We start from the raw sequence: 57444 nt of genomic DNA on the forward strand, positions 1-57444 counted from the left end.
CTTCAATTGACGGACTCTACTCAAATCTGGAGGAAGTTCAGGGGCTCACGTCACATGCTACCGATGGAATCCAACTCTTATATTGAATCTTCATCCGCGGTCAGCTGCACGCCATTATGGACGGAGAATTTTGTCCACAGCGGCCTCCGACAATTGCCCATTGGGCATGATGCTGTTTGTGCGCCTATCGTAAACCATGCCGGCCCTTACCCGGCCGTCATAGTTTCCGTCCCTCTTCTGGTGAGCGCGTCCCATAAGCGCATCTTTCCAACTGCTGTAACGTGACGCATTGCGTTGATATTCGTCACGAGGCGCTGTGGCTACGCGCAATGTCAAAAGCAAGAATATAGTGCTGATACTGATGCCAATTACCGCAACCAGAAAGGCAAGTAGTTCGGCCATGGCTTGATATCCCCTAAAGCTTTGCAAAGACGATGAAGCGATTCGCAGAAAATAGAAAGAGTCTTATTGACTCGAACGACGTAATATGGAATCCGGCATTGCTCGAATCAACCACAGACCAAGACTTTTTGTGAAGGCACGATAGGCCGCAGCCTTTCCCGATTGCCATTCCCCATGCGCTCGTCTATTCCTCTTGATAATCACTCGCAAAAAGAGGGCGCGCGTCATGGCCGAACCCCGGGAAGAACCGAAGCATCTCAGGCTCGACACCAATGACGAAGCCCGCGCCTTCGCCGAAACGCTGCTGCGGACCTGCCGCCATGGCGCGCTTGGCTGGCTCGAGCCCGGCACCGGCCAGCCCCTCATCTCCCGCGTCGGCTGCGCGCCCGATATCGACGGCACGATCTTCTTTCCGGCCTCCGCCCTTTCCGCGCATACGAAGGCGCTGGCTCGGGATGCGCGGTGCTCGCTGCTCATCGGCGAGCCCGGCAAGGGCGATCCTCTCGCCCATCCCCGGCTCTCGCTTGTCGCCCGCGTGGTCCGCCTCGACAAGGACAGCGCCGATGGCGCGCGGCTTCGCCGCCGCTATCTCGCGCGCCATCCGAAATCCGGGATCTATCTCGACCTGCCGGACTTCGCCTTCTACAGGCTCGATTGCGAGCGCGCCTTTCTGAATGGCGGCTTCGGCAAGGCTTTCGATCTCGCCGCCGGCGACATGTTCCTTCCCCGCGACGAACTGGCCGCCGAACTCGCAAAGGCCGAGCAAGGCATCGTCTCCCACATGAATGAGGACCATGCCGAGGCCGTCGGCCTTTACGCGACGGTGCTGGCAAAAGCCGGGCCCGGCCATTGGCACATCGTCTCCCTCGATCCGCGCGGCCTCGATCTCGCGGCCGGCCAGCGCCTCATCCGGCTGAATTTCGCAAAGCCGCTGACATCGGCGGCCGAAATCCGGCCCGTCCTTGTCGAAATGGCGAAAGAGGCCCGCGCGATGCAGGCGGGCTGAAGAACAAGAGGCATTTCCGGAAATTGATCGGGCGCAATGCACCCGATGCCTCTTCCTGTTCGTTTGGCATTCGGAATCGGAAACAGGAAAGGGACAACAATGAAACCGGCACATTTCCTTCTTATGGCATTCCTCGCCGGCGCTCTCGTTGCAGGGCCCGCCTTCGCGCAGAAGGACGGCGTACCCCGGCAGGGCTGGGGCCCGGGCATGATGATGGGCCAGGACGGCAGCATGATGGGCGGCATGATGGGCTCCGGCATGATGGGCCGGTCCGGAATGATGGGCGGCTCGGGCATGATGGGCTCGGGCATGATGGGCGGCGGCTGCGGCATGATGGCGGGTGGCTTTGCCGCCGATGGAAAGCTCGACACCTATGTCGATGGCCGCGTCGCCTTCCTTGAGGCGGAACTCGGCATTACGCAGGATCAGCAGGGCGTCTGGAAAGACTATGCCGACGCGCTGCGGTCGAATGCGGATGTGATGGTGGCGATGCATGGCAGGATGCGTGACGCCGTGGGAGGGCAGGACACCGCGCCCACCGCCTGGCTTGATCTTCACATCGAGATGATGAAGTCGCGTCTCGCCGCTCTCGAGGCGCTCAAGCCCGCGACCGAGGCGCTCTACGTCGCGCTCACGCCGGAACAGAAGCAGAAGGCGAACCGTCTCCTGCCGGCCATGGGCTGCATGTAATCCCCCCGCGCCGGGGCGGCCGAGACCGCTGCGGGCGGCTGGTTTGAAATCACTCCGGCCGCTCGATCGGCAGCGACTGCGAGTTCTTCGACGGCAGGCTGGCCTGCGAAGGCGTCGCGGTCGAACCCATCGGCCCCGGCTCCTCGGGGGGCGCGCCGATATCGCTGGCGCTCCCGCAGCCCGCGAACAGCACGCCGGTGGCGATCAGAGTGGCGGCAAGCGCTGGTATTGTCCGTCTCATGTCGCACGTCAGCCATGCCGTTCCCACGGTATTCTTTTCTTATGTTCCCATTTCGTTCTTGACCTTTCCGGCGTGTGAGCTAGCTTTTCCGTAATCCGTCCTCCGTGGGGCAGGGCGGGAAGGGGGCTCGTTCATGGTCGCGCATATCGAAACGGTGGCCTTTCAGGGCGTCGAGGCGCGGCCTGTCGACGTGCAGGTCCACATCGCGGGCGGTGTCGTCGGCTTCGCGGTGGTCGGCCTCGGCGACAAGGCGGTCGCCGAAAGTCGCGAGCGGGTCCGCGCCGCCCTGCAGGCGATCGGTCTCGGCCTCCCCGCAAAGCGCATCACCGTCAATCTCGCCCCCGCCGACATGCCCAAGGAAGGCAGCCATTACGACCTGCCGATCGCGCTCGGCCTCCTTGTCGCCATGGGCGTGCTGCCGCCGCAGGAGCTTGAGCGCTTCGTCGTCATCGGCGAACTCTCGCTCGACGGCGGCATCGACCCCGTCGCCGGCACGCTGCCCGCCGCCATCGCCGCCAATGCGCGCGGCAAGGGCCTCATCTGCCCCCAAGCCTGCGGCCCGGAAGCTGCCTGGGCCGGCATGGGCGAGGACAATCCGGGCGGCGTCCTCGCGCCGCGCTCGATCATCGCCCTGGTAAACCACTTTCGAGGTACGCAGGTTCTCTCCGAGCCCGCGCCCATGAAGGCGGTGGAAGCCGCCGCCGTTCCCGATCTCCGCGACATCAAGGGCCAGGAAACGGCGAAGCGCGCGCTCGAAGTCGCCGCCGCCGGCGGCCACAACATGCTGATGGTCGGCCCGCCAGGCTCCGGCAAGTCGATGCTCGCCGCCCGCCTCCCCGGCATCCTGCCGCCGCTCACACCGCGCGAAATGCTCGAAACCTCGATGGTCGCCTCGCTGGCGGGCGAGCTTCACCGCACCGGCGTCTCCCGCCGCCGGCCCTATCGCGCGCCGCATCATTCGGCCTCCATGCCCGCCCTTATCGGCGGCGGCCTGCGCGTCAAGCCCGGCGAGGTCTCGCTCGCCCATCGCGGCGTGCTCTTTCTGGATGAACTGCCGGAATTCCCCCGTCAGGTGCTCGACAGCCTGCGCCAGCCGCTCGAAACCGGCGAGGCGGTGGTTGCTCGCGCCAATGCGCATGTCACCTTTCCCGCCCGCTTCCAGCTCGTAGCCGCGATGAACCCCTGCCGCTGCGGCCATGCGGGCGATCTCGCCCGCGCCTGCCCGCGCGTGCCGCGCTGCGTCGCCGATTATCAGTCGAAGCTTTCCGGCCCCATGCTCGACCGCATCGACATCCATATCGAGGTGCCGCCCGTCGCCCATGCCGATCTCGCGCTGCCGCCGCCCGCCGAAGGCTCGGCGGAGGTCGCCGCCCGCGTCGCCGCCGCCCGCGACATCCAGGAGGCGCGCTTCGCCGCTCACGTCGGCCCCAATTCCATGCTGTTGAACGCCCATGTCGAGGGCGAATTGCTCGACCGCATCGCCGCGCCGGACGATGCGGGCCGTCTCCTCCTCGCCGAGGCCGCCGAGCGCATGGGCCTCACGGCGCGCGGCTATCACCGCGTGCTGCGCGTCGCCCGAACCCTTGCCGATCTCGAAGGCGAGGAGAGCGTCCGCCGCATCCATGTCGCCGAAGCGCTCGCCTATCGCGAAACGGTTGCGGGCCGCCTCGGCGCGGCGGCTTGAGCGAAATCGGCGCCCCCCGCCGTTAACCCTTTCCCCTAACCCTTTCTCAACCACGGCAAGGGCAGATTGACGGGCAAAATCGCCCCCATGGCGTAATCAGGTCGCGCATCCGGGAAATGCCCTTCATGTCCCTGTTCCCTCTCGAACAGACACCGCTCATTCTTTTCGGCCTCGCGGCCGTGCTGCTGCTCGGCCTCGAAGCCTGGCGCCGCGCCGCCACGCGCACCCGCGCGCTGCGCTCGGAAATCGAGATCCTGCAGACCCGCATCGAAACCCTGCGCGACGAAAAATGGGCGATCGCCGAGCGTGAGGAGCGTTACCGCGACCTCGTCCGCGCGCAGGGCGACATCATCCTGCGCAAGGACCTCCGGGGCCGCCTGAGCTACGTGAACGACGTCTTCTGCGACACGTTCGGCCTCGCGCGTCCCGATGTGATCGGCCGCCCCTTCCTGCCCGAACGTCCCGAAGGCGAACCGCCGCGCATGCTCGCTTCCTTCGCCGGCCTCGCCATGCCGCCCTACCGCATCCGCTACGACGAACGCGCGATCACGACGCGCGGTCCCCGCTGGTTTGCCTGGGAGGAATTTGCGATCCGCGACGAAGACGGCAAGCTCATCGAAATCCAGGCCGTCGCCCGCGACGTGACCGACCGCAAGGAAGCCGAGGAACGCCTCGCCGAGGCGCTCGCCCAGGCGAAGGACGCCAACCGCGCCAAGTCGCTCTTCCTCGCCACCATGAGCCATGAAATCCGTACACCGATGAATGGCGTCATCGGCATGACGAAGCTTCTCCTCGATACGCGGCTCGATCCCGCGCAGCGCTCATACGCAGAGGCCGTGCGCGCCTCGGGCGAAGCGCTGCTCAACATCATCAACGACATTCTCGATTATTCGAAGATCGAGGCGGGCAAGATCACGCTCGACGAAACCTCCTTCGATCCCCGCGCCGTGCTCGAAAGCGTGGCCGAACTTCTTGCGCCCCGCGCCTTCGACAAGCATCTCGACATCGTCACCGAAATCTCGCCCTCCGTACCCCGCCTTCTCCTGGGCGACGAGGCGCGCATCCGCCAGATACTGCTGAACCTCGCGGGCAACGCGATCAAGTTCACGGTCGAAGGTGGCGTGGCGCTTCGCCTCTCGCGCAAGAAAACGCGGAGCGACGGCCGTATCGATCTTCTGCTCGAAGTGGAAGACACCGGCATCGGCATGGACGCTCATGCGCGCGAACACATCTTCGACGACTTTGCGCAGGCCGATCAGTCCCACGCCCGGCGCTTCGAGGGCACAGGGCTCGGTCTGGCCATCACGCGCCGCCTCGTCACCGCCATGGGCGGCACGATCGAGGTCGAAAGCGAGGAGGGCAGGGGCTCTCTTTTCCGCGTGCATCTGCCGCTCCGTCTTGCCTTGGGCGAAAGGGACGCGCCCGCGCCAACGCCTCTTTCGGGCCTCTCCGTTCTCATCCTCGACGACCGCCCGCTTGTCGGCAACGCGCTGGCGCGCGCCGCCGCCGCCGCCGGCGCGGCAACGCAGCTTGTCGCGGATGGCGCCGCCATGGCCCGTGCGCTTGCGGCCTCTCCCTTCGATGTCTTCATCTGCCCGCTCGATGGCGCCGGTCTCGACGGCGCGGCGCTTGCCGCCGAAGCACGCCGCCTCTCGCCCGCCACCGGCACGCTGATGCTGCTGCGCCCGCAGGATCGCGCCCGCCTCGAGGAATTGACGCGCGGGCCCTCCGCGCCCTTCGACGGCTACCTCGTGCGCCCCGTCCGCGCCGCCTCTCTCGTCGCGCGGCTGACCGCGCTGCGCGTGCGTGGCTGGATGCCCGGCGCCGCCGCGCCGGAAACACGCGATTATGACGATGCCATTGTCGAGGCGGAAGCGCCCGCTGCTCCCGCGGGCGATGCCGCCACGCTCGGAAGGCTCCGCATCCTCGTCGCCGAGGACAACGAGATCAACGCGCTGCTCACGCGCACCCTGCTCGAACATACCGGCCACGAAGTCCGCCTCGCCCGCAATGGCGGCGAGGCGCTCGCCCATCTCGAAGCCGATCTGTCGGAAGAGGTGGACCTCATCCTGATGGACCTTCACATGCCGGGCATGGACGGTTTCGAGGCGACCGCGCGTATCCGCACGCTCTCGACCGCCCATGCGCATCTCCCCGTCATCGCGCTCACCGCCAACGCCATGGCCGACGACCGCCAGGCCTGCCTCGATGCCGGCATGGATGATTATCTCTCCAAACCCGTTTCCGCCGAGGCGCTGGCCGAGACGCTGGCGCGCTGGGTCGGCCGCCGCTCGCCTCGCGGCGCTGGCGAAAAGACGAATCACGCCTAAAGTGTGGGGCTCCGATTTCCGGGGCCAGGGGAGAGAAATCCAATGCCGGCCATGACGCGCGCCCGGGGCTGGGCGTCGAGCCTTGCGGTCTACCGCGAATACCGAACCATCATCATGCTGCTGCTCGGCTTCTCGTCGGGCCTGCCCTTCCTGCTGGTCTTTTCCACGCTGTCGGCATGGCTGCGCGAGGCGGGCATCTCCCGCACCGATATCGGCCTCATGTCCTATGTCGGCCTCGCCTACACGATCAAGTTCCTCTGGGCGCCCGTCATCGACCATCTCCATCTGCCGGTGCTGAACCGTCTGCTCGGCAAGCGCCGTGCCTGGATGCTGCTCGCCCAGCTCGTTGCCGCAGCCGCCCTTGTCGGCCTTTCCTTCTCCGATCCGGCGCAGGCGCTGATGCCCGTCGTCGTCTTCGCCCTCATCCTCGCCTTCGCGTCTGCAACACAGGACATCTCGATCGATGCCTGGCGCATCGAGGCGGCATCGGACGAAAAGCAGGGCGCCCTCGCCGCCGTCTATCAGCTCGGCTACCGCATCGCCCTGATCGCCTCGGGCGCCGGCGCGCTCTACATCGCCGAAGGCGTCTCGTGGGCCGCCGCCTATCTCGTCATGGCGCTGCTCATGGGTGTGGGCATTCTCTCGGCGCTTCTCGCGCCGCGCGTCGCCGAGGCCGAAGCGCCCGCCATCGGCGAGGAAACCGTCGCCCGCTTCGTGCATCGCTTGCACGCCGATGGCCGCATGGCGCGCAGCGCCGGCTTCCTCTACCGCGCCGTCGTCGCGCCTTTCGTGGATTTCTTCAATCGCTACGGCTGGTGGTCGCTCGTCCTGCTGGCGCTCATCGGTCTCTACCGCGTGCCCGATTTCGTCATGGGCGTCATGGCGAACCCGCTCTACATCGATCTCGGCTTCGAACTCTCGACCATCGCCACCATCGTCAAGCTCTACGGCATCTGGATGACGATTGCGGGCGCGCTGATCGGCGGCATCGTCGCCGCGCGCCTCGGCGTCCTGCCCTCGCTTCTCCTCGGCGCCATCGCCGCCACGGGCACGAACCTCATCTTTGTCTGGCTCGCCTTTCAGGGCGCGGACCCGGTCGCGCTCGCCGTCACCATCTCGATCGAGAATTTCTCGGGCGGCTTCGCGGGCACCTGCCTCATCGCCTACATGTCGAGCCTCGTGAACCACGAATTTGCGGCCACGCAATATGCGCTCTTCAGTTCGGCCTTCGCCCTGCCGGGCAAGCTGCTTGGCGGGTTGTCGGGCAGCATGGTGGACGGCTTCTCGGCAACGTCCTCCCTCGTCCAGCCTCTCGTCGCCATGGCGCCCCATCTGACCGCCGAGACCGCGGGCTACATCCCCTTCTTCATCACCACCGCGGCGATGGGCCTGCCCGCCATCCTGCTCATCCTCCTCGTCGCCTGGAAACGGCCCGGACCCGCGCCGGCAAACCCCGCTTGATCCGCCGGCCCTGAATATCCAAATGCGGTCAGGGACTTGGCGCCCTCCGCTCACTGTCGCGCATTTGTCGCAGCCTCCTGCCACAAGGTGCGTCCCGGCCCGGCTTGTCTTGGCATAGGGCGGTGATGATGAAAGGATAGGCGCGAATGGCCATTCGGCGCTCTCGCGAGGTCGAAAAGGGGTTTGCGGCTGGGGGAAGTCTTGTGTCGCCCGCCGGTGTGCCGCGGGTGAGGCATGCCGGTCTGGGTGCGGAAATGGGTTCGGGTTCCGAAGGTATGACATCGATAAAGACGGACCGGCACGCCGGGCCGGCCGAAGCGGCCGCACTATCCGCCAGCTTCGGCCGCAAGGGGGCGCTCGAAGTGCGTCTCGCCCGGTCGGCCTGCGAAATCGACGCCGCGCAAGCGGTCCGCTACCGCGTCTTCTACGAGGAGATGTCGGCAAAGCCCGATGCCGAGACGCGCGCGCGCAAGCGCGACTTCGACCGCTTCGACGAGATTTGCGATCACCTGCTCGTGGTCGACCACTCGCTCATGCCCGAAGGCGCCGGCGAAGACGATCTGCCGCCGCAAGCCGTGGTCGGCTGCTACCGCCTCCTTCGCCAGGAAGTCGCCGAGAAGAGCGGCGGTTTCTACACCGCCAGCGAATACGACATCGCGCCGCTCCTTGCGCGCCACGCCGATCTCAATTTCCTGGAGCTTGGCCGCTCCTGCGTGCTGCAGCCCTACCGCAACAAGCCGACGGTCGAGCTTCTCTGGCACGGCATCATGCATTACGTGACGGCGCACAAGCTCGACGTCATGTTCGGCTGCGCAAGCTTCGAAGGCACGGAGCCCGACAAGCTCGCCGCGCCGCTTTCCTATCTCCATCACCATCATGCGGCGCCCGACGACTGGAAAGTCCGCGCGCTGCCCCATCTCTATGTCGAGATGAACCGCATGGCCGCCGAAGACCTCGATCCGCGCGAGGCGCTGCGCGCGCTCCCACCCATGATCAAGGGCTATCTCCGTGCGGGCTGCTATATCGGCGACGGCGCGGTGATCGACCACCAGTTCGGCACCACCGACGTGCTGATCCTCTTCCCCGTCGCGCAGATCTCCGACCGCTACCTCTCGAAGTTCGGCGCGAAATTCGGCACGCCGAACGGGAAGGGCTGAACTCAGCGGTAGAGGTTATACGCCGCCAGCGCCGCCATGTTCACGAGGTCGGACACCGTCGCCGTCATCGGCACGATCTGCACCGGCCGCTTGAGGCCGACCAGCAGCGGCCCGATCAGCGTCGAACCGCCCAGCACGCGCAGCAGCTTCGTTGAGATCGACGCCGCATGGATCGCCGGCATGATGAGCACATTCGCCGTATCGGTCAGCCGGCAGAACGGATAGAGCGCCATCGTCTCGCGGTTGAGCGCGACATCGGCGGCCATCTCGCCGTCATATTCGAAATCGACTTTCCGCTCGTCGAGAATGCGCACCGCGTCGCGCACCGTCGAGGGCCGCTCATGCGTATGCGTGCCGAAGCTTGAATTGGCGAGCATCGCGACGCGCGGCTCGTAGCCGAGGCGCCGCGCGACTTCGGCCGCCTGCGTGGCGATATCGGCGAGTTCTTCCGGCGTCGGCATCTCGTGCACATTCGTGTCGGCGACGAGCACGGTGCGCCCGCCCGCGACGACGAGCGTGACGCCGATCGGCCGCTTGTCGTCCACCGCATCGATCACGCGCCGCACATCTTCCAGCGCCACCGAATAGGTGCGCGTCACACCCGTCACCATCGCGTCCGCATCGCCGCGCTCCAGCATGACGGCGGAGAAGATGTTGCGGTCGTTGCTCACCAGCCGGTGGCAGTCGCGATAGAGATAGCCGTTGCGCTGCTGCTTCTCGTAGAGGAAGTCGGTGTACTCGCCCACCTTCTCCGAGCTGCGCGCATTGCGGATGTCGAGGTCGGTGTTGGGATCGAGACCCATCTGCTTCAGCGTGTCGCGGATCTGGTCTTCGCGTCCGACAAGGATCGGATGGCCGAGCCCGCTGTCGCGGAAGGAGAGCGCCGCGCGGATCACGCGTTCTTCCTCGCCTTCGGAGAAGACGACGCGCTTGGGGTCGCGCCGCACCTTGTCCATGATGACCTGCAGCGTGCCGGCCGTCGGATTAAGCCGCGCCTGCAGCCGGTTCCTGTAGGCGTCCATGTCGACGATGGGCGCGCGCGCCACGCCGCTGTCCATCGCCGCCTTGGCGACGGCGGGCGGAATCTCGCGGATCAGCCTCGGATCGAACGGCACGGGAATGATGTATTGCGGGCCGAAGCGCGGGCGCTCGCCATGATAGGCGGCGGCCACTTCGTCCGGCACGTCCTCGCGTGCGAGCTTTGCGAGAGCCCGCGCGCAGGCGATCTTCATCTCTTCGTTGATCGCGCTCGCGCGCACGTCGAGCGCGCCGCGGAAGATATAGGGAAAGCCGAGGACGTTGTTGACCTGGTTCGGATAATCGCTGCGCCCCGTCGCCATGATGACGTCGTCGCGCACTTGCGCCACTTCTTCCGGCGTGATCTCGGGATCGGGATTGGCCATCGCGAAGATGATGGGCTTTGCCGCCATCGAGGCGACCATCTGCTGGTTGATCGCGCCCTTCGCCGAAAGCCCGAGAAAGACGTCCGCGCCCTTCATCGCCTCTTCGAGCGTGCGTGCATCCGTGGTCGCGGCATGCGCCGACTTCCACTGGTTCATGCCTTCCGTGCGGCCCTTGTAGATCACGCCCTTGGTATCGCAGAGGATCGCATTGTCGTGCGGCAGGCCCATCGCCTTGATGAGTTCGAGGCAGGCGATGCCTGCCGAACCCGCGCCGTTGACGACGAGTTTGATGTCCTTGATGTCGCGCCCGGTCAGGTAGAGCGCATTCATGAGCCCCGCCGCCGTGATGATCGCGGTGCCGTGCTGGTCGTCGTGAAAGACGGGAATGTCCATCAGCTCGCGCAGCCGGCTCTCGATCACGAAACAGTCCGGCGCGCAGATATCTTCCAGGTTGATGCCGCCGAAGGAGGGCCCCAGATAGCGCACCGAATTGATGAAGGCGTCGACATCCTTCGTATCGACTTCGAGGTCGATCGCGTCGACATCGGCGAAGCGCTTGAAGAGAACGGCCTTGCCTTCCATGACGGGTTTGGAGGCCAGCGCGCCGAGATCGCCGAGCCCGAGGATCGCCGTGCCGTTCGAGATCACGGCAACGAGGTTCCCCTTCGAGGTGTAGTCATAGGCCGCGTCGGGGTTCTCCGCGATCGCGCGCACCGGCGCCGCAACGCCGGGGCTATAGGCGAGCGAGAGGTCGCGCTGCGTCGCCATCGGCTTCGTGGCGTTGATTTCGATTTTCCCGGGCTTGCCCTGGGAATGGAAGAGGAGCGCTTCCTCGTCGGTCACCTGGCGGCGCTTTTTGCTCATTTGTCTCTGATCCGGCTGTCGGCAGGGGCGTGAGGGCGTGGCGCCCGTCCCCGAAGCCCGCTTTTTAGGCGGGCGTGGGGCCAATAACAAGCGAACTCCGTTGATTTTGAGTGTCTTGCCCTGCTTTGCCGGGCCCGTCCCCACCCTGAAATCCCACCCTCCCCTCGGGGAGGGTCGAAAAATTAGAGCCTCTTGGCGCAGGATTTTTCGGGGCGGGGGTGCGGCGCCACCGCCATCGCGATCCCGCCTTTCCGGTGACCTCCGTTCCGATTACTCTCCGCCCCCATGTCGAAGCCCTTTTCCGAACCAGCCCCCTCCTTCCAGCACGAGAAGGTGCCCGCCGCCCCGCCCGCCGTCCCGGCGGACGCCACGCCCCCCTCGCGGGAGGCGACCCCTATGATGGCGCAATATCTGGAGATCAAGGGCGACTGGCCGGGGGTGCTCCTCTTCTACCGGATGGGCGATTTCTACGAATTGTTCTTCGACGATGCCGTCGCGGCCTCGGGCGCGCTCGACATCGCGCTGACGAAGCGCGGCAAGCATCTGGGCGAGGACATCCCGATGTGCGGCGTCCCCGTTCACAGCCACGAGGCCTATCTGGAGCGCCTCATCCGCAAGGGCTTCAAGGTTGCCGTCTGCGAACAGACGGAAGACCCGGCCGAGGCGAAGAAGCGCGGCGGCAAATCCGTCGTCGCCCGCGCCGTCCGCCGCCTCGTCACCCCGGGCACGCTCACCGAGGACACGCTGCTCGATGCCCGCGCGCATAACTATCTCGCCGCAGTGGCAAAAACCGGCAGCGAAGGGGATCTCGGCCTTGCCTGGGCGGATGTCTCCACCGGCGAACTCGCCGTCACATCCGTTTCGCCCTCCGGTCTCGGCGCCGAGCTCGCGCGACTCTCGCCCGGCGAACTTCTCGTCGCGGAAGGATTCGCTGAAGGCGAAAGCCTGACCCATGCGGGCGCGACGCTGACGCTCCTGCCCGCCGCCCGTTTCGACAGCGGCAATGCCGAACGCCGCCTGAAAGGTCATTTTGCCGTCCAGGCACTGGATGGTTTCGGCGCCTTCTCCCGCGCGGAACTGGGCGCCATGGGCGCGCTCCTCGACTATGTCGAGCTCACCCAGGTGGGCCGCATGCCCGCGCTTGCCGCGCCCCGCCGCGTCGCCAGCGCCGATGCCATGGCGATCGACGCGGCGACCCGCGCGAACCTCGAACTCGTCCGCACCCTCCAGGGCGAAACGGCAGGCTCGCTCCTCGCCGTCATCGACCGCACGGTGACGGGCGCGGGCGCCCGCGAACTCGGGAGCCGCCTCGCCGCGCCCTTGACCGATCCCCTGGCCATCAACCGCCGCCTCGACGCCGTCGAATGGCTGCTGGATGCGCGCGACGTGCGGCGCGATCTGCGCGCCGGCCTCAAATCCGCCCCCGATATCGCCCGCGCCCTGTCGCGCCTCTCGCTCGGCCGGGGCGGTCCGCGCGATCTTGCCGCCGTGAGGGACGGGCTCGCCGCCGCCCATGTGCTCTGCCGCGCGCTCGACGCCGCGCCCCCCTCGCTTCTGCCCCTGCCAGAGGGTATCGCGCGCGAATGCGCCGCCATGGACAAGGCCGCCTTGCCCCTGAAGGAGCGCCTCGTGGCAATGCTGGCGGGCGAACTGCCGCTCATCGCCCGCGACGGCGGCTTCATCGCCAGGGGCGCGAGCGCGGAACTCGACGAGACGCGGAGCCTGCGCGACGACGCCCGCAAGCTCATCGCCGGTCTTCAGGCGAGATATGCGGAGGAAACCGGCATCGCGGCGCTCAAGGTCCGCCACAACAATGTGCTCGGCTATTACATCGAGGTGCCGCCCCGCCATGGCGAGAAGCTCCTCCAGCCGCCCTTCTCCGGCACCTATATCCACCGCCAGACCATGGCGAACGCCATGCGCTTCACGACGCCGGAGCTGGCCTCCCTCGCGAGCCGTATCGCCGAAGCCGCCGGCCGCGCCGTCGAAATCGAACTCGCGCTCTTCGAAGACCTTGTCGCCGCCGCGCTTGCCGAAGCGCCGGTGCTGTCGCGTGCCGCCGAAGCGCTCGCCGCGCTCGATGTGACCGCCGCGCTGGCCGAACTCGCCGCCGGGCACCGCCATGTCCGCCCGCTTGTCGATGCAAGCCTCGCCTTCCGGGTCGTGGCCGGCCGTCACCCCGTCGTCGAGGCGGCGCTCGCAAGGACCGGCGAACAATTCGTGCCGAACGATTGCGACCTGAGCGCCGAGCAATCAGGCATGTCGCAAGGAGCGGCGTCCCGCGGCGACATGCCAAAATCATTATGGCTTCTCACCGGCCCCAACATGGCGGGCAAATCGACCTTCCTGCGCCAGAATGCGCTCATCGCCATCATGGCGCAGATGGGCGCCTTCGTGCCGGCGGACGAGGCGCATATCGGCGTGGTCGACCGCCTGTTCTCCCGCGTCGGCGCGGCCGACGATCTCGCGCGCGGCCGCTCGACCTTCATGGTCGAGATGGTCGAAACCGCCGCGATCCTCAATCAGGCGGGCCCGCGCTCTCTGGTGATCCTGGACGAGATCGGGCGCGGCACGGCGACCTTCGACGGCCTGTCGATCGCCTGGGCCGCCGTCGAGCATCTGCATGACGTGAACAAGTCGCGCGCCCTCTTCGCCACGCATTACCACGAGCTCACCGTGCTGGCCGAAAAGCTTGGGCACCTCGCCAACGCCACCATGAAGGTCAAGGAATGGAAGGGCGATGTCGTCTTCCTGCACGAGGTGGGACCGGGCGCCGCCGACCGCTCCTACGGCATTCAGGTGGCGAAACTCGCAGGCCTTCCGCCCGCCGTCATCGCCCGCGCGCAATCCGTTCTCTCCGCATTGGAAAAAGGCAATGACCGTGAGGCCCGCGCGAAACTGATCGACGATCTGCCGCTCTTCTCGGCCACCGCGAAGCCCGAAGCTCCGCAGGCGGAAGAAAGCGCCGTCGAGAATGAACTGAAAAATCTCAACCCGGACGAACTGACCCCCAAAGCCGCGCTCGAACTCATCTACCGGTTGAGGGGTCTGGTGAAGGACGGCGAGTAGACCCCTACACTAAATCAAAAGAATGTCATGCCCGGACTTGATCCACTGCTGTCCGGTTTAATTTTCAATCCCGAATTTAACCGTCATGACCCGGCTTGTCCGGGTCATCCACGTCTTTCTTTCCTGCCTTCCGTGCCGCAAAGACGTGGATGACCCGCATAAAGCGGGTCATGACGAATTGGGGAAAGGAAACGACTCTACTTCCGCGCGATATAAATACACTCGTCGCGCAGCAATCCCCACTTCGCTTCCTCTTCGGGCTTGCGCCGGTAGGCCTCCACCTTGAAACCCGCCGCTTCGAGCTTCTCCGCGAAGTCGCGGCCATAGAAGCGTTTGTGGTCCGTGCCGCCGAAATGCACGAAGCGTTCGTCCGGATCGGTGATCGCGGGATTCTCGTAGGTCTCCGCGCGCGACAGGTTGATCGGCACCGAGAAGAAGCCGTAGCCGCCGGGCTTCAGCACACGGAACATTTCCCGCATCGCCGCCTTGTCGTCGTCCACATGCTCGAACACATGGTTCGCGATCACGACATCGAAGAAATTGTCGGGCCGGTCGATCTTGGTGATGTCGAGCCGGAATTTCGCGATCTCCGCATAGAGATCGGCGGGCTCGTAGTCCGGATTGTTCTTCATCGCCCGCATCAGCCACTTCTCGGGGCCGAATTGCAGGATTTTCTTCGTCGAAAGGTCGATGCCGTGCTCGTCGAGATAGAGCTGCATGAGCCGGTGCCGCTCGCGGCTCCCGCAATTCGGGCAGCGCGAGTCCCAGCGCGAAGGCCGCCCGACGGAGAGGAATATCCCGTGATAGCCGCAGACCGGACAGGTGCGATGGATTTTCTTGCGCGAAAACTGCGTCCGGTCCTTCCACCATCCCTGCAGGAGGCGGCTGAAAATCTTGCCCCGGTCGATCTCGGAATTATGCGTCAAAACCAGTCCGCCTGTTCGGCTCCGCGAGTGTCGCTCCGGGGCCCGTGAAAATCGCGGCCACAATGTCGGCCACGGCAAAATAATGTCAAGCGATTGAACCTTGGGTCCGCGAAAGCGGCAAGGATTTCCGTACCTTGGGCGAGATGTGATAAAGCTTCTCGTCTGTCCCTCCGCGTTGGAAACCGGGAGAAGCCCTTATGGGCCGCACATTGCCGAGCTTGCTCGAAATCGCCGATCCGGGCGCCATCCGCGAACGGCTCGACGCCGTGCGCGCCTCGGCGAAGGACGACCTCGCCCTGAAGCGCGGCGTCGTCGCGGTGCTCAAATCCGCGCTCATGGACGGCCGCGCCAAGGCGCGCGAGCGGCTGGAGCAGGGTGCGCATCGCGGCCGCTCCTGCGCCGAGAGCCTCAGCTATCTCCAGGACACGATCATCCGCGAACTCTACACCTTCGCGACCGAGCACATGTTCTCCGCGCCGAACCCGAGCGGGGCCGAGCGCATCGCCATCGCCGCCGTCGGCGGTTATGGCCGCGGCACGCTGGCGCCCGGCTCCGACATCGATCTCCTCTTCCTGCTGCCCTACAAGCAGACGCCCTGGGGCGAGAGCGTCGTCGAATACATGCTCTACGCGCTCTGGGATCTCGGCCTCAAGGTCGGCCATTCGACGCGCTCCATCGCCGATTGCATCCGCCTCTCGCGCGAGGATTTCACCATCCGCACCGCGCTTCTCGAGGCCCGCTTCATCTATGGCGACCGCGACCTCTTCGCCGAACTCGAAACCCGCTTCGACGACGAGGTGGTGAAGGGCACGGCGAACGAATTCGTCGAGGCAAAGCTCGCCGAGCGCGATGTGCGCCACGCCCGTGGCGGCGAGAGCCGCTATCTCGTCGAGCCGAATGTGAAGGAAGGCAAGGGCGGTCTTCGCGACCTCAACACGCTTTTCTGGATCGCGAAATATGTCTACCGCGTGAAGCAGCCCTCCGATCTCGTCAAGGTCGGCGTCTTCACGAAGGAGGAATACCAGACCTTCCGCAAGGCGGAGAATTTCCTCTGGGCCGTGCGCTGCGAGCTGCACTTCCTCACCGGCCGCGCCGAGGAGCGCATCACCTTCGATCTCCAGACCGAAATGGCCAAACGTCTCGGCTATCAGGAGCATCGCGGGTTGAAAGCCGTCGAGCGCTTCATGAAGCATTATTTCCTGGTCGCCAAGGATGTCGGCGATCTGACGCGCATCTTCTGCGCCGTGCTCGAAGATCAGGAGAAAAAGAAGAAGCCCTCCATCGGCCGCTTCATGCAGGCGATGCGCCGCAAGAAGGTCATTCGCGGCTTCACCGTCGAGACGGGCCGCCTCTCCGTCTCGAATGTCGCCTTCTTCGAGAAGGACCCGGTCAACATCATCCGCCTCTTCCATGTCGCCGACCAGCACGGCCTCGACATTCACCCCGACGTGTTGAAGCTCGTCACGCGCTCGCTGAAGCATGTCGACGCCTCGCTGCGCCGGAACGAGGAGGCGAACCGCCTTTTCCTCGAAATCCTCGCCTCGAAGAAGACGCCCGAAATCACGCTGCGCCTGATGAACGAGGCGGGCGTGCTCGGCCGCTTCGTGCCCGATTTCGGCCGCATCGTCGCGCTGATGCAGTTCAACATGTATCACCACTACACGGCGGACGAGCACCTGCTGCGCGCCATCGGCATCCTCTCCGAAGTCGAGAAGGGCAAAGAGCGCGACGAATACCCGCTCGCCCACGAACTGATGGGGAAACTCAAGAGCCGCAACGCGCTCTACATGTCGGTCTTCCTGCACGACATCGCGAAGGGTCGCGACGAGGATCATTCGGACGCAGGCGCCGCCATCGCGCGCCGCCTCTGCCCGCGTCTCGGCATGAGCGAGGGCGAAACGGAAACGGTCGCCTGGCTCGTGCAGAACCATCTCGTCATGTCCGATGTCGCCCAGCGCCGCGACATCGCCGATCCGCGCACGGTCCGCGACTTCGCCGATCTCGTGCAGAGCCCGGAACGGCTGCGCATGCTCTATGTGCTCACCGTGGTGGATATCAAGGCCGTCGGCCCCGGCGTCTGGAACGGCTGGAAGGGCCAGTTGCTCCGCCAGCTCTATTTCGAAACGGAAGCGCTGCTGCAGGGCGGCGAGAGCGCGCTCAACCGCAAGGCCCGCGTGGCGGAAGCGAAGGAAGCCTTGGCCGCGCGTCTTTCCGATTGGTCGAAAGCGGCGGTGGATCGCTATCTCAAGCGCCATGGCGACGCCTACTGGCTCTCCACCGGCACGGACATGCAGGAGCGTCACGCGCTCTTCATCGAGGAGGCGAAGGACGAGCCGCTGGCCATCGCCGCCGCGCCCGAGCCCACGCGCGCCGTCACCGCGCTGACGCTCTACACGCAGGACCATCCCGGCCTCTTCGCGCGTTTCGCGGGCGCCTGCGCCGTGCTCGGCATGAACATCGTCGACGCGAAGATTTTCACCACACGCGACGGCATGGCGCTCGACATGCTCTGGGTGCAGGACCCCGACGGCACGGCGATCCGCGAGGAGCGCCGCATCCGCCGTCTCGAAGACATGATCCGGAAAGTTCTCGCGGGCGAGGTGCTGCCGCCCGACGCGATCGAGAGCCGTCAGCGCCGCGAGCGCCGCGCCGATGCCTTCACCGTCGCCCCCCAGGTCTTCATCGACAATGACGCCTCCGACGACTACACGGTGATCGAGGTGAACGGCCTCGACCGGCCGGGCCTCGTCCACGCGCTCGCCCGCGCGCTCTTCCATCTCGGCCTCACCATCGGCTCGGCCCATATCACGACCTATGGCGAACGCGCGGTCGACGTCTTCTATGTAAAGGACGTGATCGGCCACAAGGTCACCAACGCCAACAAGAAGAAGGCGGTCGAACGCCATCTCCTCGAAGCGCTGGCCGACCCGATGACGAAGGCCCGCCCCGCCAAACGCGCCAAACGCGACGACGCCGCGGCGGCCTGACAACCAGTGTCATCCCGGGGCTTGTCCCCGGCCACTCGCACTTCAGCTTGCCGCAGCAGCCAATGGATTTCGACGATGGTTGCCAGGAATCGGTGTCAGTAGTTAGAACGAGGAGGCAACCTTTCGATTGCCCCGATATCGGAGAACGCCTGTGCCGTTCAATGTGACGCTCATAAAGCAACGCCTCTACTGTCACGACCAGATAAATCGCTCCATATCGCGGGACTATGGTCTGGGCAATCGGGAGTTTCAGGATCCCGAGCCGTTTATCGAGGCCTTGCTGGAGTGTTTGGGGCAGGCCCCGAGTGACGATCCACTTTGCGTTGAACATTCGGTCAATAAGGTTTTTGGGGCGGCGGTCCGTGCGCTGGCAAGCAACAGTCGTCGATGGATTCAGTTCCTGCAATGCCAGGAACAGTTGAGGAAAATTCTGTGCGACTACGATGCATGCGAGTTTGTGTCCACGATTAACGCCACTGACGCACACAACGTTGTCGAGAAGATCGCCCGCTTGCTGGGCGGTCAGACGGCGAGAAGGGATGCAAAGGCGATTGTGGAGTGGGCGCGATTGCTATGCGCATGTCCTGACTACTACAAGAATGTCATCGTCGCTTTGGCTCTCGATCTCTGTCGCGAAGCAAACGAGAAATGTCGGCGTCAGCCTTCTGCGGCCGAACTGCTGCCCGCCCTTGTCGGGGCGCTTGTCTCGAAAACGAGACAATCGCGCGAGCGTTACAGGCAGTTGCCGATTCCCTGCGCGTGCGTCGGACTTCCGGGCATGCGTTATGTTCTCGCGAGCGAGTTCTTGCGAAATCTCGGCTGGAACGGTTTCAAGCCTGACCGTCATGTCAAAAGGCTGATCGAGCGCTGGCACCCCGGTTTGGCGGCGGAACAGCCCACCGAGTGCTACATCGCTCTCGCAGGCACTGGCGAGAGAGAGTTCCTGGAGTTCGTTCAGTACAGTCTGACGGGAATGGCGTTAACGCCGCCCGGCATTTCTTATTCGCACATGGACAATCTGATCTGGTTGCTCGGTGCCTATGTTGAGAAAGCCCGACGAGAAACCGGCACAAACTATCTTTCTCCAGATTGATTGGTGGTTCGCGCTGGAACGTGCCGGCTATTTCGGTACCGAAAGCCGGTGCTTCTCCACGCGCGGCTCTTCAAGCCGCCGCTCGAGTATCTTCCGGAACTGTTGTTTGATGTCCGGCGAGAGCTTGCGCCATTCTTTCTTCGCGTCTTCGACGAAGCCGAGCCTATAGGTCATCGAGCTCGTCGAGCGTCACATGAGTGACGGGCTGGCCCTGCCGGGCGATGACCTTTTTCATGTCCTCGTAGTCTTCAAGCCGGTCCAGCATCGCCTCGTAGGTTTCCGTATCGACGAGATAGGCGACAGGCTTGTTGTGACTGAGAATGGCGACAGCGCCTTCCTCCGCGGCGTCCTCGATCACGCGGGCGGGGCTGCGCTTCAATTCGCTGATGCTCGATACCTGCGAGGCGGCGATACGGGACATGACGGGCTCCTTTGCGCGCAATCTTAAGACCGATAAAGAGTACTCGCAATAGATAAATAATAAGTACTAGAAAAAGTACCTTTTCCGGTTGAATTTTCCTCGCAAATCCCCGGCAAGACAAAAAACGAGAACAGGGCTAGAGATTTGGAGAAGCGAAACGAAAGTCCGGGCTCCCCCCCTATGGCCTCCAACCCCATGAATATCGTCCGCTCGGCCGCGACCGTCGGCGGCACCACGCTGATAAGCCGCCTGCTCGGTTTCCTGCGCGACGTCATGGTGGCCGCCGCTCTGGGCACGGGGCCGGTGGCCGACGCCTTCTTCGTCGCCTTCCGCTTCCCCAACATGTTCCGCTCGATCTTCGCCGAGGGCGCCTTCAATTCGGCCTTCGTGCCCCTCTTCGCCAGGCGCCTCGAAGGCGAAGGGGAAGTGGCCGCGCGCCGCTTCGCCGAAGATGCGCTGGCCGTCCTCCTCGTCGCGCTCCTCGCGCTCACCCTGGTGGCGGAACTCGCCATGCCCTGGATCATGTTCGTCTTCGCGCCGGGCTTCTCGGACGACCCGCAGAAGTTCGAATGGGCGGTCGAGTTCACGCGCATCGCCTTTCCCTATCTCCTCTTCATTTCGCTGACCGCGCTGCAATCGGCGATCCTGAATTCGCTCGGCCGCTTCTTTCCGGGCGCCGCCGCGCCGGTCATGCTCAACATCACGCTCATCCTCGCGATCCTCTTTCTCGTGCCGCTGACGGACAATCCGGGCCGCGCGCTCAGCTGGGGCGTGGCGGCGGCGGGCGTCGTGCAGTTCCTCTGGCTTGCCGTGTCGCTCTGGCGGGCGGGCATGGTCCTGCGGTTGCGTATGCCCCGCCTCACGCCGGATGTGCGCCGCCTCTTCCGCCTCGGCGTTCCCGGCGTCGTCGCGGGCGGCATCACCCAGGTCAACCTCACCATCGGCACCATGATCGCCTCGCTCCAGGCAGGCGCCGTGTCGTGGCTTTACTATGCCGACCGCATCTACCAGTTGCCGCTCGCCGTCATCGGCATCGCGATCGGCATCGTGCTGCTGCCGGAGCTGTCGCGCCGCCTGCGCGCGGAGGATCATGGCGGCGCAAGCTGGAGCCAGAACCGCGCCATCGAATTCTCGATGCTGCTGACGGTGCCCGCCGCCATTGGCGCGGGCGTCCTCTCCCATGACATCATCCGCGTGCTCTTCGAGCGCGGCGCCTTCACGGCGGCCGATACGGCGGCGACATCGCTCGCCCTCGTCATCTACGCGGCAGGGCTTCCCGCCTTCGTCCTCATCAAGGTTTTCCAGCCGGGCTTCTTCGCGAGGGAAGACACGAAGACGCCGCTCCGCTTCGCCGCGATTTCGATTGCCGTCAACATCGCGGTCTCCCTCGCGCTCTTCGTGCCCTTCGGCTTTGCCGGCATTGCGACGGGAACGAGCGTCGCCGCCTGGGTCAATGCCGGGCAATTGGGCACGCGGCTCTACCGCCGCGGCGAGTTCGCGCCCGACGCGCCGCTTGCGCGCCGCCTGCCCCTGATCCTGCTTGCCGCCGCCGGCATGGGGGCCGCGCTCTGGTTCGGCGCTTCCGCCCTCTCACCCTTCTTCGCGGGCGATCTCGCGACAAGCATCGCCGCCCTCGGCCTCCTCATCGCCGCCGGCGTCCTCGTCTATTTCTTCCTCTGCCAGATCACCGGCGCCATCCGCTTGCGTGACCTCCGCCGCGCCTTCACGCGGGGCTGAAAGATTTTGAACTTGCCGGTTCTGGGTTGATCAAGCTGCGATCTTTGCTTGCAGCATTTCGATGATTTCCGATGCCGAGAGTTCTCGACCAACCAGATTTGGCCGTATGGGGAGGAACACCGACAGCATCCGCCGATATGCGGGAACCGAAGTACTGTGCGAATCGAGGTCACGCCCCTTGAATCTCGAAAATCTCCCGAGATCATCGATTAGAAACTGCGCGACACTCCGGTGCTCACCTTCGTTGTTCCCGTCAAAACCAGCAAACGTTACATGTTTTCCGAAGGGCTTTGCTTCAGTCTCGACCCGCTCCTTCTCCTTCTTCGAAAGTTCCGCATATCCCCTTTCAATGAATGTCCACATGTCCAGAATGTCGACGACTTCGGAAACTGTCTTCCTGCGATCAACATGTCTATGGAAGAGGCCGGAATACTCCCATTCCAGACCCCAGTAGTGTCCGCCATAAATCGCCGAAGCAAGAAAGTCGTGATCGATCTCTCGTTTGATTTTCAAGTGCTTGGTCATGTCGCCGAGGATCATCAAGATCAGTTTCTCGCCGTCGCTAATCTTGACGCTGTTCGTTGCTGAAAGGTCTAAGCCCTTTTCTATTAGGCGCCGCACCGCCTCAGAGCGGGAAGGTAGATCGCCCTGTTCTGCTCGCCAGTTGTCCACCTGCTCAAGAATCTCGGCGTCCAGCCGCAGTTCAAAGCGTTCGCTCTTCGGGGGCATATTGTCAGACTCCATATTGTCCGTATATCGTACGGAACATCGTAATAGATACGTATATACCGTGAGATTTTCAAATATGCAACTCGCCTATGCGGGCGAGTACGGATCGGACGCTACGGATCCACGGCCTGCAGCTCGAACTCGCCTTCCGCTTCTGAGGGAGGCTGAAAAACCGGGGACAGATTTTTTGTGTCGCGTGGCTTGTCCCCGGTGGCGGGGACAAGTTCGCCTATTGTGACAGTTTCATGACATTCTGGTGACAGTCGGGCCAATTCCTGAGAATCGTTCCAATCTGACGGGGGATTGCCTTCGCGGCTCATGCGCCGCATAACCTCCCGGATTCACGCCCTGCCCGGCCATGGAACCTGTCGAATGGAACAGCCCCGAAATCGCGTCTTCTCCGGTGTGCAGCCCACCGGCAATCTGCACCTGGGAAATTATCTGGGTGCGATCCGCAATTTCGTGGGCCTCCAGGAAACGCATGAGTGCCTCTATTGCGTCGTCGACATGCACGCGATCACGGTCTGGCAGGAGCCGAAAGAACTCGCCGCGAACACGCGCGAAGTCGCTGCCGCCTATATCGCTTCGGGCATCGATCCCGAGCGCCACATCGTCTTCAATCAGTCGAAGGTGTCGGCCCATGCCGAGCTCGCCTGGATCCTGAATTGTGTCGCCCGCATCGGCTGGCTCAATCGCATGACGCAGTTCAAGGACAAGGCGGGCAAGGATCGCGAGAAGGCGAGCGTGGGCCTCTATGCCTATCCGGTGCTGATGGCGGCTGACATTCTCGCTTACCGCGCAACGCATGTGCCCGTCGGCGAGGACCAGAAACAGCATCTGGAACTTGCCCGCGACACGGCGCAGAAATTCAATAACGATTTCGCCGCGCCGGATTTCTTTCCGTTGCCCGAACCCCTCATCATGGGCGCCGCGACGCGCGTCATGTCGCTCCGCGACGGCACGAAGAAGATGTCGAAATCCGATCCCTCCGATCTGTCGCGCATCACCATGCGAGACAGCGCCGACGACATCGCAAAGAAAATTCGCAAGGCGCAGACCGATCCCGAGCCTCTGCCGGAGACGGTCGAGGGGCTTGCCGGCCGTGCGGGTGCGGACAATCTCGTCGGCATCTATGCGGCGCTTTCCGGCAAGACCAAGGCAGAGGTTCTTGCCGAATTCGCCGGCGCGCAGTTTTCCGTCTTCAAACCCGCGCTTGCCGATCTCGCGGTCGAGAAACTCACGCCCATCACGAACGAAATGAAACGCCTGATGGACGACCCGGCCTATATCGACGGCGTGCTCGAACAGGGCGCAGTGCGGGCCCGCGTCATCGCCGATCCCGTGATCGCGCGTGTGCGCGAGCTCGTCGGCTTCATCTGAGCGGTTCCGTTCCGGGCGAGGGGCCGCTTGACCGGCGCGCGATGCGTCCCATCTAGGAGATGGTCCGTGCGCGCTCAAATCCGTTCCGGAGGAACGTCCATCCATGTCCTTTTCTGACCGAATTGCAGGCTGGCGCGAAAATCTCCGTCACCGCTGGATGTACCGGCGGGGCGATGGAACGCAGTCTCCGGCGGGTGGAGCAGGTGGCGCGACCGCGCAGGGCGGTGGAATCGGACGCCTTCTGGGCGGGTTGAACAGGCCCGGCATGGGCAGCATGGCGAAGCGCGCCGCCATCGCGATCGCCGTCATCGTCCTTCTCTATTATCCGATCGGCATGCTCGTCGTTCACAAGGTCGACGACGACATCGACTTCGCGCCTTCCGCCGCCGACACGATCGAGGGCGGCAGCATGGCGGTCGCCTTTGCCGCAGGCCTCATCGAACGCGAGGTCAATGAAAACGACTGGACCGCGAACGATCCCTTCTTCCAGCCGGGCGTCCTGCTCGACAACATGCCGAACTTCCAGCAGGGCCTCATGTCGGCGCTGGCGCGCTTCGGCTTCGAGCTGACGGACCAGCTTGGCCGCACGCGCGGCTCTTCCGAAGCCGACCCCGATCTGCAGCGCGCGGCTGGCCTCCTGCAATATCCCGGCAATGTCTGGATCTGGAATCCCAGCGTCTCGCTCGCGCCGCGCGCGAGCTCCGAGTCGCAGTATCGCGATGCCCGCAAGCGTCTCCTCGCCTACAACGCCCGCCTCGCGAAGGGCGAAGCGAACTACGACATACGTGCCGACAACCTGCTTGCGACCATCGAACGCTTCGCCGCCGATCTCGGCTCGTCCTCGGCGCTGATCGACCGCCGCGTCAACGAGGATGCCGGCAATTTCTTCGACAGCCAATCCGACGACATCTTCTATTTCACCAAGGGCAAGCTCTACGGCTACTACATGGTGCTCCAGGGGTTGGGCCAGGATTTCGAGCCGGTCATCAAGGAGCGCAATCTGCAGAAGCCCTGGAACGAGATGATGGAGAGCTTCCGCAAGGCCGCGCTCCTCGATCCCTGGCTGGTGATGAACGGGGCACCCGACGCCCAGTTCCAGCCGAACCATCTCGCCATGCAGGGCTTTTATCTGCTCCGGGCGCGCACGCAGCTGCGTGAAATCAGCAATATCCTGCTGAAATAGCCCTCATTTCAAATGCTTGCCGGATGCCCCGCGCGGTGGCAGCATCCCGCCCATGAGCGAATCTGAGACATCCGGCCAGGGCGCGGCGCTGCAGAAGCGGCGCAAGTTCCTCGTCATCGTGGACGGCACGCCGGAATCCGAAGTTGCGATCCACTTTGCGAGCCTGCGCGCCTCCCACACCGGCGGCGTCGTGACGCTTCTCGCCGTCATCGAGCCGGGCGAGGCCTCGCAGCAATGGCTCGGCGTGAAGAACATCATGCAGGAAGAAGCACGCGAAGAGGCGGAGGAACTGCTTCACCGCCTGGCGGCGCATGTGAACGAATATGCCGGCATCATGCCCGAGCTGATCATCCGCGAAGGCCGTCGTGACGAACAGGTGATGCAGCTCATTCGGGAGGACAAGGATGTCGCGATCCTCGTCCTCGCGGCCGGCACCGGCAAGGAAGGCCCCGGTCCCCTGGTGAGCATGGTTGCAAGTGCCTCCGAGAAAGCCTTTCCCATTCCCGTCACGGTCGTTCCGGGCAATCTCACCGAGGAAGCATTGCGTTCGCTCGCCTGATTTGGCGCGGCTTGATTTGACGGCCCGCACGGTCCATCTATAGCGCGTACGAAGCGGCGGGGTTCCGCCGTTAACCCACGCTACCGAAAAGGCTTTTCTCATGTTCATCCAGACCGAGGCGACGCCCAACCCGGCGACCCTGAAGTTCCTGCCCGGCCGTGAGGTGCTTGGAGAGGGCCGTGCGGCGGACTTTCCGGCGCGCGAGGCTGCCGAGCGCTCGCCGCTCGCCATGCGGCTCTTTGCCGTCGAGAACGTCGCCGGTGTTTTCTTCGGCGGCGATTTCATCACCGTCACCAAGTCGGGCGGCGAATGGCAGCACATGAAGCCCGCCCTGCTCGGCGCGATCATGGAGCATTTCACGAGCGGCGCGCCGGTTCTCTTCGCCGCGGGTGGCGCGGACGATGCCCATGCGGAACATGACGGCGAAGACGGCGAGATCGTTTCCCAGATCAAGGAACTCCTCGACACGCGCGTGCGTCCGGCCGTGGCCCAGGACGGCGGCGACATCACCTTCCAGGGCTATGAACAGGGTGTGGTCTTCCTCAACATGCAGGGTGCCTGCGCCGGCTGTCCTTCCTCCACCATCACGCTGAAGCGCGGCGTGGAGAACATGCTGAAGCACTACATCCCCGAGATCGTCGAAGTGCGCCAGATCTGACCGCCGGTCAGGGGCATGCGCCCCGGGCTGGCGCGGACGGCTGAAAGCGCTATCGTGGCGCCATCTGTTTCTGTTTATTTGCGAAGGAGAAACCAATGAGCGGCAAGCTTGGGGACGAAGCGCTCGACGTCATTTTCCGTGAGGCACGCACGCATAATGCGTGGCAGGACAAACCCGTCTCCGACGCGTTGCTGAAGGAACTCTACGAGCTGATGAAATGGGGGCCGACCAGCGCCAACATGTCGCCGGCCCGCATCGTCTTCGTGACGTCGAAGGAAGCGAAGGAAAAGCTCGCACCGGCGCTGATGGAGGGAAATCGCGCGAAGACCTTGCAGGCGCCCGTCACGGCGATCATCGGTTATGACGTGAAGTTCTACGAGCGTCTGCCGGAACTCTTTCCGCATGCGCCGGACGCAAAGACCTGGTTCAACTGGTCAGACGAGTGGGCGGAGATGAATGCCTTCCGCAATGGCTCGCTGCAAGGCGCCTATTTCATGATCGCTGCCCGTTCGCTCGGTCTCGATTGCGGTCCCATGTCCGGTTTCGATATGAACAAGGTCAACGAACTTTTCTTTGCGGGCACCAACGTCAAATCGAACTTCCTTTGCAATCTCGGCTATGGCGATCCCGCCGCTCTCTTCGATCGAAGCCCGCGTCTTCCCTTCGACGACGCCTGCAGCATCGTCTGAGAGCCGCCGGCAAACGGAGCATCTCTCCTTGATCCTTCTCGCCTTCGATACCGCGCAGGGCGCGCTTTCTGCGGCTGTCCTCGACGGCGAGGAGGAAATTGCGTCGCTCTTCGAGGAGCGCACCCGCGGCCATGCCGAAGCGCTGATGCCGATGGTTGAAACGGTGCTTGCCGAGGCGGCGCTCGGCTTTGCAGATCTCGATGCGCTTGCCGTCACCGTCGGACCCGGCACCTTCACAGGCCTTCGCGTCGGCCTCGCAGCGGCGCGCGGTATAGCGCTTTCGCTGGACCTTCCGCTTGTGGGCGTGACGACGCTCGAGGCGATTGCCGAACCGGTTGCGGCCGAAGCGGACGAGATCGTCCTTGCCTCTTTCGACGCCCGGCGCGACGAGGTCTATATGCAGGCCTTTTCCGCAAACGGCACGGAACGGACGGAGCCCCTCCTTGTGGGCCTTGGCGATGTGCTGTCGCGGCTGCCCGGCGGCCCCCTCGTGCTTGTAGGCACGGGAACGCCGCTGATGGCGAACCTTCTGTCGGCGAGCGGACGGCCGTTTCGCATCGCCGATACCCGTCCGCAACCGGACGCCTCAGCCATCGCCCGCATTGCCGTTCGCCGTTTCGGCGAGAAGGATGCGGAGGCCTTCCTTGCGCCGCCGGCGCCGCTCTATCTCCGTGCGCCCGATGCAAAGCTTCCCGGTGGCCGCGATCCCGGCGAGGCGGCGTGAGCGCGGAATCGGGCGCCGAAATCCGGCCTGCCGGCAAGGAAGCGGCGGAGCGCCTTGCCGCCCTTCACGCGCTTTGTTTCGCCGAAGCCTGGGATGCGTCCTCGATTATCCGCCTCCTTGCCATGCCCGGCGCCTTTGCCTTGATGGCCGTCCCTTCCACGGCAGACGGCGATCCGGACGCACCGCTTCCGGGTTTCGTGCTCGCACGGGCCGGTGGCGGCGAGGCGGAAATCCTGACGATCGGCGTCGACCCTGCCGCGCGCGGCCGGGGGATCGGCCGGCGCCTTCTGGCGGCCGCCGCCGCGACCGCCCTGGCGGCGGGGGCGGACTCGCTTTTTCTCGAGGTCGCCGAGGACAATGAGGAAGCGCTCCGCCTGTACGAGCGGTTCGGCTTCTATCTTGTCGGCATACGCCCCGCCTACTACGCAAGGGGCCCGGTGCGCATTGCCGCCCGCACGCTCAGGTGCGATCTTCCGCCGCTCCGGGGCCTGTCATAAATCCTTGATCGCGTAAGGGTTTTGTCTGCCTGTGACCCCTCGCTTGCTGATGACAAACAGACGGCGCATGCCTATTATGCTCGCGATGACAGACAAGACGACAGCGGCCCTGCGCCCCGAAGACATGCCGAATGATCCCGAGCGGATCGAGAATCTCTGCGTCGAAAAGGGAATGCGGATGACGGAACAGCGGCGCGTGATCGCGCGTGTGTTGTCCGTCGCCCATGACCATCCCGACGTCGAGGAGGTCTACCGCCGCGCATCGGCCGTCGATAGCAAGATTTCCATTGCCACGGTCTATCGGACGGTTCGCCTCTTCGAGGAAGCGGGCATTCTCGAACGTCACGATTTCCGCGATGGCCGTTCGCGCTATGAGCAGGTGCAGGAAGAGCACCACGATCACCTCATCGACCTTCAGACCGGCTCGGTCATCGAATTTCATAATGACGAGATCGAACGTCTGCAGAAGATCATCGCCCGCGAGCTCGGTTTCGAGCTTGTCGATCATCGTCTTGAGCTTTATGGCGTACCGCTCGATCGCGACAAGAAGGCGGAAGCCAAGAGCAACAAAGGGTAATCCCGCGGCTGTTACAGCCGCAGGGATGGGAGACGCACATGGCAACCGCGCGAGCCGCCACGCTTCTGGCAGGCTTCATTCTCTCTGCCCTTCTCCTGATGCCCGTTCAGTGGCTCGGGCTGAAGTTTGGCTTCTCCTATGCGCGCCTCCTGCCGAACCGCTACCACCGCTTCCTCTGCCGGCTGATCGGCATCAAGGTCATCGCCCGCGGCACGCCTTATGATGCAGGCGCCTGCCTCGTCGCGGCCAATCACACATCCTGGCTCGACATCCCGATCGTCGCCTCGCTCACGCCCTGCTCCTTCGTTGCGAAGAGCGAGGTTGCGGGCTGGCCCTTTTTCGGCACGCTGGCAAAGCTTCAGCAGACCGTCTTCGTGGAGCGCGAGCGGCGCACCCGCACGGCCCATTCCCGCAACGAAATTCATGCCCGGATCGCATCCGGCGACCGGCTCGTGCTCTTCCCCGAAGGCACGTCGAGCGACGGGAACCGGGTCCTCTCCTTCAAGAGCGCGCTGATGAGCGTTGCCCAGCTCACCATCGTCAATGGCGAGGAGGACCGCGAAGACGACCTCGTGGTGCAGCCGGTCTCGGTCGCCTATACCGGCCTCTACGGCATGCCGATGAGCCGCTACCACCGGCCCTTTTTCGCCTGGTACGGCGATATGGAGCTGTTTCCCCATCTGTGGGAGGCCTTCAAGACCGGCCCCATCGAGGTGACGGTCGAGTACCACCGGCCGGTCACGATCCGCGAAATCGGCAATCGCAAGGCGCTCGCGGCCTATTGCGAGGCCTGCTGCCGCCGGGGCGTTGCAGAGGCGCTGATCGGCCGTTGGGAGGAACCGGAACTCGCTGGAGAGCCCGGCGCCCTCTCGGCGCCCCGCGCCGCCGGGGCATGAGACCGGGAGGTCAATCCATTCCCCGTCCGGCCGCCAGACGTGATAGACTTCAACTTATTGAGTTCCCTGAGGAGACGAGCGCACACATTGCACGATAATTCCGCGCCATCCCGAGACGCCGCGCCAGATATGGGCCCCGAGACCGGCCCCGGCGCGCCGCGCAAGAAAATCTTCGTGAAGACTTATGGCTGCCAGATGAATGTCTATGACTCGGCCCGCATGGTCGATGTCATGGCTCCCTCCGGCTATACCGAAGTCGATACGCCCGAAGATGCCGACATTGTCATTCTGAATACCTGCCATATCCGCGAAAAGGCCGCGGAGAAGGTCTATTCGGAACTCGGCCGCCTGCGTGATTTGAAGAAAGAGAAATCCGGTCGCGGCGAGAACCTGCTGATCGGCGTCGCCGGTTGCGTGGCTCAGGCCGAAGGCGAGGAGATGCGCCGCCGCGCGCCCGTGGTCGATCTCGTTCTCGGCCCCCAGACCTATCACCGCCTGCCGGAATATGTAGAGCGCCTCGCGAATGGCGGCCCCGGCATCGTGGAAACGGAATTCCCGGCCGACGACAAATTCGCAAGCCTCCCCGCGCCCGAGCGCCGCAAAACGCTGGCCCGTGGCGCCACTGCCTTCCTCACCATCCAGGAAGGCTGCGACAAGTTCTGTACTTTCTGCGTCGTGCCTTACACGCGAGGCTCTGAATTTTCGAGGCCCGTCGCGCGCATTCTCGACGAGGCGCGTGCATTGGCGGATGCCGGCGTGCGCGAGATCACGCTGCTCGGGCAGAACGTCAACGCGTATCACGGCGAGGACGAGAAGGGCCGCGCCGCCACGCTCGGCGAGCTCATCCGGCGTCTTGCGGCGGTCGACGGCATCGCACGGCTGCGCTACACGACGAGCCATCCCCGCGACATGGACGAGGCGCTCATCGCCGCTCACGCCGAAGTGACGGAACTCATGCCCTACCTGCATCTTCCGGTGCAGTCGGGCTCGGACCGCATTCTCGCCGCCATGAACCGCCGCCACGATGCCGAAAGCTATCTTCGCCTGATCGAGCGCATCCGCGCCGTAAAGCCCGACATCGCGATGTCGTCGGACTTCATCGTCGGCTTCCCCGGCGAGACGGAGGAAGACTTCGAGGCGACACTCGCCCTCATCCGCGAGGTCGGCTACGCGCAAGCCTACAGCTTCAAATACAGCCCCCGTCCCGGCACGCCAGCCGCGACCGAGGAGGACCAGCTGCCCGAGGACGTGAAGAGCGAACGCCTGCAGCGCCTGCAGGCGCTTCTCGGCGAACAGCAGATCGCCTTCAACGAGGCCTGCGCTGGCCGCACCATGGCCGTCCTCTTCGACCGGCGCGGCCGCGGCGAAAGCCAGCTCGTCGGGCGCAGCCCCTATCTCCAGTCGGTATATGTCGACGAAGCGCCGGAAAATCTCTTCGGAAAACTCGTCGACGTCACGATCGAGGAGGGGCACAGGAACTCTCTTCGCGGGCGCCTTCGCTGGAAGGAGCCCGTGCTTGCGTAGGGCCGTCAAGGGTGTCGCGTTTTGTCCGTGCGGATCGCACGTTGAAAGGACAGGGTGCAGTTGAGTACAGCAGGTGGGGTGAAGACATCGAAGGGCGAAGCGGGCGGCGATGACAGTCTCGTCATTGCCTTCGACGACAATCGTCTGCTTACGGAGCTTTTCGGAACGAACGATCGCAATCTTGCGCGGATCGAGCAGGGTCTCGGCATTCTCGCGACGTCGCGCGGCAACAAACTGGTGATCACGGGCAACGCTCATGCCCGCAGCCAGGCCGACCGTGTGTTTCGCGATCTCTACGCACGTCTCAAATCCGGCCAGGACGTGAGTCCTGGCGAGGTCGACGGCGCCATCCGCCTGGCAACCGCACCGGATGCCGATCTCGACAAACCGCAGGGCGGTTTTTCGCGCCATCAGATTCAGACGAAACGCCGGGTCATCGCTGCCCGCTCGCAGACGCAAGGCACCTACATCGAAGCCTTGATGTCGAACGAACTCGTCTTCGGTGTCGGACCGGCGGGCACGGGCAAGACTTATCTTGCCGTCGCCGTTGCCGTGTCGATGTTGCTTCAGAAGCGTGTCGACCGCATCATTCTGTCCCGCCCCGCTGTTGAGGCAGGCGAGCGCCTTGGTTTTCTGCCGGGCGACCTCAAGGAAAAGATCGACCCCTATCTCCGCCCTCTCTACGACGCGCTTTACGATACGCTGCCCGGCGAACAGGCGATGAAGGGCATCGAGTCGGGCGAAATCGAAGTGGCGCCGCTTGCCTTCATGCGCGGGCGTACGCTGGCGAATTCCTTCGTCATCCTCGACGAGGCGCAGAACTGCACACCCGTGCAGATGAAGATGTTCCTGACCCGCCTCGGCGAGAACAGCCGCATGGCGATTACCGGCGATCCGAGCCAGGTCGACCTGCCGCTCGGCGCGAAATCGGGCCTTCGCGATGCGCTCGACGTGCTGGAGGGTGTGCCGGGCGTGGCCACCGTCAATTTCACGGACGCCGATGTGGTGCGGCATCCGCTGGTGACGCGGATCGTGAAGGCGTATAACGCCCGCGAACGAGGTCTTCTCGGAGACGGCAACAAATGAGCGATGGCGCCCATCCGGAGCGCAAACGAAGCGCCAAGGCTCGAAGTCCGGTTTCCGGACTCGAGATCGACGTTCTGCGCGAAGCCGGAGAGTGGGAAAGCGGCACCGAGGAAACGGTACGCCGCGCAGCCGAGCATGCCTTTGTGGTGACGCGCGGCGACGAAGCGGCCGAGCTCTGCATCGTGCTTGCCGATGACGAACTCGTCGCGACGCTGAACAAGGCCTATCGCGGCAAGGACGGGCCCACGAACGTACTCTCCTTCCCGGCAGCGGATATGCCCGATACGGGCGTGCCGGAAGACGCCTTCAAACGCGGCACACCCCTTCTCGGTGACGTCGTACTGGCGCGCGAAACGATTGCCCGCGAGGCCGCCGTCCAGAACAAGAGTTTCGAGAACCACCTTTCCCATCTCACGGTTCATGGCGTCCTGCACCTGCTCGGCCACGATCATCTGGAAGACGTCGACGCCGATGAGATGGAAGAACTCGAGCGCGACATACTCGAAGATCTCGGTATTCCCGATCCCTATGGCGCCGAACGCGGCGAACACTGAGCGAGCGCCGACAGGACCATGGCCGACACCACCGACAGAACATCATCCGCCAGGGAAGCCGCCTCGCACGGCCGCTTCGCCTGGCTGCGTGCCCTGTTCGGCTTCAACGGCAATGGCGACAGCTCGCTGCGCGAGAGCCTCGAAGAAGTCATCGAAGAACACGAGGACATGCACCGCGGCCTCACCGCCGAGGAGCGGCACATGCTCGTCAACATCCTGAACTTCGGCGAGCTGCGGGTGGAGGATGTGATGGTACCGCGCGCGGACGTGGTGGGTGTCGAGGAAAACGCTTCGCTCGACGATGTGCTGCGCCTCTACCGCGAGTCGAGCCATTCGCGCATGCCGATCTATCGCGAAACGCTGGACGACCCGATTGGTATGGTTCATCTGAAGGATGTGCTTGGCTGGGTTGCGCCCTCGGAGAGCGAGGGCGCAAATGCGGCGGCCCGCCCAGCCTTCTCCCTTCGCTCGATCCGGCGCGATGTTCTCTTCGTTCCTCCCTCCATGCCGGCGCTCGATCTTCTGGTGAAGATGCAGGCGACGCGCATCCACCTCGCACTCGTCATCGACGAATATGGCGGCACGGACGGCCTCGTTTCCATCGAAGACCTGGTGGAGGAAATCGTCGGCGAGATCGAGGATGAGCATGACATTGACAGCGGTCCTGCCCTCGTGCGGCGCGAGGACGGATCGATCGACGCCGATGCACGCTGTCCTATCGAGGATCTGGAAGAAATGCTCGGCTTGCGTCTCGTCGAGGAAGAAAACGAAGACGACGTCGACACGCTGGCGGGTCTTGTGTTCTCCCTTGTCGGTCGCGTGCCGCTGCGCGGCGAACTTGTGCGCCACCCGGCGGGTCTCGAATTCGAAGTGAAGGATGCCGACCCCCGCCGCATCAAGCGCATGCGTATCCATCTCCTGTCCGCGACGGAAAAGGCCGCGCCATCTTCCGGCTCGGAAGGCTGAGCGCGTGCGGATCGAGAGCGGTTTCGCCGCTGCCATGGAGCGTGTCTGGAGCTTTGCCGTCTGGCTCTCCGAACTGCGCGGATGGCGGCGGTATCTTGCAAGTTTCGTTGCGGGCGCGCTGAGCGTTCTTACGCTGCCACCCTACGAATTCCTCCCGCTTCTGTTCGTGACGGTGCCCGTTCTCGTCTGGTTGCTTGACGGTGTCGGTGAGCCGACACGGTCGCGCCGCCGCCGCGTCATGTGGCGCGCGGGCCTCGTTGGCTGGTGGTTCGGCTTCGGCTATTTCCTTTGCGGCCTTTACTGGGTCGGGAACGCCTTTCTCGTCGACGCGGAAAAGTTCGCTTTCCTGCTCCCTGTCGCGGTGACGCTGCTGCCTGCCGGGCTTGGGCTCTTCACGGGCGCGGCGGCAGCGGTCGCCCGTCTCTTCTGGTTCCAGGGCTACAGACGTATCGCCGTCTTCGCTGTCTCGTGGACGGTTTTTGAGTGGCTGCGCGGCCACGTGCTCACCGGATTTCCGTGGAACCTCATCGGCGAGAGCTTTGCGGGGTCGGAAGCATTGATGCAGGCCGCCGCGCTGGTCGGCGCCTATGGGCTCTCCCTCGTCGCCCTTCTGATCGTCGGCTCGCCCGCCGTTATCGACACACGCGTAACCCGTAGCCAGCGCGCCTTCGATACCGAGGTTCTCGCCGCGCCTGCCATCGCGCTTGCCGGTCTCGCGCTTATCTGGGTCGGCGGCGCTGCTCGCCTCTCATCGGCGGAGCTTGTCTATGCCGACGGCGTGAACATCCGCATCGTTCATCCGGACACGCCCTTTTCGCGCGACTGGGACGATCCGAACCGGCTTCTCACCATCATCGGGCAGCTGCTGCGCATGTCGAGCGAGGAAACGCCCGCTCGTCCGCAGGGGATCGATGGCCGCACCATTGTTGTCTGGCCGGAAAATGCGGTTCCTGTTCTTCTCGCCCGCGAACCTTATGTGCTCGCCGCAATTGGCCGCATGCTTCCAGAAGGTGCCCTTCTCGTTGCAGGCTCGAACCGTGGCGAGGCCGCGCCGGACGGTCCGTCGAACCGCCTCCGCGTTTTCTACAACTCCCTGTATGTCGTGAACTCGGCCGGCGAAATTGCGGAAACCTACGACAAGCATCATCTCGTCCCCTTCGGCGAATATGTTCCGCTTCGCCATCTGCTCGGAAAGCTGGGCCTTCGCCAGATCGTGCAGTTTCAGGGGAGTTTCGACGTCGGCCCCGGCCCGCGCACGCTGGCGCTTGAGAACTTCCCGCCGGTCGGCCCGCTCATCTGCTACGAGGTGATTTTTCCCGGTGAGGTGGTGGCGCGGGCCACGCGTCCGGCCTGGCTCGTCAACATCACGAACGATGCCTGGTTCGGCGAGTCGGCCGGCCCCTATCAGCATTTCTCGCAGGTTCGCATGCGTGCCGTCGAGCAGGGCCTTCCCATTGTCCGGTCGGCGAACAGTGGCATCTCGGCTCTTGTCGATCCTTATGGCCGCGTCGTCGACAGCCTGCCGCTTCACGCGCGCGGCGTCATCGACGTGCCGCTCCCCGCCCCCCTCCGGCCGACGCTTTATGCGCGGCTCGGCGATCTCTTCCTCTTGCTTCTTCTCGCCGCCGCATGCGCTGCCGCCTGGTACGGAAGGCCGGCGTCCAGCCCGCGATCCTGACACCAAGGTTGTATCCGGAATGGCGGATAGTCTGGAGTTTTCGCCAATTCCGGTGCAACCGTAATGCGGGGGACGACCTTAAGTTGTATGGTCCTTTCTCCCGTCACCGATCCAAAGGCTCAGGCGTGGCACGAAAATCGCCGAATCCCGTTGACGTGCATGTGGGCAGCAGGGTCCGCATGCAACGCATGCTTATCGGCATGAGTCAGGAGAAGCTGGGCGAGGCCCTTGGGCTGACGTTCCAGCAGGTCCAGAAATACGAGAAGGGTACGAACCGTATCGGCGCGAGCCGTCTCTACGAAATCGGCGCGGTTCTTGGCGTCCCCATTGAATATTTCTTCGAGGGTCTCGAAAGGGGGACGGCGTCTGCGGCTAACGGCGAGCCGCGCGGCGGACTCGATGTCGGCATGCTTTCCACTGCCGAGGGCATCCAGCTCAACAGCGCCTTTTTTGCCATCTCCGATCCGAAGCTGCGCCGACGTGTGCTGGAGCTGATAAAGGCGCTGGGCGGCGTGGGCGATGATGCCGAACTGCCCGTAACAGCCGGAAACCGATAGATTACGGCGAATAATAAAAAGATATGCACTTATGTGCATATCTTTTTACGCTCTGCTGTTGACCCCGAATACGATCCTTGCAAAAACCAGTGCCGCTGACCCCCGTTAAGACACGCACGCGGCAGCGGGGGATCTTCGCCGCATCCCGGCACAAGAACAGCGCGGACCGGCATTCGCCGGATCGGGCGCAATCTCATCTCAGACCCAAAAGGGAGAGCAACTTGGCTAGGTCAAATTTCCTGTTCACGAGCGAATCCGTTTCCGAAGGCCATCCCGACAAGGTGTGCGACAGGATTTCCGATGCCGTGGTCGATCTTTTTCTGTCTCGCGATCCCTTCGCTCGCGTTGCCTGCGAAACGCTGACGACGACGAACACGATCATCCTCGCCGGTGAGGTGCGCGGTCCGGCCTCCATTACCAAGGAACTGATCGAGGAAACGGCACGCAATGCCGTGAAGGCGATCGGTTACGAACAGGCTGGCTTCCACTGGAAGAACGCCCGCTGCGAGGTTCTGCTGCATGCGCAGTCCGCCGATATCGCGCAGGGCGTGGACGCAAGCGGCAACAAGGACGAAGGCGCTGGCGACCAGGGCATCATGTTCGGCTATGCCTGCACCGAGACCGACGTGCTGATGCCGTCGCCGATCTACTATTCGCACCGCATCCTGAAGCGCATGGCCGACGCCCGTCATTCCGGCGAGTGCCCGGCATTCGAGCCCGACGCGAAGAGCCAGGTCACGCTGAAATACGAAAACGGCAAGCCCGTGGGCGTCACCTCGGTCGTCGTTTCCACACAGCACAAGGAAGACGTGAAGCAATCCGACCTGCGCGAACTCGTGCGCGGCTATGTGAAGGAAGTTCTGCCCGCGGGCTGGTTCCCGCCGGAAGAAGAGTTCTACGTGAACCCCACCGGCAAGTTCGTGATCGGCGGCCCAGACGGCGACGCAGGCCTCACCGGCCGCAAGATCATCGTGGATACCTATGGCGGCTGGGCGCCCCATGGCGGCGGCGCCTTCTCCGGCAAGGATCCGACGAAGGTCGACCGTTCGGCGGCTTATGCGGCGCGCTACCTCGCGAAGAATGTCGTGGCGGCGGGCCTTTCCGAGCGCTGCACGATCCAGCTCGCCTACGCGATCGGCGTCTCGAAGCCGCTTTCGATCTATTGCGATCTGCACGGCACGGGTAAGGTCGAGGAAGAAGCGATCGAACGCGCCGTTGCGAAATGCATGGATCTCTCGCCGCGCGGCATCCGCGAGCATCTCCAGCTCAACAAGCCGATCTATGAACGCACCGCCGCTTACGGCCATTTCGGCCGCACGCCGGATTCGGATGGCGGCTTCTCCTGGGAGAAGACCGATCTCGCCGACAAGATCGCGGCAGAAATCCGCTGACCGGAAACAGGATGCGTCGGTGAACGGCGAGAACGAAACGTCGCGCCGCCACGTCTACGGGCGCACCAAGGGCAAGACGCTCAAGCCGCGTCAGGCGAATTTGATGGAGACCCTCTTTCCGAGGGTCTCCATTTCGCTTGAGGAAAGCACGATCGAGCCTCGTGCGCTTTTTGGCGATGTCGAGGAGGTCTGGCTGGAGGTCGGTTTTGGTGGCGGCGAACATCTCGCCCATCAGGCGGAGACGCATCCGCGTGCCGGGATCATGGGCTGCGAGCCTTTCGTGAATGGCGTCGCCAAGCTCGTTTCGGAAATCGACGCGCGCGGGCTCTCCAATGTGCGCATCCTGAACGACGATGCGCGCTTCCTGCTCGAGAGGCTTGCCCCGGCCTCCCTTGCCCGCGTCTTCATCCTCTATCCCGATCCCTGGCCGAAAAAGCGCCACAACAAGCGGCGCTTCATCAACCCGGAGACGCTGGGCTTCCTCGCAAGGGCGCTGCGGGCCGGCGGCGAGCTTCGCTTCGCAAGCGATATCCCCGACTACATCGCCTGGACGCTTGCCCATGTGAGCCGCTTCAACCGGGAAGAGGGCGAAACCTTCCTGTGGACAGCGGAATGCGCGGCCGACTGGCGCACGCCTTACGAGGGCTGGCCCGGCACCCGCTACGAGGCAAAGGCGATCCGCGAGGGCCGCACGCCCTGCTACCTCTCCTTCCGCCGGGCCTGAGGCCTTGCCCTCGCGCCCGAAAAGGCGCTATATAGGCGCCAACAAGTCAGCGACGCTCTAGAGAGTGGGCTGTCTCCGGAAACGGGGGCCCGCTTTTTTTGTTATCTGGGCCTCGCTTTTGACGCGCTCTGGAGAATGCGATTGGCCTCGACGGGTGCCGGCAGGAAGTCTGAAGGCGATGCGACGGATCTTGCGATCCTCGACACGCATCTCGTCGCGCCCTCCGGCGTGGCGCGCAAGGTCTTCGACCTTCTGCGCCCGAGCGCGGAAGGCATCGGCTTCGAGATCGTGCGCATCCGCTTCGGCCTGCAGGACGGGCAGACGCTCCAGATCATGGCAGAGCGAGCCGACGGCACCATGTCGGTCGAGAATTGCGAGGAACTCTCGCGCACTCTCTCGGCCGTGCTCGACGTCGAGGACCCGATCCCCGGCGAATACAATCTCGAGGTCTCCTCGCCGGGCATCGACCGCCCGCTGACGCGGCCCAAGGATTTCGAGCGCTGGCAGGGCTTCGACGTGAAGATCGAGCTTTCCGAGCCCATGTCGGGCCGAAAGCGCTTCCGCGGCCTTCTGCAGGGTGTGGAAGGTGGCGAAGTTCTTGTTGAGTGCGACATCGAAGGTTACTCGGAGCCGCAGGTTCTCGGCCTGCCGTTCCAGAAGTTGAGCGAGGCCAAGCTCGTCATGAGCGATGACCTCATAAGGGAAAGCCTCAAAAGACAGGGCCGGGAAAACGATCCCGATGTCCCCTCCGACGGAGAATAGAGAATGGCACCGGCAGTAAGCGCCAACCGGCTTGAACTGTTGCAGATCGCGGATGCGGTCGCGCGTGAGAAGTCGATCGACCGCGAAGTCGTCATCGAGGCGATGGCGGAAGCGATCCAGAAAGCGGCGCGTTCGCGCTACGGCGCGGAAAACGAAATCCGCGCGCGCATCAATCCGCAGACCGGTGACATTCGGCTCGTCCGTCTTCTCGAAGTGGTTGAGAAAGTCGAGAACGACGCCGTCCAGATCGACCTGAAGTCGGCGCAACGCCGCAATCCGGCCGCGCAGATCGGCGACCTCATCGAGGATGAACTGCCGCCCGTCGATTTTGGCCGTATCGCCGCCCAGACCGCCAAGCAGGTCATCGTGCAGAAGGTGCGCGATGCCGAGCGCGAGCGCCAGTACGAGGAATACAAGGATCGCATCGGCGAAATCGTGAACGGCATCGTCAAGCGCGTCGAATACGGCAACGTGATCGTCGATCTCGGCCGCGGCGAGGCAATCGTACGCCGCGACGAACTTCTGCCGCGCGAAACCTTCCGCAACGGCGATCGTATCCGCGCCTATATATATGACGTCCGTCGCGAACAGCGCGGCCCGCAGATTTTCCTCTCGCGCTCGCACCCGCAGTTCATGGCGAAGCTTTTCGGCCAGGAAGTGCCGGAAATCTACGACGGCATCATCGAGATCAAGGCGGTCGCCCGCGATCCCGGCAGCCGTGCGAAGATTGCCGTGCTCTCGAATGACAGCTCGATCGATCCCGTCGGCGCCTGCGTCGGCATGCGCGGCAGCCGCGTCCAGGCCGTGGTGAACGAACTGCAGGGCGAGAAGATCGACATCATCCAGTGGTCGCCCGACGCCGCGACCTTCATCGTCAACGGCCTGGCGCCCGCGGAAGTCGTGAAGGTCGTGCTCGACGAAGATGCGCAGCGTATTGAAGTCGTGGTCCCCGATGACCAATTGTCGTTGGCGATCGGCCGTCGCGGTCAGAACGTGCGGCTCGCATCGCAGCTCACGGGCTGGGACATCGATATCCTCACCGAAGCCGAGGAGTCGGAGCGCCGTCAGGCAGAGTTCCTGAGCCGCACCACGATATTCGCGGAGGCGCTCGACGTCGACGAGATGATCGCACAGCTTCTGGCGTCCGAAGGTTTTGCCTCGATCGAGGAAGTTGCCTATGTCGATCTCGACGAAATCGCCGAGATCGAAGGCTTCGATGAAGACACGGCGCAGGAAATCCAGAGCCGCGCGCTCGAATTCATCGATCGCCAGAATGCAGAATACGACGCGAAGCGCCGCGAACTTGGCGTTGCCGACGAGGTGAGCGAGGTCGAGGGCGTAACGCCGAAGATGCTCGTTGCCTTTGGTGAGAACGACGTGAAGACCGTCGAGGATCTCGCGGGCTGCGCCACCGACGATCTCGTCGGCTGGAACGAGACCGTGAACGGCGAGCGCAAGCATCAGCAGGGCATTCTCGAAGGCTTCGATATCACGCCCGAGGAAGCAAACGGCCTCATCATGCAGGCGCGCCTCAAGGCCGGCTGGATCACCGAGGCGGATCTCGCGGTTGAAGACGAGGCCGCTGAGGACGACGCGGAGGAAACGGGCGAGGTTGGTGAAGAAGCCTGACGCAGCCCGTGAGGGGCCCGAGCGCCGCTGCATCGTCACCGGCGAGAGCGGCGGCAAGGACGGACTTATCCGTTTCGTGCTCGACCCCGAAGGCCGGGTTGTGCCCGATCTTGGCGAAAAATTGCCTGGGCGTGGCCTTTGGGTCACGGCGACGCGTGAAAAGGTTGAAAAGGCGGCGTTGAAGGGTCACTTCGCGAAGGCCGCCATAGCGCCGGCCATAGCGGGTCCGGACCTGGCCGATCTCGTCGAGCGTCTTCTGGCCCGCCGCGCCGCCGATGCGCTGGGTCTTGCCCGCAAGGCCGGAGCCCTTGAAACGGGCTTCGAGAAGGTGATGAAGGCAATCGGCAGGGGCCGCGTCTCCTGTCTCGTGGAGGCCCGGGACGGCGCCGAAGACGGCCGCCGCAAGCTCGAACAGCGCCTCCGGGTGGCCAAAGAGCAAGGAATTCTGGGCGATGTCCCCGTTGTCAGCCCGCTTTGGGCCGATGAAATGGGTTTGGCATTGGGCCGCGGAAATGTGATACATGCAGCCCTGATCAAGGGACCAATACAGGCGAAAGTCGTGGCAGATCTTGCCAGGCTTGCGCGTTATGGGCGGAAGGACCGCCCGGAAAATGCCCGTGCCGTCTGATGGCGCGGGAAAGGGTAACGAAGGATACGAATGACCGATCAGGCGGATACAGGCGAACGCAAGCCGAAAGCAGGTGGCAAGACACTGAGCCTCAAGCGGACGGTGGAGTCCGGCCATGTGCGCCAGAACTTTTCGCACGGGCGCTCGAAGTCGGTGGTCGTCGAGAAGAAGAAGAAGCGCACACTGAAGACCGGCGGCGAGACCGCGCCCGCGCCGGTTGAAGAGAAGGCAAAACCTGCCGTTGCCAAGGCGGCGCCGGAACCCGCTCCCGAGGTGGAAAAGCCCGTCGCCGAGGCGGCGCCTGCTGCGCCCGCCGCACGTGCCGCGCCTGCTGCGCCTGCCGCTCCCGAAAAGAAAGCCGTCCGCCCCCGTTCCGGTGTCGTGCTCCGCACGCTGACGGAGGAGGAGAAGGCCGCCCGTGCCCAGGCGCTCGACAGCGCGCGCGAGCGTGAAGGCGAAGACCGCCGCCGTGCCGAGGAAGAAGCCCGTCGCTTCGCCGAGGAAGATGAACGCCGCGAGCGCGAACGCTCCGCCGCCGCCGCGCGAGCGGCGGAGGAAGCCGCGCGCATTGCCGCCGAACAGGAAGCCCGCGCCCGTTCCGCCGAAGACACGAAGCGCCGCAGCGGCGCCGCCGAGGAACCGGCAGCACCCGCGCGTCCGAGCGGCAAGGAACTGACGGCCGAGGAGGCCGACGAAGAAGACAAGCCGAAGCGCAGCGCAGGCCATGCCGCGCCCAAGCAGCCCGCCGTCCGCCGCAGCGAAGAGCGTCGCCGCGGCAAGCTCACCATTACCAAGGCATTCGACGACGACAGTGGCCGTCAGCGCTCGCTCGCGTCCATGCGCCGTCGTGTCGAGCGCGAACGCAAGAAGCACATGGGCATCCAGGATGCCCCGCAGAAGATCATCCGCGAAGTTGTCATCCCCGAAATCATCACCATCCAGGAACTCGCGAACCGCATGGCGGAGCGCGCTGTGGATGTGATGAAGATCCTGATGAAGCAGGGCATCATGCTGAAGATCACCGACGTGATCGACAGCGATACGGCCCAGCTTGTCGCCGAGGAACTCGGCCACACGGTGAAGCGCGTTGCGGAATCGGACGTCGAGGAAGGTCTTGTCGGCGGAGCGGATACCGACGAAGACAAGCTGCCTCGTGCGCCGGTCGTCACCGTCATGGGCCACGTCGACCACGGCAAGACCTCGCTTCTCGACGCACTCCGCAAGACGGACGTCGCGGCAGGTGAAGCGGGCGGCATCACGCAGCATATCGGCGCTTATCAGGTGAACCTGAGTTCGGGCGAGAGGATTACCTTCCTCGACACGCCGGGCCACGCGGCCTTCACCTCCATGCGCGCACGCGGCGCGAAGGTAACGGACATCGTCGTGCTCGTCGTCGCAGCGGATGACGGGGTCATGCCGCAGACCATCGAAGCGATCAGCCATGCGAAAGCGGCAGGCGTTCCGATGATCGTCGCCATCAACAAGATGGACAAGCCGGACGCCGATCCGACCCGCGTGAAGAACGAGCTGCTGCAACATGAAGTCGTGGTCGAGGATTTCGGCGGCGACGTTCTGGCTGTGCCGATCTCCGCGAAGACGGGCCTCGGCCTCGACAAGCTGGAAGAGACCATTCTTCTCCAGGCGGAACTGCTCGACATCCGCGCCAATCCCGACCGTCTTGCCGAAGGCATCATCGTCGAGGCGAAGCTCGATCGCGGCCGTGGTCCTGTCGGCACCGTGCTTGTGCAGCGCGGCACGCTCCATGTTGGCGACATCATCGTGGCCGGCGCGGAATGGGGTCGCGTGCGCGCGCTCATCAACGATCGCGGCGAAAACGTGCAGTCTGCCGGTCCTTCGCAGCCGGTCGAAGTGCTCGGCCTTGGCGGTGCGCCGGAAGCGGGCGACGTCATGAGCGTCGTCGAGAACGAAAGCCGCGCTCGCGAAGTCACCGACTATCGCCAGCGCGTCCAGCGCGACAAGCGCGTCGGCACCGGCAACCGCACCTCGCTTGACCAGATGCTGTCCCAGCTCAAGGAGCAGGACAGGAAGGAACTGCCGATCGTCGTGAAGGCGGATGTGCAGGGCTCCGCCGAAGCGATCGTGCAGGCGCTCGAAAAGCTCGGCACCGACGAAGTGACCGCGCGCGTGCTGCATGTCGGCGTCGGCGGTGTCACCGAGTCCGACATTACGCTCGCCACGGCCTCGAATGCGCCGATCATCGGCTTCAATGTCCGCGCCAACGCACAGGCGCGCGATGCCGCGCGTCAGGCGGGGGTTGAAATCCGCTACTACTCGGTGATCTACGATCTCGTGGACGACATCAAGGCCGCCCTCTCCGGCATGCTTTCGCCGGAGCTGCGCGAAACCTTCCTTGGCAATGCCGAGATCCTGGAGATATTCAACATTTCCAAGACCGGCAAGGTCGCGGGCTGCCGCGTCACCGAAGGTGTCGTGCGCCGCGGTTCGCATGTCCGCCTCATTCGCGACGACGTGGTGATCCACGAAGGCAAGCTCTCCACCCTGAAGCGCTTCAAGGACGAAGTGAAGGAAGTGCAGTCCGGTCAGGAATGCGGCATGGCCTTCGAGGGATATCAGGACATGCGCAAGGGCGACGTCATCGAATGTTTCGACGTCGAGGTGGTGAAGCGCAGCCTCGATTGATGTGAACCCCGCCTCCCCCTTGCGGGGAGGCCGAACGGCGAAAGCCGTTCGGCAGGCCGGGGGACTGGCGGAAGCTGGGCGCACAAGCCATGCAGAGAAGATCCGGATCGAACAAGAGCCGTCAGGGCTCCAATGCGCCGAGCCAGCGCCAGTTGCGCGCGGGCGAGCTCGTGCGCCGCGCGCTTGCCGACATCGTCTCGCGCAGCACGATCCGCGACCCCGAACTCGCCGATCGCAGCTTTTCGGTAACGGAAGTGCGCATGAGCCCGGATCTTCGCCATGCAACCTGTTTCGTCGCGCCGCTCGGCCATGGCGATGCCGAGGCGCTCGCCGCCGCGCTGACGCGCGTGCGTGCCTGGCTCCGCGGGCAGCTCTCGAAGGAAGTCACCTTCAAGTTCATGCCCGACCTCAGCTTCGAGCCCGATACCTCCTTCGACAATGCCGAGGCGATCGACCGCCTGCTTCATTCGCCCGAAGTGGCGCGCGACCTGCCCCGCGACGAAGACGAGGACTGAGCCCGATGTCCCGCCGCAAGAAGGGCGAGGCCGTCACCGGCTGGGTCGTCGTCGACAAGCCGTTGGGTCCGACCTCCTCCGACGTCGTGAACCGCGTCCGCCGCGCCTTCAATGCGCAGAAGGCGGGCCATGCTGGCACGCTCGATCCGCTGGCGACCGGCATTCTGCCCATCGCGCTCGGCGAGGCGACCAAGACCGTCCCCTTCATTATCGACGCCGTAAAGGGCTACCGCTTTACCATCCGCTTTGGCGAGGCGACGCTCACCCATGACGCCGAGGGGGAGGTGACGGAAACGAGCGCCCAACGCCCTTCCGACGCCGAAATCGAGGCGGCACTACCCGCCTTCACAGGCGAAATCGAGCAGGTTCCCCCGGCTTTTTCCGCCATCAAGATCGACGGCGAGCGCGCCTATGCCCGCGCCCGCGCCGGGGAGGAGGTGGTCATGGAGGCCCGCCGGGTCACGATCCATGAAATCGCCCTGGTGAGCCGCCCCGGCCCGGACCATGCCGAGCTTGAAATCCTTTGCAGTAAAGGCACTTACGTCCGTTCGTTGGCCCGCGACCTGGCGCTGGCGCTCGGCACCGTCGGCCATGTTTCGGCGCTCCGGCGGACCCGTCACGGCCCCTTCCGGGAAGCGGCCGCAATTCCGCTGGATAAACTCTGCGCCTTGGGCCATATTGCGCCCGCTCTTGGACCCAGGGTCCATCTGCTGCCGCTTGAGACCGCGCTGGACGACATCCCGGCGATGGCCGTGAGCGGGGAAGATGCAGCCCGTTTGAGAAAGGGTCAGGGAGTTTTGTTGCGCGGGCGCGACGCACCCATCCTTTCTGGATCGGTTCTGGCGACCCACCGGGGTGACCCGGTGGCCCTCACCGAATACCGGCAGGGTGAGCTTCGTCCCGTGCGTGTTTTCAACCTCGCAAACTGAGGAGAAATCCGATGTCGATTACGCCGGAGCGCAAAGCTCAGCTCATCAAGGAATTTGCCGGCAAGGACGGCGATACCGGCTCCCCCGAGGTGCAGGTCGCGATCCTGACCGAGCGTATCACCAACCTCACCGAACACTTCAAGGGCCACGCGAAGGACAATCATTCGCGCCGCGGCCTGCTGAAGATGGTGAGCCTGCGCCGCAGCCTTCTCGACTATGTGAAGAAGAAGGACCAGGCGCGTTACGAAAAGCTGATCTCCCGTCTGGGGATTCGGCGGTAACGGGGTGCTTGGTGCCCCAACGGTTTTGCTTTGCACGGCGCCTGCCCGAAGGTTCCTGTTGGAACTCGACGGGCGGGCGTGTGTTTTTCAAGGCCGTGAGTAAGGAGACATTCGTCCGTTAACGGACGATCTCTCGAGGAAGAACCCGCAACCCCTGTCTCTGGGTTCCGGGTTTTGCGCGGACCGCGCAGCGCATTCGGCGCATCCCCGAAAGACCGTCCGATTTGTCCGGCCGCGATATGAGCGGCAGAAAAGCGGCCGCCGCATGATGGTGGATGAACGCATGGATAGCGGGGCCGCGGAACAGGAAACCGATATGTTTGAAATCACACGCGAAGAAATCGAATGGGGCGGTCGTACGCTCGTTCTCGAAACGGGCAAGATCGCCCGCCAGGCCGACGGCGCAGTGCTCGCGACCTATGGCGAGACCACGGTGCTGGCGACGGTCGTCGGCGAACGCAAGCCGAAGCCGGGGCTCGATTTCTTCCCCCTCACCGTGAACTACCAGGAAAAGACTTACGCCGCCGGCAAGATTCCCGGTGGCTTCTTCAAGCGCGAAGGCCGTCCGAGCGAAAAGGAAACGCTTGTCTCGCGCCTGATCGACCGTCCGATCCGTCCGCTTTTCATCAAGGGCTTCAAGAATGAAACCCAGGTGATCGCGACCGTCGTCAGCCACGACATGGAAAACGATCCCGATATCGTCGCGATGGTTGCGGTGTCCGCCGCCCTGACGATCTCGGGGCTGCCCTTCCTCGGGCCGATCGGCGCTGCGCGCGTCGGCTACATCGACGGTGAGTACAAGCTCAACCCGATGATCGACGAGATGCCCGAAAGCGCTCTCGACCTCGTCGTCGCCGGCACGTCGGATGCCGTGATGATGGTGGAATCGGAAGCGAAAGAGCTCTCCGAAGACGTCATGCTCGGCGCCGTCATGTTCGGTCATCGCGAGTTCCAGCCGGTGATCGACATGATCATCCGCCTGGCCGAGAAATGCGCCAAGGAGCCGCGCGCCATCGATGTGAAGGACAATTCGGAGCTGGTCTCCAAGGTCCGTTCGCTCGTCGAAGGCGATCTCCGCGCGGCCTACGGTCTTCGTGACAAGGGCCAGCGCCACGAAGCGATTTCCAAGGCGAAGGACAAGGCCAAGACCGCCTTCTGCAATCCCGACAACGCGGACGCCGTGCCGGAAACGGAAATTGGCGGCGTCTTCAAGGAGATCGAAAGCGACATCGTGCGCAACTCGATCCTCGACACCAAGAGCCGTATCGACGGCCGCGATCTCGAAACGGTCCGTCCGATCGTCTCGGAAGTGGGCGTTCTCCCGCGCACCCATGGCTCGGCTCTCTTCACCCGCGGCGAGACGCAGGCCCTTGTGGTTGCGACCCTCGGCACGGGCGACGACGAGCAGTTCATCGACGCGCTGGAAGGCACCTACAAGGAAAACTTCCTGCTGCACTACAACTTCCCGCCCTTCTCGGTCGGCGAGACCGGCCGCGTCGGCTTCACGGGCCGCCGCGAAGTCGGTCACGGCAAGCTCGCCTGGCGCGCGCTGCGTGCGGTGCTTCCGGCTAAGACCGAGTTCCCCTACACGATCCGTCTCGTCTCCGAGATCACGGAATCGAACGGCTCGTCCTCCATGGCGACCGTTTGCGGCTCCTCGCTCGCGATGATGGATGCGGGCGTACCGCTGAAGCGCGCCGTGGCGGGCATCGCCATGGGCCTCATCCTCGAGGGTGAGCGCTTCGCCGTCCTCTCCGACATTCTCGGCGACGAGGATCACCTGGGCGACATGGACTTCAAGGTGGCGGGCACGGCAGAAGGCGTGACCTCGCTCCAGATGGACATCAAGATCACTGGCATCAACGAGGCCATCATGAAGCAGGCCCTCGCTCAGGCGAAGGGCGGCCGCATGCATATCCTCGGCGAGATGGCGAAAGCCCTCGACACGGCGCGCCCCGAAATGGGCGAACATGCGCCGCGCATCGAGGTGATCACCGTTCCGACCGACAAGATCCGCGAAGTCATCGGCACGGGCGGCAAGGTCATCCGTGAGATCGTGGAAAAGACCGGTGCCAAGGTCGACATCTCCGACGACGGTACGATCAAGGTGGCTTCTTCGGACGCCACGTCGATCAAGGCCGCGATCGACTGGATCAGGGGCATCGTCGCCGAACCGGAACTCGGTGCGATCTATGAAGGCACGGTCGTGAAGGTCGTCGATTTCGGCGCCTTCGTGAACTTCTTCGGTCCCCGCGACGGTCTCGTGCACATCTCGCAAATGGCGCCGAACCGCGTGGAGCAGGTCTCCGACATCGTCAAGGAAGGCGACAAGGTCAAGGTGAAGCTTCTCGGCTTCGACGATCGCGGCAAGGTCCGCCTGTCGATGAAGCATGTGAACCAGGAGACGGGCGAAGAGATCGTTTATGAAAACGAGCCCGCCGAGCAGCCCCGCGAAAAGCGCGAAGGCGGCGGTGGCGGCCGTGGCCGCCGTCGCGACCGCGACTGATCTTTCGACATAAAGTCGCTAGAATTCCGGGGTCGGATGGGTCAGCCATCCGGCCCCGTTTTCTTTTGGGAGACATTCATGCGCCTCGCTCTGCTCGCAGCTCTTGTTTCATTCGCGGCTTTGCCCGCGCTTGCCGACGAAGCGCCCGACTGGCGAAGTCACGCGACGCCGCGCGATCTCGACCGTCTGGACCGCTACGAGGACGCGGTAACGAAGGGCATGATGGAGTCGCGTGTCGCGGGTGAGGAGAACGGCACCTACAACGAACTCGTCTCCGTCATGGAGGCGGAGACCGTCGCCGCCGATCCTGAAAGGCTGGAAGGCCAGTGGAACTGCCGCACCATCAAGGCGGGCGGGTCCTTCGCGGGCTTCGTCGTCTATGGCTGGTTCCGCTGCGAGGTGGTCGCGCGCGAAGGCCGGCTCTTCTTCGAGAAGCTCTCAGGCTCTCAGCGGGTGTCGGGTTATCTCTATCCGCGTGACGAAAAAAGCTGGGTGCTGCTTGCAACGCCGAACGAGGGACATTCCGGTCCCATCCGCGACTATTCCGGCCCGGAAGGTGGCGTCACCGACCCGCAGCTTGTGGACGAACCCGCCATTGCGGCTCTGCTCGAAGACGGCCGCGCCCGCGCGGTCTTCCCCTGGCCGGAACTTGAATCGACCTTCAACGTGCTTGAGATGACGCGGCGAAAATAACGGGCCTCAGCCCTCGCCGTTCTCCATCTGCGCCTTCAGCTCTTCCGCGCGCGGAAGGCCGATGATGTTGTAGCCGCCATCGACGTGATGCACTTCGCCGGAAACGCGCACGGAAAGATCGGAGAGGAGATAGAGGCCCGCGCCGCCGACATGATCGAGTTCGATCGATTCCTTGATCGGCGCATGCGCCTTGTTCCACTTGAAGACGAAGCGCGCATCGCCGACCGCCGAGCCCGCCAGCGTCCGCATCGGGCCCGCCGAAATCGCATTCACGCGAATGCCGTGCCGGCCGAGATCGACCGCGAGATAGCGCACGCTCGCTTCGAGCGCGGCTTTCGCCACACCCATCACATTGTAGTTCGGCATGACGCGCGTCGAGCCGCCATAGGTGAGCGTCACCATGGAGCCGCCCCGCGTCATCAGTTTCGCCGCGCGCCGCGCCACATCCGTGAAGGAGAAGCAGGAAATATCCATCGTGCGCAGGAAGTTTTCGCGCGTCGTGTCGACATAGCGGCCCTTGAGCTCGTTCTTGTCGGAATGCGCGATGGCATGGACGACGAAGTCGAGCACGCCCCATTCCTTTTCAAGCGTCGCGAAAACGGAATCGAGGCTCGCCGGGTCCGTCACGTCGCAGGGCAGCAGCAGGTTCGATCCCGCCGACTCCGCGAGCGGCTTCACGCGCCGTCCGAAGCTTTCGCCCTGATAGGTGAAGGCGAGTTCCGCCCCATGCGCCGCGAGCGCGCGCGCGATGCCCCAGGCGATCGAATGATCGTTCGCCACGCCCATGATGAGGCCGCGTTTGCCCTTCATCAGCGGGCCGGTCAGAACCAGCGCTTCCTCGCCCGCCTTTTCGCCATCGGAACCGTGCATGCGTCGTTTATTCCCCGTTTTGTCCGGCCACGTTCCCGGAAGACTTCCGGTTACGCTCCCCCGGCCGGTTCACCCGTTATATCGGTGCAGAGCCAGCGTCGCGTTCGTGCCGCCGAAGCCGAAGCTGTTCGTGATCGCGAGATTGATGTCGGCATTGTCGATCCGCTCGCGCACGATATTCGCCTCCGCGACAGCGGGGTCGATCTCGTCGATATTCGCGCTCGCCGCGATGAAGCCCGACTGCATCATGAGCAGCGTATAGATCGTCTCGTGCACGCCGGCTGCGCCCTGCGCATGGCCGGTGAGCGATTTCGTCGCGCTGATCGGCGGCGTCTTTGCGCCGAAGACTTCATGGATCGCCTTGATCTCGGGAATGTCGCCGACCGGCGTCGAGGTCGCATGCGGATTGATATAGTCGACGGGCGCCTTCACGTTTTCCAGCGCCATCTTCATGCAGCGCACCGCGCCTTCGCCCGATGGCGCCACCATGTCCGCGCCGTCCGCCGTCGCGCCATAGCCGACGATTTCGGCATAGATCTTCGCGCCGCGCGCCTTGGCGTGTTCGAGTTCCTCGAGCACGACGATGCCGCCGCCGCCTGTGATGACGAAGCCGTCGCGATCCTTGTCATAGGCGCGGCTTGCCTTTTCCGGCGTGTCGTTGCGCTTGGACGACATTGCGCCCATCGCGTCGAAGAGCACGGAAAGCGTCCAGTCGAGTTCCTCGCCGCCGCCCGCGAACATCATGTCCTGCTTGCGCCACTGGATCATCTCCGCCGCATTGCCGATGCAATTGGCCGAGGTCGAGCAGGCAGAGCTGATCGAATAGTTGACGCCCTTCGTCTTGAACCAGGTCGAAAGGTTCGCCGAGCAGGTCGAAGACATCGCCTTCGGCACGGCGAAGGGGCCGACCTTCTTCGGGCCTTTCACGGGCTCGCTCCGCGCCATGTCGGCGGCGGCAACGATGGCGCGCGTCGAAGGGCCGCCGGAACCGACGATGAGCCCCGTGCGCGGATTGCTGACATCGCTCTCTTCAAGGCCCGCATCGGCAATCGCCTGGTTCATCGCGATCCAGGCATAGGCCGCGCCGTCGCCCATGAAGCGCCGCGCGCGCCGGTCCACCGCCTCGTCGAGGTCGATCTTCAGGCTGCCATGCACCTGGCTGCGAAAGCCCATCTCGGCGTAAGTGTCCGCCTTCACGATGCCGGATCTGCCTTCGCGAAGGCTCGCCGTCACCTCCTGCGCATTGTTCCCGATGCTGGAGACGATACCCATGCCCGTGACGACCACTCGCCTCATGGCAGCCTCTCTTTCACTTCAATCCAGTGTTTGTCCTGTGTCGCGCCGTCTCTGTCAGGCCGGCTGCCCTTCGGCTTGCAGTCCGACTTTCATGTCGTTGATGGTGAAGGCCAGTTCGCCATCGGCCAGAATGGTGCAGTCGGCAACGCCGACCACCAGCCGGCGGTTCACGACACGCTTGAGCTGAATAATGTATTCGATCTTTTTGATGGCGGGCGTCACCATGGCGGAGAATTTCACTTCGCCCACGCCGACTGCGCGTCCCTTGCCCTTGCCGCCGATCCAGCCGAGGAAAAAACCGAGCAGCTGCCAGGCACCGTCGAGGCCGAGGCAACCCGGCATGATCGGGTCTCCTTCGAAATGGCAGGGGAAGAACCAGAGATCCGGCTTGATGTCGAATTCGGCCTTGATGAGGCCCTTGCCGTGTTCGCCGCCTTCATCCGAAATATGGGTGATGCGATCGATCATCAGCATGGGGGGCAGGGGCAGCTGCGCGTTACCGGGGCCGAACAGCCGGCCATGCCCGCATTCGAGCAAATCTTCGTAGGAATATGCCGACTTCTGCTCCGCCATCTCCATCCGCTCAACAAAAGGCCCGATCCGCATCTGCCGGCGCTCGCCGTGGTGCTATCCGGAGCCGTCCTCACTTTGGGACGGCTTTTGCCGTCCCGGTTTCCTCGCCTTCTGCGCTTCGTAACACACCCTTGGGCCGCCGCAAACCCTTGGCTTACGGGCATTTAGCGCCCGCCATGGCAGCCGCCGCGCCCTTGACAAACCTATGACGCACACACTATCTATTTGTTTGTAACGATTACAAACTGCACCCTTTAATTCGCCTTCTATACGAAACGGATCGGGCCGCCGGAAACCAGAGGACGAAAGTTCGTGACGCAGGAAAGACCCTACGCACAGACGCTCAACAGGCTGCGGGAGGCCGGATTGCGCCCCACCCGCCAGCGCCTGGCGCTGGGCCGCCTTCTGTTCGACGGCGGCGACCGCCACGTGACGGCCGAAGCGCTCCATGACGAGGCGCAGAAGGCGGGCGTGAGCGTTTCTCTCGCCACCGTCTACAACACGCTGCACCAGTTCACGGGCGTCGGCCTCCTCCGCGAGGTCGTGGTGGACAGCTCGCGCACCTATTTCGACACCAATACGGATGACCACCATCACTTCTTCATTGAGAAGGATGGGGCGCTGATGGATATCGCCGGCGACGATGTGATGATCGGCCGTCTGCCGCCTGCTCCCGAAGGCATGGATGTGGCGCGCGTGGACGTGATCGTGCGTCTGCATGATCGCACTCGTAACTAATAATTCCTCGCAAAAACAAGCGCTAAAAAGATTGTTTGGAGATATTCCAAACTGTTGACCTGTGTCGCAGGCGGGCATAGGATTGCGCCGAATCCCCCATCCGGCCCGGCCTTCCGGGCCCCTCGCGGCCGCATGGATGAACCGTCAGACACAACAGGTGAGGAGCAAGATCATGACATCGCTTTCCGGTACCAAGACCTGGGAAAACCTCAAGGAGGCTTTCGCGGGCGAGAGCCAGGCCAACCGCCGCTATCTCTATTTCGCTCAGAAGGCCGACGTTGAAGGCTTCAACGACGTCGCGGCCGTGTTCCGCTCGACTGCCGAGGGCGAGACGGGCCACGCTCACGGCCATCTCGAATTCCTCGAGGAAGTCGGCGACCCGGCGACGGGCGAGCCCATCGGCGGCACCGACAAGAACCTCAAGGCCGCGATTGCCGGCGAGACGCACGAATACACCGACATGTATCCGGGCATGGCGCGCACCGCGCGCGAAGAGGGCTTCGACGAGATCGCCGACTGGTTCGAAACGCTCGCCAAGGCCGAGAAGAGCCATGCCGGCCGTTTCCAGAAGGCGCTCGACAGCCTCAACGGCTGATCGCGTCCCGCATTCGAAGCGGAGGGACTTCCGTCCCTCCGCTCCCCGTCTCTCGACGTTTCAACTTTGCGCTGGGGACCTTGGCCGATGAGCAGCCCGAAAGAAGGCAGTACCGAAGCACCGACCCGCCACCCCCTCGATTGGCACAACCCCGAGTTCTACGATCTCGAAAAACTCGATGAGGAGATGCGCCGCGTCTTCGACATCTGCCACGGTTGCCGCCGCTGCTTCAATCTCTGCGACAGCTTCCCGCGCCTTTTCGATCTGATCGACGAAAGCCCGACCGGCGAACTCGACGAGGTGAAGTCGGCCGACTTCGCTCCCGTCGTCGAGGCCTGCACGCTTTGCGACATGTGCTTCATGACGAAGTGCCCTTACGTGCCGCCGCATGAATTCAATCTCGATTTCCCGCATCTGATGCTTCGCTACCGTGCGGCCGAAGCGAAGGCGAAGGGTGGCTATCCTTTCGTTCCCGGTCAGCTCGCACAGACTGACCGCAACGGCACGCTCGCCGCGCCCGTCGCCCCGCTCGCGAACTGGGGTTCCTCGCGCGGCAACAAGCTGACGCGCCCGGCGCTCGAAGCGGTCGCCGGCATCGACGCCCGCGCCGAATTGCCGAAGTTCCACGGGCAAACCTTCACGCGCCGCGCGAAGAAGCAGGACGCATCGGGCGCCGCCGCGCCGAAGGACGCGCCCGCCAGGGGCCGCAAGGCTGTCCTTTTCGCAACCTGTTTCGTCAACTACAACAACCCGAAGGTCGGCGAGGCCGCGCGCCTCGTCCTCGCGCATAACGGCGTCGAAACCGAAGTCGCCTATCCCGGCTGTTGCGGCATGCCCTTCCTCGAGCAGGGCAACATCGAGAAAGTCGCCGCCCAGGCGGAAAAGGTCGCAAAGGATATGTGCGCCTGGATCGACAAGGGCTACGACATCATCACGCTCACCGCTTCCTGCGGTCTCATGTTCAAGTTCGAATGGCCGCTCATTCTTCCAGACAGCGAAGACGTGAAGAGGCTCTCCGCCGCGACGCGCGACATTGACGAATATGTCGTCGACATCGCGAAGAAGGAGGGGCTCGCGCCGGGCCTGAAGCCGGTCGAAGGCGGTGTCACGGCGCATCTCGCCTGTCATGCCCGCGCGCAGAACATGGGCGCGAAGTCGGCCGAGATGATGCGTCTTATCCCCGATCTCAAGCTCGACATCGTCGAGCGATGCTCCGGCCACGGAGGAACCTTCGGGGTGATGAAGGAAACCTTCGAGGTCGCCATGAAGGTTGGCAAGACCGCCTCGCGCAACGTCGCCAAGACCGGCAACAAGTATGTGACGTCGGATTGTCCGCTGGCCGCGAAGCATCTCGTGCACGAGATCGAGACGCTGAACGAGCCGGCACCTCCGGCGCCTTATCACCCGATCGAGATCATGGCGCGCGCCTGGGGCTTGATCCAGTAAAGCGGGGGTCCACTCTTCTGTAGAAGGCTCGAAAGATGACTGCGATGAAAAAAGAAATCACACCCGCCGATATTCTCCCCTACGAGACCTATGCGAAGGAGCGCAAGGAGCGCCGCGCGGCGATCACGGCGATGAAGAAGAACCGCCGCGTCGAAGTCGGGCCCTACGCCACCTTCTACTTCGAGAACTACGACACGATGTTCCAGCAGATTCAGGAAATGCTGCACATCGAAAAGGGCGGCGCCGAACAGCTCGAAGACGAACTGCGCGCCTACAATCCGCTGATCCCGCAGGGCAACGAACTCGTTGCCACGATCATGTTCGAGATCAACGATCCCGTGCGCCGCGACAAGTTCCTGCGCGCGATCACCTGGGTCGAAAAGCATCTCTACATCGATGTCGGCGGCGAGAAGGTCGCGGGCGAAGCCGAAACGGATGTCGAGCGCACCAAGGCCGACGGCAAGACTTCATCCGTGCATTTCGTGCATTTCCGCTTCACGCCCGAACAGATCGCGAAGTTCCGCTTGCCCGAAACGCAGGTCATGGTCGTCATCGCACACGAAAATTATCACCACATGGCGGTGATGCAGCCGCAGGTGAAGGAAGCCCTGGCGAAGGACTTCGCCTGAGACAGGACTTCGCCCGGCCTACTCGAACTCTTCGCCCGGATAGACGCCCCACAGCGTTTCCTGCAGGACCCAGCCTTCGTAACCTCCGGTCTCGAGGTGGCACCATCGCGCCTTGCAGCTCTTCACCCGCGCCACAAGCCCCTTCTCGGCATAGGCGATGACGGGCGCGCCGTCGGCGGGTTCCTTGTGCAGCGCGACGGGAGCGCCATCCGCGGCGTCCATGATCGCCGTGCGCTCGCCATCCAGCATCGAATGCCAGATCCAGCCGCCATCGCCTTCATGGTCGCGGATGCGCCGCCAGTTGCTCGATTCCGCAATCACCTCGAGCGGCAGGCCGCTCTTGCGATAGACCCAGTCGATGGGAAAATCCGTGCCGGGTCCGCGGCGCACATTCGCGCGCCCGGATTTCAGGCTGACGAAGCGCGGCACGGGAAGCCCGGTCGCCGTCCCCGGCGTTCGTTCGGGCATGCCGCCTCGTTCCGCCGCGAGCGCCGCTACCGCGACGTGACCTTGCCCCGCGCCAAAGCCCATCCCCGCGGCGACGAGCGGCGCGCAAAGAAATGCGGCAGCGCAAAGCGCCGCGCGCCCTGCTCTCCCGTTCCGTCTCCTACTCGTATTGCCTGGCCTCTCCCGCATCTCTTCTTCTGCCCGTTGGCCCCCGCCGGCCGACTCACCGGATTTTGCCAGAAAATGGCGCAAACAACCGGATAAAACCTGATAAGAAGAGGCTCACCCCAGCCGGACTGCCGCCGGAGTATTTCATGACCGCCAAAAAACCGCTCGTCATCGTCACCCGCAAGCTGCCCGCCCCCATCGAGGCGCGCATGGGCGAGCTGTTCGATATCCGGTTGAATGCCGACGATCATCCCTTTTCCGCCGCCGAGCTGGCCACCGCGATCCGCGAGGCAGATGTTCTGGTCCCCACCGTAACCGACAGGATCGACGCGCGCCTTCTCTCCCAGGCGGGCGAAAACCTCCGCCTCATCGCGCAGTTCGGCACCGGCGTCGACAATATCGATGTCGAGACGGCCCGCCGTCGCGGCATTACGGTAACGAACACGCCAGGCGTGCTGACCGAAGATACCGCCGACATGACGATGGGCCTCATCCTCGCCGTGCCGCGCCGTCTCTCGGAAGGCGCGCGCTATCTCCGCGAACATGAAGGCCAGTGGCCGGGCTGGTCGCCCACCTGGATGCTCGGCCGCCGCCTCACGGGCAAACGCCTCGGCATCATCGGCATGGGCCGCATCGGCCAGGCGGTGGCGCGCCGCGCCAGGCCCTTCGGTCTCGAAATTCATTATCACAACAGGAAGCCCGCCAATGCCGTCATCGAGCAGGAGCTCGAGGCGCGCTTCTGGGAAAATCTCGACGACATGCTCGGCAAGGTCGACATCGTCTCGGTGAATTGCCCGCTGACGCCGCAGACCTTCCACCTCATCGACACGCGCCGCCTGAAGCTCATGAAGCCGGAGGCCTATATCGTCAACACCGCGCGCGGCGAGATCATCGACGAAAACGCGCTGATCCGCGCGCTGGAGGCGGGCGAACTCGCGGGCGCCGGCCTCGATGTCTTCGAGCGCGAACCGGCGGTGAACCCGCGTCTCCTCAAGCTGCCCAACGTCGTGCCCCTGCCGCATATGGGCTCGGCCACGATCGAGGGCCGCGTCGAGATGGGCGGCAAGGTCATCGTCAACATCAAGACCTTCATGGACGGCCACCGCCCGCCGGATCGCGTCATCCCCGCCATCATGTGAGGCGTCGCCTCACGCCGCGTGGATCGACAAATCCGTGATCGCCGGGTTCTCGCCGGTCAGCGGGTTCTTCGGATCCCATTTGAGCTTCACCGTCCGGAACCGCGTGTCGAGCGCGTCGTAGATCAGCAGCTTCCCCGCAAGGCTCGTTCCCGCGCCGGTAATCTCCTTGATGACTTCCAGCGCCTGCAGCGAGCCGACGACGCCGGTCAGCGCGCCCATCACGCCCGCTTCCTCGCAGGTCGGCACGGAGCCGGGCTCGGGCGTCGCGCCCACGAAGTCGCGATAATTCGGTTTCGGATTTCCCTCCACGTCGCGCTCGAAGGCCCGGAACGTCGCCACCTGTCCCTCGAACTGGCCGACGGCCGCCGACACCAGAGGCACCTTCGCGAAGTAGCAGGCATCGTTGACGAGAAACCGCGTCGCGAAATTATCGCAGCCGTCCGCCACCACGTCGTATTGGGAAATGATGCGCAGCGCGTTCGCGGCCGTCAGGCGCTCCTTGTGTTGAACGATCTTCACATCCGGGTTGATGCGTGCCGCCGCCGCCGCTGCGCTCTCCGTCTTCGCGCGGCCCACATCGGCAACGCCATGTACGATCTGGCGCTGCAGGTTCGACAGCGACACCGTGTCATTGTCCACGATGCCGATGGTCCCGACGCCCGCCGCCGCCAGATAGATGAGGCAGGGGCTTCCGAGCCCGCCCGCGCCCACGATCAGCACGCGCGCCTTGAGGAGCTTCTGCTGGCCGGGGCCACCGATCTCCTTCAGCACGATGTGCCGCGCATAGCGTTCCAGTTGTTCGTCGTTCAGTGCCATGGGCCCTCGCTCCGGTAGCTCCCTTTGCGCCACTCCGCCGCGCGAATGTCAATGGAGCGCCGCCGCTCTGCGGCTAATTTGCTGCATTAGCGAATAACGTCATGGAAATGCCCCCATTCTGCGCCATACTCCCTATTGCAGTGCGGCAGGGAAGCGCCCGGCTTGGCCGGCCCGCCGCAAGGGGGATGTCCTTTGACCACGAGGTGACCCGATGAACGATATGTCCCGCGAAATGATCGACGCCTTCACCGCTTCGGCCAACATGGCTGCGAGCGGCATC

The 57444-nt window shown here is 64.0% G+C and carries 53 protein-coding genes (1 of these 53 only partly in view); 42 read left to right on the top strand and 11 right to left on the bottom strand.

The features are described 5' to 3' along the window. Nucleotides 1–628: 628 nt before the first annotated feature. Nucleotides 629–1408, top strand: coding sequence for a HugZ family protein (locus ACKUUH_RS10595; RefSeq protein WP_407949887.1), 780 nt, complete (start codon nucleotides 629–631; stop codon nucleotides 1406–1408). Nucleotides 1409–1507: 99 nt separating this feature from the next. Next, a complete protein-coding gene (locus tag ACKUUH_RS10600; protein ID WP_407949888.1) occupies nucleotides 1508–2098 on the top strand; it encodes a Spy/CpxP family protein refolding chaperone in 591 nt (196 codons plus the stop codon). Between the two features lie 49 nt (nucleotides 2099–2147). On the opposite strand, the gene ACKUUH_RS10605 is transcribed toward ACKUUH_RS10600, so the two are convergent. After that, nucleotides 2148–2339: a hypothetical protein gene (locus ACKUUH_RS10605; protein WP_407949889.1), complete on the bottom strand. Its 192-nt coding sequence runs from the start codon at nucleotides 2337–2339 to the stop codon at nucleotides 2148–2150. A gap of 133 nt (nucleotides 2340–2472) precedes the next feature. On the opposite strand from ACKUUH_RS10605, the gene ACKUUH_RS10610 reads away from it, so the two are divergent. The 4 genes from ACKUUH_RS10610 (at nucleotide 2473) to ACKUUH_RS10625 (ending at nucleotide 8971) form a co-directional block, all read left to right on the top strand. Continuing rightward, complete coding sequence (locus ACKUUH_RS10610; RefSeq protein ID WP_407949890.1) at nucleotides 2473–4023, top strand: YifB family Mg chelatase-like AAA ATPase; 1551 nt, start codon at nucleotides 2473–2475, stop codon at nucleotides 4021–4023. Between the two features lie 125 nt (nucleotides 4024–4148). Further along, complete coding sequence (locus tag ACKUUH_RS10615) at nucleotides 4149–6353, top strand: response regulator (RefSeq protein ID WP_407949891.1); 2205 nt, start codon at nucleotides 4149–4151, stop codon at nucleotides 6351–6353. 42 nt (nucleotides 6354–6395) lie between these two features. Then, nucleotides 6396–7814, top strand: coding sequence for an AmpG family muropeptide MFS transporter (locus ACKUUH_RS10620; RefSeq protein WP_407949892.1), 1419 nt, complete (start codon nucleotides 6396–6398; stop codon nucleotides 7812–7814). Nucleotides 7815–8089: 275 nt separating this feature from the next. Then, entirely contained in the window at nucleotides 8090–8971 is an 882-nt protein-coding gene (locus tag ACKUUH_RS10625) for a GNAT family N-acetyltransferase (protein ID WP_407949893.1), read from the top strand. 2 nt (nucleotides 8972–8973) lie between these two features. Here the strand turns inward: ACKUUH_RS10625 and ACKUUH_RS10630 are convergent, their stop codons facing one another. Beyond that, nucleotides 8974–11238 (bottom strand): NADP-dependent malic enzyme, encoded by a 2265-nt coding sequence (locus ACKUUH_RS10630; RefSeq protein WP_407949894.1) that lies wholly within the window; start codon nucleotides 11236–11238, stop codon nucleotides 8974–8976. A 285-nt stretch (nucleotides 11239–11523) separates the two neighbouring features. On the opposite strand from ACKUUH_RS10630, the gene mutS reads away from it, so the two are divergent. Next, complete coding sequence (mutS, locus tag ACKUUH_RS10635; RefSeq protein ID WP_407949895.1) at nucleotides 11524–14307, top strand: DNA mismatch repair protein MutS; 2784 nt, start codon at nucleotides 11524–11526, stop codon at nucleotides 14305–14307. 197 nt (nucleotides 14308–14504) lie between these two features. On the opposite strand, the gene ACKUUH_RS10640 is transcribed toward mutS, so the two are convergent. Beyond that, the gene (locus ACKUUH_RS10640; RefSeq protein WP_407949896.1) at nucleotides 14505–15233 is read right to left on the bottom strand and encodes a methyltransferase domain-containing protein; all 729 of its coding nucleotides are present in this window, start codon (nucleotides 15231–15233) and stop codon (nucleotides 14505–14507) included. A 197-nt stretch (nucleotides 15234–15430) separates the two neighbouring features. On the opposite strand from ACKUUH_RS10640, the gene ACKUUH_RS10645 reads away from it, so the two are divergent. Both ACKUUH_RS10645 and ACKUUH_RS10650 read left to right on the top strand, forming a co-directional pair. Next, the gene (locus ACKUUH_RS10645; RefSeq protein ID WP_407949897.1) at nucleotides 15431–18220 is read left to right on the top strand and encodes a [protein-PII] uridylyltransferase; all 2790 of its coding nucleotides are present in this window, start codon (nucleotides 15431–15433) and stop codon (nucleotides 18218–18220) included. 151 nt (nucleotides 18221–18371) lie between these two features. After that, nucleotides 18372–19313, top strand: a complete 942-nt coding sequence (locus tag ACKUUH_RS10650; protein ID WP_407949898.1) for a hypothetical protein — start codon at nucleotides 18372–18374, stop codon at nucleotides 19311–19313. Nucleotides 19314–19340: 27 nt separating this feature from the next. On the opposite strand, the gene ACKUUH_RS10655 is transcribed toward ACKUUH_RS10650, so the two are convergent. Beyond that, nucleotides 19341–19487 carry a type II toxin-antitoxin system RelE family toxin gene (locus tag ACKUUH_RS10655; protein WP_407949899.1) on the bottom strand — a complete coding sequence of 49 codons (147 nt, stop codon included), beginning with the start codon at nucleotides 19485–19487 and terminating at the stop codon, nucleotides 19341–19343. Then, nucleotides 19477–19734, bottom strand: coding sequence for a type II toxin-antitoxin system Phd/YefM family antitoxin (locus tag ACKUUH_RS10660; protein ID WP_407949900.1), 258 nt, complete (start codon nucleotides 19732–19734; stop codon nucleotides 19477–19479). Before ACKUUH_RS10660 ends, ACKUUH_RS10655 begins: the two co-directional genes overlap by 11 nt. 180 nt (nucleotides 19735–19914) lie before the next feature. Between ACKUUH_RS10660 and murJ the strand changes: the two genes are divergently transcribed. Further along, nucleotides 19915–21471, top strand: coding sequence for a murein biosynthesis integral membrane protein MurJ (murJ, locus tag ACKUUH_RS10665; RefSeq protein WP_407949901.1), 1557 nt, complete (start codon nucleotides 19915–19917; stop codon nucleotides 21469–21471). A 30-nt stretch (nucleotides 21472–21501) separates the two neighbouring features. Here the strand turns inward: murJ and ACKUUH_RS10670 are convergent, their stop codons facing one another. Then, the gene (locus tag ACKUUH_RS10670) at nucleotides 21502–22200 is read right to left on the bottom strand and encodes a YfbU family protein (protein WP_407949902.1); all 699 of its coding nucleotides are present in this window, start codon (nucleotides 22198–22200) and stop codon (nucleotides 21502–21504) included. 372 nt (nucleotides 22201–22572) lie between these two features. Between ACKUUH_RS10670 and trpS the strand changes: the two genes are divergently transcribed. The 26 genes from trpS (at nucleotide 22573) to ACKUUH_RS10800 (ending at nucleotide 48447) form a co-directional block, all read left to right on the top strand. Further along, nucleotides 22573–23580, top strand: coding sequence for a tryptophan--tRNA ligase (gene trpS / locus ACKUUH_RS10675; RefSeq protein ID WP_407949903.1), 1008 nt, complete (start codon nucleotides 22573–22575; stop codon nucleotides 23578–23580). Between the two features lie 103 nt (nucleotides 23581–23683). Next, a complete protein-coding gene (locus tag ACKUUH_RS10680) occupies nucleotides 23684–24763 on the top strand; it encodes a DUF2333 family protein (protein WP_407949904.1) in 1080 nt (359 codons plus the stop codon). 52 nt (nucleotides 24764–24815) lie between these two features. Continuing rightward, a complete protein-coding gene (locus ACKUUH_RS10685) occupies nucleotides 24816–25322 on the top strand; it encodes a universal stress protein (protein WP_407949905.1) in 507 nt (168 codons plus the stop codon). 100 nt (nucleotides 25323–25422) lie between these two features. Further along, nucleotides 25423–25980, top strand: coding sequence for a NifU family protein (locus tag ACKUUH_RS10690; RefSeq protein ID WP_407949906.1), 558 nt, complete (start codon nucleotides 25423–25425; stop codon nucleotides 25978–25980). Between the two features lie 95 nt (nucleotides 25981–26075). Then, complete coding sequence (locus ACKUUH_RS10695) at nucleotides 26076–26669, top strand: malonic semialdehyde reductase (protein WP_407949907.1); 594 nt, start codon at nucleotides 26076–26078, stop codon at nucleotides 26667–26669. Nucleotides 26670–26697: 28 nt separating this feature from the next. Further along, nucleotides 26698–27393 carry a tRNA (adenosine(37)-N6)-threonylcarbamoyltransferase complex dimerization subunit type 1 TsaB gene (tsaB, locus tag ACKUUH_RS10700; RefSeq protein ID WP_407949908.1) on the top strand — a complete coding sequence of 232 codons (696 nt, stop codon included), beginning with the start codon at nucleotides 26698–26700 and terminating at the stop codon, nucleotides 27391–27393. Further along, nucleotides 27390–27890, top strand: coding sequence for a GNAT family N-acetyltransferase (locus ACKUUH_RS10705; protein ID WP_407949909.1), 501 nt, complete (start codon nucleotides 27390–27392; stop codon nucleotides 27888–27890). The genes tsaB and ACKUUH_RS10705 overlap by 4 nt, the downstream gene beginning before the upstream one ends. Before the next feature lie 124 nt (nucleotides 27891–28014). Continuing rightward, on the top strand, nucleotides 28015–28467 hold the full coding sequence (locus tag ACKUUH_RS10710) for a Fur family transcriptional regulator (protein ID WP_407949939.1): 453 nt from the start codon (nucleotides 28015–28017) through the stop codon (nucleotides 28465–28467). A 38-nt stretch (nucleotides 28468–28505) separates the two neighbouring features. Then, on the top strand, nucleotides 28506–29363 hold the full coding sequence (locus ACKUUH_RS10715) for a lysophospholipid acyltransferase family protein (RefSeq protein ID WP_407949910.1): 858 nt from the start codon (nucleotides 28506–28508) through the stop codon (nucleotides 29361–29363). Nucleotides 29364–29492: 129 nt separating this feature from the next. Then, nucleotides 29493–30887, top strand: a complete 1395-nt coding sequence (miaB, locus tag ACKUUH_RS10720; RefSeq protein ID WP_407949911.1) for a tRNA (N6-isopentenyl adenosine(37)-C2)-methylthiotransferase MiaB — start codon at nucleotides 29493–29495, stop codon at nucleotides 30885–30887. Nucleotides 30888–30947: 60 nt separating this feature from the next. Beyond that, on the top strand, nucleotides 30948–31973 hold the full coding sequence (locus tag ACKUUH_RS10725; protein WP_407949912.1) for a PhoH family protein: 1026 nt from the start codon (nucleotides 30948–30950) through the stop codon (nucleotides 31971–31973). Then, on the top strand, nucleotides 31970–32527 hold the full coding sequence (gene ybeY, locus ACKUUH_RS10730; RefSeq protein ID WP_407949913.1) for an rRNA maturation RNase YbeY: 558 nt from the start codon (nucleotides 31970–31972) through the stop codon (nucleotides 32525–32527). The genes ACKUUH_RS10725 and ybeY overlap by 4 nt, the downstream gene beginning before the upstream one ends. A gap of 18 nt (nucleotides 32528–32545) precedes the next feature. Continuing rightward, a complete protein-coding gene (locus ACKUUH_RS10735; RefSeq protein ID WP_407949914.1) occupies nucleotides 32546–33493 on the top strand; it encodes a hemolysin family protein in 948 nt (315 codons plus the stop codon). A gap of 4 nt (nucleotides 33494–33497) precedes the next feature. Continuing rightward, nucleotides 33498–35171: an apolipoprotein N-acyltransferase gene (gene lnt / locus ACKUUH_RS10740; protein WP_407949915.1), complete on the top strand. Its 1674-nt coding sequence runs from the start codon at nucleotides 33498–33500 to the stop codon at nucleotides 35169–35171. Between the two features lie 179 nt (nucleotides 35172–35350). Beyond that, entirely contained in the window at nucleotides 35351–35728 is a 378-nt protein-coding gene (locus tag ACKUUH_RS10745; RefSeq protein WP_407949916.1) for a helix-turn-helix domain-containing protein, read from the top strand. Between the two features lie 221 nt (nucleotides 35729–35949). Then, nucleotides 35950–37119, top strand: coding sequence for a methionine adenosyltransferase (gene metK, locus ACKUUH_RS10750; RefSeq protein WP_407949917.1), 1170 nt, complete (start codon nucleotides 35950–35952; stop codon nucleotides 37117–37119). Between the two features lie 19 nt (nucleotides 37120–37138). Continuing rightward, on the top strand, nucleotides 37139–37843 hold the full coding sequence (trmB, locus tag ACKUUH_RS10755; protein WP_407949918.1) for a tRNA (guanosine(46)-N7)-methyltransferase TrmB: 705 nt from the start codon (nucleotides 37139–37141) through the stop codon (nucleotides 37841–37843). 135 nt (nucleotides 37844–37978) lie between these two features. Next, nucleotides 37979–38605, top strand: coding sequence for a ribosome maturation factor RimP (gene rimP, locus ACKUUH_RS10760; RefSeq protein ID WP_407949919.1), 627 nt, complete (start codon nucleotides 37979–37981; stop codon nucleotides 38603–38605). 3 nt (nucleotides 38606–38608) lie between these two features. Next, entirely contained in the window at nucleotides 38609–40234 is a 1626-nt protein-coding gene (gene nusA, locus ACKUUH_RS10765; protein ID WP_407949920.1) for a transcription termination factor NusA, read from the top strand. Next, on the top strand, nucleotides 40221–40862 hold the full coding sequence (locus ACKUUH_RS10770; protein WP_407949921.1) for an RNA-binding protein: 642 nt from the start codon (nucleotides 40221–40223) through the stop codon (nucleotides 40860–40862). Before nusA ends, ACKUUH_RS10770 begins: the two co-directional genes overlap by 14 nt. Before the next feature lie 30 nt (nucleotides 40863–40892). After that, nucleotides 40893–43523, top strand: a complete 2631-nt coding sequence (gene infB, locus ACKUUH_RS10775; protein WP_407949922.1) for a translation initiation factor IF-2 — start codon at nucleotides 40893–40895, stop codon at nucleotides 43521–43523. Between the two features lie 89 nt (nucleotides 43524–43612). Then, nucleotides 43613–44038, top strand: a complete 426-nt coding sequence (rbfA, locus tag ACKUUH_RS10780; protein ID WP_407949923.1) for a 30S ribosome-binding factor RbfA — start codon at nucleotides 43613–43615, stop codon at nucleotides 44036–44038. Between the two features lie 5 nt (nucleotides 44039–44043). Continuing rightward, nucleotides 44044–44967, top strand: a complete 924-nt coding sequence (gene truB, locus ACKUUH_RS10785) for a tRNA pseudouridine(55) synthase TruB (RefSeq protein ID WP_407949924.1) — start codon at nucleotides 44044–44046, stop codon at nucleotides 44965–44967. Between the two features lie 11 nt (nucleotides 44968–44978). After that, nucleotides 44979–45248, top strand: coding sequence for a 30S ribosomal protein S15 (rpsO, locus tag ACKUUH_RS10790; RefSeq protein WP_407949925.1), 270 nt, complete (start codon nucleotides 44979–44981; stop codon nucleotides 45246–45248). Nucleotides 45249–45564: 316 nt separating this feature from the next. Continuing rightward, nucleotides 45565–47754 carry a polyribonucleotide nucleotidyltransferase gene (gene pnp / locus ACKUUH_RS10795; RefSeq protein WP_407949926.1) on the top strand — a complete coding sequence of 730 codons (2190 nt, stop codon included), beginning with the start codon at nucleotides 45565–45567 and terminating at the stop codon, nucleotides 47752–47754. Nucleotides 47755–47832: 78 nt separating this feature from the next. Further along, the gene (locus ACKUUH_RS10800) at nucleotides 47833–48447 is read left to right on the top strand and encodes a DUF4893 domain-containing protein (RefSeq protein WP_407949927.1); all 615 of its coding nucleotides are present in this window, start codon (nucleotides 47833–47835) and stop codon (nucleotides 48445–48447) included. 6 nt (nucleotides 48448–48453) lie between these two features. Here the strand turns inward: ACKUUH_RS10800 and fabI are convergent, their stop codons facing one another. The 3 genes from fabI to fabA form a co-directional block, all read right to left on the bottom strand. Beyond that, nucleotides 48454–49317: an enoyl-ACP reductase FabI gene (fabI, locus tag ACKUUH_RS10805; protein WP_407949928.1), complete on the bottom strand. Its 864-nt coding sequence runs from the start codon at nucleotides 49315–49317 to the stop codon at nucleotides 48454–48456. A 69-nt stretch (nucleotides 49318–49386) separates the two neighbouring features. Next, entirely contained in the window at nucleotides 49387–50613 is a 1227-nt protein-coding gene (fabB, locus tag ACKUUH_RS10810; protein ID WP_407949929.1) for a beta-ketoacyl-ACP synthase I, read from the bottom strand. A gap of 54 nt (nucleotides 50614–50667) precedes the next feature. Further along, a complete protein-coding gene (gene fabA, locus ACKUUH_RS10815) occupies nucleotides 50668–51186 on the bottom strand; it encodes a 3-hydroxyacyl-[acyl-carrier-protein] dehydratase FabA (protein ID WP_407949930.1) in 519 nt (172 codons plus the stop codon). A gap of 312 nt (nucleotides 51187–51498) precedes the next feature. Between fabA and irrA the strand changes: the two genes are divergently transcribed. The 4 genes from irrA to ACKUUH_RS10835 all read left to right on the top strand — a co-directional run bounded on the left by irrA (nucleotide 51499) and on the right by ACKUUH_RS10835 (nucleotide 54594). Next, the gene (gene irrA / locus ACKUUH_RS10820) at nucleotides 51499–51924 is read left to right on the top strand and encodes an iron response transcriptional regulator IrrA (RefSeq protein WP_407949931.1); all 426 of its coding nucleotides are present in this window, start codon (nucleotides 51499–51501) and stop codon (nucleotides 51922–51924) included. A gap of 172 nt (nucleotides 51925–52096) precedes the next feature. Further along, a complete protein-coding gene (locus ACKUUH_RS10825; protein ID WP_322312481.1) occupies nucleotides 52097–52519 on the top strand; it encodes a rubrerythrin family protein in 423 nt (140 codons plus the stop codon). An 87-nt stretch (nucleotides 52520–52606) separates the two neighbouring features. Beyond that, nucleotides 52607–53965 carry a heterodisulfide reductase-related iron-sulfur binding cluster gene (locus ACKUUH_RS10830; protein WP_407949932.1) on the top strand — a complete coding sequence of 453 codons (1359 nt, stop codon included), beginning with the start codon at nucleotides 52607–52609 and terminating at the stop codon, nucleotides 53963–53965. A gap of 44 nt (nucleotides 53966–54009) precedes the next feature. Next, complete coding sequence (locus ACKUUH_RS10835) at nucleotides 54010–54594, top strand: DUF3501 family protein (RefSeq protein ID WP_407949933.1); 585 nt, start codon at nucleotides 54010–54012, stop codon at nucleotides 54592–54594. 18 nt (nucleotides 54595–54612) lie between these two features. Here ACKUUH_RS10835 and ACKUUH_RS10840 read toward each other — a convergent pair whose 3' ends face one another. Next, nucleotides 54613–55062: an SH3 domain-containing protein gene (locus ACKUUH_RS10840; protein WP_407949934.1), complete on the bottom strand. Its 450-nt coding sequence runs from the start codon at nucleotides 55060–55062 to the stop codon at nucleotides 54613–54615. A gap of 293 nt (nucleotides 55063–55355) precedes the next feature. Here ACKUUH_RS10840 and ACKUUH_RS10845 point away from each other — a divergent pair, with 293 nt between their 5' ends. After that, nucleotides 55356–56348, top strand: a complete 993-nt coding sequence (locus tag ACKUUH_RS10845) for a 2-hydroxyacid dehydrogenase (RefSeq protein WP_407949935.1) — start codon at nucleotides 55356–55358, stop codon at nucleotides 56346–56348. Nucleotides 56349–56357: 9 nt separating this feature from the next. On the opposite strand, the gene ACKUUH_RS10850 is transcribed toward ACKUUH_RS10845, so the two are convergent. Further along, nucleotides 56358–57164, bottom strand: coding sequence for a HesA/MoeB/ThiF family protein (locus tag ACKUUH_RS10850; RefSeq protein ID WP_407949936.1), 807 nt, complete (start codon nucleotides 57162–57164; stop codon nucleotides 56358–56360). Between the two features lie 211 nt (nucleotides 57165–57375). On the opposite strand from ACKUUH_RS10850, the gene ACKUUH_RS10855 reads away from it, so the two are divergent. Further along, nucleotides 57376–57444: the 5' portion of a phasin family protein gene (locus ACKUUH_RS10855; RefSeq protein ID WP_407949937.1), read on the top strand. 234 nt of this gene lie beyond the right edge of the window; only the first 69 of its 303 coding nucleotides appear in the window; its start codon is at nucleotides 57376–57378; its stop codon lies beyond the right edge, outside the window.

It is taken from the genome of Parvibaculum sp., assembly GCF_045863935.1.
Lineage (GTDB): Bacteria > Pseudomonadota > Alphaproteobacteria > Parvibaculales > Parvibaculaceae > Parvibaculum.

Coding starts and splice junctions, on each gene's coding strand:
- ACKUUH_RS10745 (WP_407949916.1), top strand. CDS start 35,351: ATGCAACGCATGCTTATCGGCATGAGTCAGGAGAAGCTGGGCGAGGCC.
- nusA (WP_407949920.1), top strand. CDS start 38,609: ATGGCACCGGCAGTAAGCGCCAACCGGCTTGAACTGTTGCAGATCGCG.
- ACKUUH_RS10670 (WP_407949902.1), bottom strand. CDS start 22,200: ATGCCCCCGAAGAGCGAACGCTTTGAACTGCGGCTGGACGCCGAGATT.
- ACKUUH_RS10850 (WP_407949936.1), bottom strand. CDS start 57,164: ATGGCACTGAACGACGAACAACTGGAACGCTATGCGCGGCACATCGTG.
- pnp (WP_407949926.1), top strand. CDS start 45,565: ATGTTTGAAATCACACGCGAAGAAATCGAATGGGGCGGTCGTACGCTC.
- ACKUUH_RS10710 (WP_407949939.1), top strand. CDS start 28,015: ATGCCGAATGATCCCGAGCGGATCGAGAATCTCTGCGTCGAAAAGGGA.
- ACKUUH_RS10595 (WP_407949887.1), top strand. CDS start 629: ATGGCCGAACCCCGGGAAGAACCGAAGCATCTCAGGCTCGACACCAAT.
- miaB (WP_407949911.1), top strand. CDS start 29,493: ATGGGCCCCGAGACCGGCCCCGGCGCGCCGCGCAAGAAAATCTTCGTG.
- fabI (WP_407949928.1), bottom strand. CDS start 49,317: ATGCACGGTTCCGATGGCGAAAAGGCGGGCGAGGAAGCGCTGGTTCTG.
- ACKUUH_RS10845 (WP_407949935.1), top strand. CDS start 55,356: ATGACCGCCAAAAAACCGCTCGTCATCGTCACCCGCAAGCTGCCCGCC.
- ACKUUH_RS10605 (WP_407949889.1), bottom strand. CDS start 2,339: ATGAGACGGACAATACCAGCGCTTGCCGCCACTCTGATCGCCACCGGC.
- ACKUUH_RS10840 (WP_407949934.1), bottom strand. CDS start 55,062: ATGCCCGAACGAACGCCGGGGACGGCGACCGGGCTTCCCGTGCCGCGC.
- ACKUUH_RS10695 (WP_407949907.1), top strand. CDS start 26,076: ATGAGCGGCAAGCTTGGGGACGAAGCGCTCGACGTCATTTTCCGTGAG.
- ACKUUH_RS10625 (WP_407949893.1), top strand. CDS start 8,090: ATGACATCGATAAAGACGGACCGGCACGCCGGGCCGGCCGAAGCGGCC.
- ACKUUH_RS10800 (WP_407949927.1), top strand. CDS start 47,833: ATGCGCCTCGCTCTGCTCGCAGCTCTTGTTTCATTCGCGGCTTTGCCC.
- ACKUUH_RS10600 (WP_407949888.1), top strand. CDS start 1,508: ATGAAACCGGCACATTTCCTTCTTATGGCATTCCTCGCCGGCGCTCTC.
- rimP (WP_407949919.1), top strand. CDS start 37,979: ATGCGATTGGCCTCGACGGGTGCCGGCAGGAAGTCTGAAGGCGATGCG.
- fabB (WP_407949929.1), bottom strand. CDS start 50,613: ATGAGGCGAGTGGTCGTCACGGGCATGGGTATCGTCTCCAGCATCGGG.
- ACKUUH_RS10620 (WP_407949892.1), top strand. CDS start 6,396: ATGCCGGCCATGACGCGCGCCCGGGGCTGGGCGTCGAGCCTTGCGGTC.
- ACKUUH_RS10835 (WP_407949933.1), top strand. CDS start 54,010: ATGAAAAAAGAAATCACACCCGCCGATATTCTCCCCTACGAGACCTAT.
- ACKUUH_RS10660 (WP_407949900.1), bottom strand. CDS start 19,734: ATGTCCCGTATCGCCGCCTCGCAGGTATCGAGCATCAGCGAATTGAAG.
- ACKUUH_RS10680 (WP_407949904.1), top strand. CDS start 23,684: ATGTCCTTTTCTGACCGAATTGCAGGCTGGCGCGAAAATCTCCGTCAC.
- ACKUUH_RS10655 (WP_407949899.1), bottom strand. CDS start 19,487: ATGACCTATAGGCTCGGCTTCGTCGAAGACGCGAAGAAAGAATGGCGC.
- ACKUUH_RS10685 (WP_407949905.1), top strand. CDS start 24,816: ATGAGCGAATCTGAGACATCCGGCCAGGGCGCGGCGCTGCAGAAGCGG.
- mutS (WP_407949895.1), top strand. CDS start 11,524: ATGTCGAAGCCCTTTTCCGAACCAGCCCCCTCCTTCCAGCACGAGAAG.
- ybeY (WP_407949913.1), top strand. CDS start 31,970: ATGAGCGATGGCGCCCATCCGGAGCGCAAACGAAGCGCCAAGGCTCGA.
- rbfA (WP_407949923.1), top strand. CDS start 43,613: ATGCAGAGAAGATCCGGATCGAACAAGAGCCGTCAGGGCTCCAATGCG.
- fabA (WP_407949930.1), bottom strand. CDS start 51,186: ATGGCGGAGCAGAAGTCGGCATATTCCTACGAAGATTTGCTCGAATGC.
- truB (WP_407949924.1), top strand. CDS start 44,044: ATGTCCCGCCGCAAGAAGGGCGAGGCCGTCACCGGCTGGGTCGTCGTC.
- ACKUUH_RS10630 (WP_407949894.1), bottom strand. CDS start 11,238: ATGAGCAAAAAGCGCCGCCAGGTGACCGACGAGGAAGCGCTCCTCTTC.
- ACKUUH_RS10715 (WP_407949910.1), top strand. CDS start 28,506: ATGGCAACCGCGCGAGCCGCCACGCTTCTGGCAGGCTTCATTCTCTCT.
- ACKUUH_RS10825 (WP_322312481.1), top strand. CDS start 52,097: ATGACATCGCTTTCCGGTACCAAGACCTGGGAAAACCTCAAGGAGGCT.
- ACKUUH_RS10830 (WP_407949932.1), top strand. CDS start 52,607: ATGAGCAGCCCGAAAGAAGGCAGTACCGAAGCACCGACCCGCCACCCC.
- trpS (WP_407949903.1), top strand. CDS start 22,573: ATGGAACAGCCCCGAAATCGCGTCTTCTCCGGTGTGCAGCCCACCGGC.
- murJ (WP_407949901.1), top strand. CDS start 19,915: ATGGCCTCCAACCCCATGAATATCGTCCGCTCGGCCGCGACCGTCGGC.
- ACKUUH_RS10735 (WP_407949914.1), top strand. CDS start 32,546: ATGGCCGACACCACCGACAGAACATCATCCGCCAGGGAAGCCGCCTCG.
- infB (WP_407949922.1), top strand. CDS start 40,893: ATGACCGATCAGGCGGATACAGGCGAACGCAAGCCGAAAGCAGGTGGC.
- ACKUUH_RS10610 (WP_407949890.1), top strand. CDS start 2,473: ATGGTCGCGCATATCGAAACGGTGGCCTTTCAGGGCGTCGAGGCGCGG.
- ACKUUH_RS10645 (WP_407949897.1), top strand. CDS start 15,431: ATGGGCCGCACATTGCCGAGCTTGCTCGAAATCGCCGATCCGGGCGCC.
- ACKUUH_RS10690 (WP_407949906.1), top strand. CDS start 25,423: ATGTTCATCCAGACCGAGGCGACGCCCAACCCGGCGACCCTGAAGTTC.
- ACKUUH_RS10615 (WP_407949891.1), top strand. CDS start 4,149: ATGTCCCTGTTCCCTCTCGAACAGACACCGCTCATTCTTTTCGGCCTC.
- rpsO (WP_407949925.1), top strand. CDS start 44,979: ATGTCGATTACGCCGGAGCGCAAAGCTCAGCTCATCAAGGAATTTGCC.